Here is a 48,473-nt window from a genome sequence, read left to right as displayed (position 1 = left end):
AAGGGGGGAGGATTTCCATGACCGACACCCTCTACGCCCTCGCCACCCCGCCCGGTCGCGGCGCCATCGCCGTGGTTCGCCTGTCCGGGCCTGCAACGGACGCGACGCTGAAAGCCCTCGGCGCCGGCGATCTCGAACCCCGCCGCGCCTCGCTCCGCACCCTGCGCGACGGCTCGGGCGAAGTCTTCGACCAGGCCCTCATCCTCTGGATGCCCGGCCCCGCCAGCTTCACCGGCGAGGACTGCGCCGAACTTCACCTGCACGGCGGCCGCGCGGTGTTCGAAGCCTGTGCTCGCGCCCTGTCCGATCTGGGCCTGCGCCCCGCCGGGCCCGGCGAATTCTCGCGCCGCGCCTTCCAGAACGGCCGCATGGACCTGACCCAGGCCGAGGCGGTGGCCGATCTGGTGGACGCCGAATCCGACGCCCAGCGCCGTCAGGCCCTCGGCCAACTGGGCGGTGCCCTGTCCGAACGCTATGCCGCATTCCGCGCCTCGCTGCTGTCCATCCTCGCCCTGCTCGAGGCCGAGATCGATTTCCCGGACGAGGAGGGGGTGCCCGGCGGTCTGTCGAATCGGGTCGGCCCCATGATCGCCGCCCTGTCCGCCGACATCGACGCGGCCCTCGGCCAGGCCCGGCGTGGCGAACGCATCCGCGAGGGCTACCGGATCGTCCTGATCGGCGACACCAATGCCGGCAAGTCCACCCTGTTCAACCGGCTGGCGGGCCGTGAGGCCGCCATCGTCACCCCGACCCCGGGCACCACCCGCGATGTGCTGGAGGCCCATCTGACCCTCGGCGGCTACGCGGTCACCCTGATGGACACCGCCGGCCTGCGCGACACCTCCGACGCCATCGAGGCCGAGGGGGTACGCCGCGCCCGCGCCCGGGCCGCTGAGGCCGAGCTGCGCTTGTGGGTCCGCGCGCCGGGCTTCGACGGCGCCGCCGTGGCGGATCTGGTGCAGCCCGGCGATCTGGCCGTGCTGAACAAGTCGGACGTCGCTGCCCAGACCCCGCCCGACGGCATGGCGCATCTGGCGATCAGCGCCGAGCGGGGGGAGGGGCTCGATGCCCTTGAGTCATGGCTTGCCCGCCGCATCGCCGACGACCTGTCCGGCGCCGACTTCCCAGCTGTGACCCGTGAGCGCCACCGCATCCGGCTCGAACGGGCCCGGGAGCATCTGCTCGCAGCCCGCAACGCCATGACCATCGGCCCCGAGGTCGCCGCCGAAGACGTGCGTCAGGCCGCCAACGCCCTGGCCGAGATCGTCGGCGAAGTCGGTGTCGAGGATGTATTGGGCGAGGTCTTCTCTACCTTCTGCATCGGCAAATAGGGCTGTTTCACGTGAAACACCGCCCGCCGCCTTCCGCCCCTCGCGCAAGGATGACCGGGCGCCCATCTGATGCTATAGGCCCCGCCCCGAGTTCAGAGTCTCCATCGTGACCCAATCGCCCGAAAACCAAGTCTGGGACGTCATCGTCGTCGGCGGCGGCCATGCGGGCTGCGAGGCCGCGACGGCGGCTGCGCGCATGGGTGCGGCCACCCTGCTACTGACCCATCGCCTGGACACCATCGGCGAAATGTCCTGCAACCCGGCCATCGGCGGCCTGGGCAAGGGCCATCTGGTGCGCGAGATCGACGCCCTGGACGGCGTCATGGGCCGTCTGGCCGACTGCTCCGGCATCCAGTTCCGCTTGCTGAATCGTTCCAAGGGCGCCGCCGTGCGCGGCCCGCGCGCCCAGATCGACCGCAGGCTCTATCGCGAAGCCATGCAGGCCGAACTGGCCCAGACCCCGAACCTGACCATCGTCGCTGCGGCGGTTGAGGACCTGGTCATCGAGAACGGCCGCGTGGTCGGCGCCGTGGCGGACGACGGCCGGACGTTCCGCGCCGCCGCCGTGGTCCTGACCACGGGCACCTTCCTGAACGGGGTCATCCACCGGGGCGACGAGCGCATCCCCGCCGGCCGCCACGGGGACCAGCCCGCCATCGGTCTGTCCCGGCGCCTCTACGGCCTCGACCTGGACATGGGCCGCCTCAAGACCGGCACGCCCGCGCGTCTGGACGGCCGCACCATCGCCTGGGACCGGCTGGAGATGCAGCAGGCGGACGAGACCCCGGTCCCGTTCTCCTTCCTGAACGACCGCATCACCGTCCCGCAGATCGCCTGCGGCATCACCGCCACCAACGCCCGCACCCACGAGATCATCGCCGCCAATCTGGGCCAGTCCGCCGTCTATGGCGGCCACCTGTCCGGCCGCGGTCCGCGCTATTGCCCGTCCATCGAGGACAAGGTGGTGCGCTTCGCCGACAAGGACAGTCACCAGGTGTTTCTGGAGCCCGAAGGGCTGGACGACCCCACGGTCTATCCCAACGGCATCTCCACCTCCGTGGCGCCGGAGACCCAGCTGGCCTTCCTGCGCACCATGGCCGGGCTCGAGGCGGTGAAGGTGATCCGCTACGGCTACGCCATCGAATACGACTACATCGACCCGCGCGAGCTGGACCCCAGCCTCCAGATGAAGCGCCTGCCGGGCCTCTGGTGCGCCGGCCAGATCAACGGCACCACGGGCTATGAGGAAGCGGGGGCGCAGGGGCTTGTGGCCGGGCTGAACGCGGCCCGCGCCGCCTCGGGCGCCGACGTCGTCACCTTCGGCCGGGACGAGGCCTATATCGGCGTCATGATCGACGATCTTGTCACGCGCGGTGTGACCGAGCCCTACCGCATGTTCACCAGCCGGGCCGAGTACAGATTGACCCTGCGCGCCGACAACGCCGATCAACGCTTGACCGCTCGCGGCGTCGATCTGGGTCTGGTCGGCTCCGAGCGCGCAAACGCCTTCGCCGAGAAGGCCGCCAAGCTGAAGGCCGCCGACCAAGTGGTCCGCACCACCATCTTCACCCCCAACGAAGCCAAGGCCCTGGGCGTGGCCGTCAATGCGGACGGTCAGCGCCGGTCCATACGCGACCTGCTGGCCTACCCGGGCGTGACTCTGGACAACTTCGCCTCGGTCGTCCCCGCCATGGCCGACTGGCCCGAGGTGATCCGCGAACAGGTGGTCATCGACGCGGGCTACGCCGGCTACATTGATCGCCAGCGGGTGGAGGCCGAGTCCCTGCAGCGGGAAGAGGCCCTGGTCCTGCCCGACGGCCTCGACTACGCCACGGTCGGCGGCCTGTCGAACGAGGTGCGCGAGAAGCTGGAGCGCATCCGCCCCCGCACCCTCGGTCAGGCGGGCCGCATCGAGGGTATGACTCCAGGCGCCCTGACGGCCCTGCTGTTTCACGTGAAACACCGCCGGACCGCAGTGGCGTGAGCCTGACCGCCGCGCAGTTTCAGGCCCTCAGCCACGCCACCGACACCCAGATGGCCGATCTGGAGCGGTTCGGCGTCCTGCTGACCGATGCCAACCAAGTCATGAATCTGGTCGGCCCGGCCACCTTGCCAGATTACTGGTCCCGCCACGTGCTGGACAGCTGGCAACTGTTCGAACACGCCCCGGGCGCCCTGACCTGGGCCGATCTGGGGGCGGGGGCGGGCCTGCCCGGCGTGGTTCTGGCCATCTTTCTGAAAGACCGTCCCGGCGCCCACGCCCACCTGATCGACAGCCTGGGCAAGCGCTGCCGCTTTCTGGAACAGGTGAAGGCCGAGCTGGATCTGCCTGCCACCGTCATCAATGGCCGCGCCGAGGAGCAGGCCATCACCGCCCAAGTGGTCACCGCCCGCGCCGTCGCCCCCATGGACAAGCTGCTCGGTTATGCACAGCCCTACATGGAACGCGGTGCACAAGGTCTGTTCCTGAAGGGAGAAAAGGCCCCGGACGAGTTGAAGTCGGCCCGGAAATCCTGGCATTTCGACAGTACGCTCCATCCGTCGCGGCTGACCGACGGCCGGGGCCATGTTGTTCAAGTCCGGGGATTGCGCCGTGCCCGCTGATCGTCACCAGACCCGCGTCCTCGCGGTTTCCAACCAGAAGGGCGGGGTGGGCAAGACCACCACGGCCATCAATCTGGGCACCGCCCTGGCCGCCATCGGCCAGCGCTGCCTGATCGTGGATATGGACCCCCAGGGCAACGCCTCCACCGGTCTGGGCGTGGGCCGGGAATCTCGCACCGTCACCATCTATGACGTGGTTGTGGACGGCCGCTCCATCGACGACGCGGCGGTGAAGACCGCCGTGCCCGGCCTCGACATTGTGCCCGCCGACGCGGACATGTCCGGGGTGGAAATCGAGCTCAGCCAGGCCGACCGCCGCGCCTATCGCCTGCGCGATGCGCTCCGGGCGCAAGGGGAGGGCGGTCATACCCGGTATGACTATGTGCTCATCGACTGCCCGCCGTCCCTGAACCTGCTGACCCTGAACGCCATGAGCGCGGCGGACGCGGTGCTGGTGCCGCTACAGTGCGAATTCTTCGCCCTGGAAGGCCTGACCCAGCTCATGAAGACCATCGACATGTGCCGCCAAAGCCTTAATCCGGCTCTGGAAATTCAGGGGCTGGTGCTGACCATGTACGACCGGCGCAACAGCCTGTCGTCCCAGGTGGAGGCCGATGTGCGGGCCCACTTTGGCGACAAGGTCTATGACGCCGTGATCCCCCGCAACGTCCGGGTGTCCGAGGCGCCGTCCTTCGGCAAGCCGGCCCTGATCTATGACCTGAAGTGTGCGGGCAGCCAGGCGTACCTGCGTCTGGCGCGCGAACTGGTGGCCCGGGAAAAATCCCGCCGCCAGGCCATCGCTGCCTGATTAGAGTAACGGAATCAAACACGTGGCTGAACGTCAAAGAGGATTGGGCCGGGGTCTCTCAGCCCTGATCGGGGACACCGCCGAGGCCGTGGCCGCGGATGTGGAGGCCCGCGCGGGCGTGCGCGAAATCCCCATCGAGCAGCTGCACCCCAATCCGGACCAGCCCCGCACACACTTCTCGGACGACGAAATCGCCGAACTGTCCGCCTCCATCCGCGACAAGGGGGTGCTCCAGCCCCTGCTGGTCCGCCCCGCGCCCGGCGGCGACGGCTGGCAGATCATCGCCGGCGAACGGCGCTGGCGGGCGTCCCAGAAGGCCGGTCTCAAGACCATTCCCGTGCTGGTGCGCGAGCTGGACGACGGTCAGGTGCTGGAAATCGCCATCGTCGAGAACGTCCAGCGCGAGGACCTGAACCCGGTGGAGGAGGCGCGCGCCTACCGCACCCTCATGGAGCGCTTCAACCGCACCCAGGACGTGGTGGCCGGCGTGGTGGGCAAGAGCCGCAGCCATGTGGCCAACACGCTTCGTCTGCTGGCCCTGCCGGACCCGGTGCTGGACCATGTGGTGGCTGGCCGCCTCTCCGCCGGCCACGCCCGCGCCCTGATCACCGCGCCCAACCCCGACGAGCTCGCCGACACCGTCATCAAGAGCGGCCTGTCAGTCCGCCAGACCGAGGCCCTGGCCCGTCAGGCGGCCGAAGGCCCCAAAACGGCGAAGGCCAAACCCGCTATCGACCGCTCCGCCGACACCGTCGCGCTTGAACAGGATCTGGGCGACGCCCTCGGCCTCAAGGTCGAGGTCCGCGACAAGGGCGGCAAGGGCGAACTGGTCATCCGCTACGGCGCTCTGGAACAGCTGGACGACCTCTGCCGCCGCCTCACGCGGGGCTGACGCTAGATCCTCCCCCATCGGGGGAGGGGGACCATGCGCAGCATGGTGGAGGGGGCTGGCCCGGGGGCTGGATGTTTCGCGGCCACGCGCCATTGGCGATCCAGCCCCCCCACACCCGCACAGCCCGGCTTCAGCCCCCTCCGTCCCGGGCGCGGTGTCGCGCCCGCGCCACCTCCCCCGACGGGGGAGGATTCGCCGACGTCATCCCGCATTTTCAGAACCAGTGCGTTGCGGCACGAGGCCGGGTTCCTAAAGCCCCAGACGCCGGGCGCGGCCCGCCACCTCCAACAGCAGCCGCTCGGCCAGCAGGGCGTCGGGCGAACCCGCCGTCTTGCAAGCCTTCTCACATTCTATAGCATTATCAAGGACTTGCGACAAATCCTCGTGCCGCCAAGACCGCATCTGGCGCAGCACCTCGGCTTCCTGCTTCCAGAACACGCCCGCGGCCTTGGTCGCCTCCTTGGGCCCGGCGCCATTGTCGGTGAGGGCGCGGATCTTCCTCAGACGGTTCAGATGGCCGCTGACCGCGCGCACGGCGGCTACGGGGCTCTCGCCCTCCGCGAAGGCGCGGCGCACATTGGCCTGGGCCTGCGCCGCGCGGCCGCCGAAAGCCTGCAGCGCCGCCTCGAACAGGGAGGCGTCGGGCTCCACCCCCAGATGCTGCTCCAGCTCGTCCGAGCCGAGGGTCCGGTCGCTGCCCGGGCCGATGAACAGGGCCAGCCGCTCGATCTCCTGACGCATCAGGCCCCGTTCGCGGGGCATGCGGGCGGTGAACTGGGCCAGGGCGTCGGACGTCAGGCCCACCCGGTCCTTGGCCAGCGCCTCGCGCACCATGCGGGCCACGTCGCCCACCTCGTCCTCGTAACAGGCGATGCCGACCGCGGTCTTGGCCGTCTCTGCGGCCTTGCGCAGCGCGGAATCGCGGCCCAGCGCCCCGGCCTCCACCACGAACATGGCGTCCGGGTTGAAGCCGCCGTCCGCATGGGTCTTCAGCGCCGCGGCCACCGCCTTGTCCGTCGACGCCTTGTCCGTGGACAGGCGCAGCCGCACCAGCCGCCGCCCGCCGGTCATGGACTGTGCCGACAGGGCGTCGTCCAGCGCCGCGCCGTCGGCCTCCACATCGCTGTCGGTCAAGAGGGTGACGTCGAAGGGGTCGTTCAGGTCCGGCACGATCTTCAGGCACAGGGCCAGACCCCGTTCGCCGACACCGCCCCGGTCCTTGCCGTGGATCACCACCGCCCGCACCGCCGGGTCCGGCGAGGCCAGGAATCGCTCGACCTCCGGGCGCTTTGACAGGATCATTTTTACGGTCCGGCCGAGCCGGTCAGTCCCAGCGGGTGAAGACGCCGCCGCCCTCGTCCCATTCGCCGCCGGCGTCGAAGGCGTCGTCGAAATTCAGCAGTCGGTCCAGCACCACGCCGGCGATCAGGCCCAGCCCCGCCACGGCGATCAGGGTCGCGGCCGAGCCGATGCCGATTTTCTGGGCCCCGGTCAGGGGCGCGCGGACGGCCCGCACCGCCTTCCGGCGCGCGTTGGCCCGGGCCATCAGGCGGCCACCCGCTCGCGCATGACCTTCTTGACCTTGGTCATGGCCCGGTCCCGGCGCAGCCGCGACAGGTGATCGATGAACAGCACCCCGTTCAGGTGGTCGATCTCGTGCTGGATGCAGACGGCGTAAAGACCGTCGGCCTCTTCCTCCACCGTCTCGCCCTCGCGATTCAGATAGCGCAGCTTGATCCGCGCCGGGCGCTGGACCTCGTCGAAATACTCGGGGATCGACAGGCAGCCCTCCTCATAGGGCGCGGTCTCCTCGGAGGCCCAGAGAATCTCCGGATTGACGAAGACGCGCGGGTTGGGCTTGCGCGCCTCCTCGCTCTCGGGGGCCTCGCCGTCCTCGCCGCCGTCGCCCAGATCCATTACTACGATCCGGCGGGTGTCGCCGATCTGCACGGCGGCCAGGCCGATGCCCGGGGCGTCGTACATGGTCTGAAGCATGTCATCCATCAGGGTGCGCACCTCGTCCGTCACCGCCTCCACGGGGGTGCAGACGGTCTTGAGCACCGCCAGGTCGGCGGGATTGTTCACGGTCAGGATGCGACGAATGGCCATGGCCCGGAGGTAGGCGCAAAGGCCCCTCCGGTCAAGAATTCCCACCGCCGGGCGGGGTCACTCCCGGTCGGGCAGGGGCCGGGGCTTGCGATCCTGATCGATGGCCACATAGGTGAACACGCCCTCGGTCACGCGCACCATCTGGTCCTGGCCGCGCCCCCGTTTCCAGGCCTCGACCCGCACGCCGATGGAGGTGCGGCCGGTGCGGATCACCGTCGCATAGATGCTGACCTCGTCGCCCACCGACACCGGCTGGTGAAACACCATGGAGTCCACCGCCACCGTGGCGCAGCGGCCCCGCGCCAGATTGAAGGCGGGCGACGACCCGGCCAGGTCCATCTGGGCCAGCAGCCAGCCGCCGAAGATGTCGCCCTCGGGATTGGTGTCCGCGGGCATGGCGATCATGCGGCCCACGGGCGGCTCGTCGGGCGGGCAGGGGGAAAGGACGGCTGAATCGGTCATGGGCGCGGATTAACCGCCGCCGGCGGGCAAGTCTATTGCGCCTTGCCGCCGCCCGGCGCGCTTTCGATCAGTTCCGGACGGCTCAGAGTGCGCGTGGATTGCTCCACCGGCGCCAGCTCGGGCAGATCCTTGCCCTCGTGATCCACCTGCAGGTCCTCGAACCGGCGCGCCTGCACCATCACCTGGCTCTCCAGAGAGCCCACGAACTGGTTGTAGCGCTTCACCGCCCGGTCCAGATCCGCCCCCAGCGAGGAGGCATACCCCCCCATGGTGGACAGGCGCTTGTAGAGCTCCTTGCCCAGCCGGGCCACGTGCTCGGCGTTGGCGCTCTGCTCCTCGGCGCGCCAGCCGTAGGCCACGGCCTTGCACAGGGCGAACAGGGTCGTCGGCGTGACGATGACCACCCGCGAATCCATGGCCTGGGTCATGATGTCCGGCGCATGGTCCAGCGCCGACGACAGGAAAGCGTCGCCCGGCACGAACAGGGCCACGAAATCGGGGCTGGGCTTGAACTGGTCCTGATAGGCCTTGGACGCCAGCTGGCGCACATGGGTCTTCAGGCTGGCGGCGATGCGCAGCGAGCGGGCGTGGGCGCGGCTGTCCTCGTCCCCCTCCTCGTCGGCGTCGAAGGCCAGCGGCACCTTGGCGTCGATCACGAACATGCCGCCGCCGGGCAGGCGTACGATGAAGTCCGGCCGCGACTGGCGACCGTCGTCATCGGCCTGGGAGGTCTGCTCCTGAAAATCGAACCGGCCCGCCATGCCGGCGGCCTCCAGCACATTGCGGCAGGTCTGCTCGCCCCAGCGGCCGCGCCGCCCGGTGTTGCCGCGCAGGGCCTCGGTCAGCTTGCGCGTCTCGTCCCGGGTCGCGGTGTGGGCGGTCATCAGCAGGGCCAGCTGCTCCTTGAGCCCGCCGGTCTCCTCGGACCTTGCCTTCTCCAGCGCCTGCACGTGCTCCTGGAACTTGGCCAAGGTCTCGCTGACCGGCTTCAGCTGCGCCTCCATGCGCTCCCGGGCCACCCGGTCCTGGGCCTGAAAGGTCTCGGTGGCGCGGGCCACCATCTGGTTGGCCACCGACTGGGCCGATTCCGCCGCCTGGGCCCGCAGGAGGTCGTTCATTGTGGTACGAGCTTCTTCAATCAGCTCGATCTTTTGGTGAGCCGCGTCGGCGGCGGATTTCGCCTTCTGCCAGCCCATGAAGGCCCAGACGAAGGCGGCCGAGGCCGCCACGAAAAGCCCGGCGAAGACGAGGATCAAGGTGTTCATGCTCCGTTCCTAGCCGGAGTCGCCCGAGGTGGCAAAGCCGTGTGCCTACTCCTTCAGCCGCCAGGTGGCGCCCGTGGGACCGTCCATGACCACCACCTTCAGTTCGGTCAGGCGGTCGCGGATGCGGTCCGCCTCGGGCCAGTTCTTTTCGGCCCGGGCCTGCAGCCGCTGCTCCAGCAGGGCCTCCACCTCGGCCTTGAGGGCGTCGTCGGCCCCGCCCTCGAACCAGGCGTCCGGGTCAGCTTGCAGCACGCCCAGCAGGGCCCCGCCCGCCAGCAGCCGGCCCTTGGCGGCGGCCACGGCGCCCTCGTCGCCCGCGGTCATGGCCCGCTCGATCTCGCTGGACAGGGCGAACAGGGCCGCGGCGGCGCCGGGGGTGTTCAGGTCGTCCTCGATCGCGGTCAGGAAGTCCTCGGACGGCTCATCGTCCGCCCCCGGTATGGCCGAGGCGCGGCGCAGGGCCTGATACAGCCGGTCCAGATTCTTGCGCGACTGGTCCAGCAGCGCCTGGTTCCAGTCCAGCGGCTGGCGATAGTGGGCGCTCAGCAGGGCCCAGCGCACCACCTCACCCGGCACATGCTGCACCAGATCGTGCAGCAGCAGCACATTGCCGACGGACTTGGACATTTTCTCCGCGTCCACGGTCAGAAAGCCGTTGTGCATCCAGTAGCGGGCGTATTCCTCGTGGGCGTCCGGGCCGTGGGCGTGGCCGTGGGCGCAGACCCCCTGGGCGATCTCGTTCTCATGGTGGGGAAACACCAGATCGATGCCGCCGCCGTGGATGTCTATGGGCAGGCCCAGATTGGCCTCGATCATGGCCGAGCACTCGATATGCCAGCCGGGCCGCCCCGCGCCCCAGGGCGAGTCCCAGGACGGCTCGCCCTCCTTGGACGGCTTCCACAGCACGAAGTCGTGGGGGTTGCGCTTGTAGGGCGCCACCTCGACCCGGGCCCCGGCCACCATCTCGTCCAGATCGCGGCCGGACAGGCGGCCGTAGTTCTCATAGGCCGACACGTCGAACAGCACATGGCCCTCGGCGGCGTAGGCGCAGCCCTTGTCCACGATGGCGCCGATCTGGCCGATGATGGCGTCCATGTGGGCGGTGACATGGGGCGCCATGGTGGGCGCCAGCACGTTCAGGGCCGCCATGTCCTCCAGATAGGCCGCCTCGTAGCGGGCCGTGACCTCGCCGATGGGCGTCCCTTCCTTCGTCGCCTTGGCATTGATCTTGTCGTCCACGTCGGTGACGTTGCGGGCGTAGATCACCGCCCCTTCACCGTACTGACGGCGCAAAAGGCGGAACAGCACGTCGAACACCACCGGCGGGCGCGCATTGCCGATATGAGCGAAGTCATAGACCGTCGGCCCGCACACATAGAGCGTCACCCGGTTCGGATCGCGGGGCTCGAAGGGCCGCTTCTTGCGGGCCAGGGTGTCGTGCAGGTGGAGCGTCATGGGGTCGCGTGCTATCCGTTTTCTTGCGGGACGGACCGGTCGTCCCATATAGGCGTGACGCGGTGCAATAGACCCGCCACGTCTTGATTGGGAGCCTCTTCAGCCTCCCCCCTGAAGAAAGAACAGCATGGACGCCTCAGCAAAGCCCGTCCTGGTCAGCAACGACGGCGACATCAAGCGCCCCAGCCGCGAGCAGGCCATGGAGGCCGTGCGCACCCTGATCGCCTGGGCCGGCGACGATCCGGCGCGCGAGGGCCTGATCGACACGCCCCGCCGGGTGGTGGACGCCTACGGCGACTGGTTCCAGGGCTATGACGCCGATGCGGCCAAGGAGCTGAGCCGCACCTTCGAGGAGGTGCAGGGCTATGACGACATGGTCATGCTGCGCGACATCGAGGTGGAGAGCCACTGCGAGCACCACATGGCTCCGTTCCTTGGCAAGGCCTATGTGGCCTATGTCCCCACCGAGAAGGTGGTGGGCATCTCCAAGCTGGCCCGGGTTGTGGAGATCTTCTCCAAGCGTCTCCAGACCCAGGAAACCCTGACCCAGCTGATCGCCCAGGCCATCGAGGACAGCCTTTCCCCCGCCGGGACCGCCGTGCTGATCGACGCCGAGCACCAGTGCATGACCACTCGCGGCGTGCACCACCGCCACGTTTCCACCATCACCACCCGTTTCACCGGCGTGTTCAAGTCCGACCCGGCCCTGCAGGACCGCTTCCTGAAACTGGCGCGGGGCTGATCTGGGGCGGAGGGGTCAGTATCCCCCCGCCCGGGCCACCCGGTCGGCGTGGAAGCCATGGTCGCCCATGAGCTCGTTCAGGACGCGGACCCGCTTCATGAACAGGCCCACGTCATACTCGTCGGTCATGCCGACGCCGCCGTGCATCTGCACCGCCTCCTGAACGCACAGCTCGGCCACCCGCCCGGCCTTGGCCTTGGCCACCGACACGGCGAAGGCGGCGTCCTCGTCCCCCGCGTCCAGCTTCTGCAGGGCGGCCAGGGTCGCGGCGCGCACGATCTCCAGCTCGGTGAAGACGTGGGCGGCCCGGTGCTGCAGGGCCTGGAACTCGCCGATCAGCTTTCCGAACTGCTTGCGGGTCTTCAGGTACTCGGCGGTGAGGCGGAAGGCCTGATACCCCGCCCCCAGCAGCGATGAGGCGGCGCAGGCCCGGCCCAGGTTCAGGACCCGCTCCAGAATCTCGCCGCCGCCGTCCACCGGACCCAGCACGGCCTCGGCGGTGACCTCCACGTCGCTCAGGGTCACGCGGGCGGCGTTGTGGGCGTCCACCATCACGGTGCGCTCGATCTCCAGCCCCGCGGCCTTGGGGTCGATCAGGAACAGGGTCAAGCCGTCCATGCCCTCGCCTGACGTGCGCGCCGCCACGATCAGGGCGTCGGCCACATGGCCGTCCAGCACAAAGCCCTTGGCCCCGTTCAGCTTGAAGCCGTTGCCCGACCGCTCGGCGGTGGCCTTGATGCGGTGCGGGGCGTGCTTGCCGCCCTCGTCCACGGCCAGCGACACGATCGCCTCGCCCGCCGCGATCTTCGGGAGCCAGGCCGCCTGCTGCTCGCCGGACCCGGCCTTCAGGGCCGTGGCCGCCAGCACGCCGGACGACAGGAAGGGCGAGGGCGTCAGGGTCCGCCCCAGCGCCTCGGCCACCACGCCCGCCTCCACCGCGCCCAGGCCAGAGCCGCCCTGATCCTCGGGGATCAGGACGCCAGAGAAGCCCATTTCCCCGAACGACCGCCACAGGTCGCGCGAGACGCCGTCGGCGTCATGGCTGTCGCGCAGCTTGCGCAGGTGGGCGATGGGCGCGTGTTCGTTCAGGAAGCCGTCTGCAGCCTCGGCCAGCATCTGCTGTTCGTCGGAAAGGATCAGGGGCATGGGTCAGGCTCCCGGCAGTTGCAGCAGATGCTTGGCGATGATGTTGAGCTGGATCTCGCTGGTCCCGCCCTCGATGGAATTGGCCTTGGTGCGCAGCCAGTCGCGGGCGGCGGCGCCGTCCCGGGACCGCTCGCCTTCCCACTCCAGCGCATCAGCCCCGCCCGCCGCCATCAGCAGCTCGTGGCGGCGCTTGTTCAGCTCCGAGCCGTAATACTTCAGCACCGAGGACAGGGCCGGATGGGCCCGGCCCGCCTTGGCCAGATCGCCGGTCCGCTCCAGCGCCAGCCGGAAGGCCGCGCCGTCCACGTCCAGCTCGGCGATGCGGGCGCGCAGCATGGGATCGTCCAGCCGCCCGGCCTCGTCCAGTCCCACGGCCCTGGCCGCCTTGTGCCCCAGCGACGCCCCGCCCATGACCTCGCCCATGGCCCCGATCATGGTCCGCTCGTGGGCCAGCAGATATTTGGCCACGTCCCAGCCCCGGTTCAGCTCGCCCACGAGGTTCTCCTTCTCCACCCGCACGTCGTCGAAGAAGGTCTCGCAGAAGGGCGACTTTCCGCTGATCAGGGTGATGGGCCGGGTGGAGACGCCCGGCGTGGCCATGTCGAACAGCACGAAGGAGATGCCCTTGTGCTTGGGCGCCTCCGGGTCCGTGCGCACCAGACAGAAGATCCAGTCCGCCTTGTCGGCGTAGGAGGTCCACACCTTCTGGCCGTTGACGATCCAGTGGTCGCCCTTGTCCTCGGCCCGGGTCTGGATTCCCGCCAGATCGGACCCGGCGCCCGGCTCCGAATAGCCCTGGCACCAGCGGACCTCGCCGCGCACGATCTCGGGCAGGAAGCGCTTCTTCTGTTCCTCCGTGCCGAAGGCCAGCAGGGCCGGGCCCAGCATCCAGACGCCGAAGCTGTTCAGGGCCGGCTGGGCCTTGATGCGGCGCAGCTCTGACGCCAGCACCTTGGCCTGTTCCCGGGAAAGCCCGCCGCCGCCGTACTCGCGCGGCCATTCCGGCGCGGTCCAGCCGCGCTCGCCCATCACTCGCATCCAGCGTTCATGGGCCGGGGTGGCGAAGACGGCGTTTCGCCCGCCCCAGATCATGTCCGCCTCGGACGGCATGGGCTCACGCACCTCGGCCGGGCAGTTGGCCTCCAGCCAGGCGCGGGTCTCGGCGCGGAATGTCTCCAGATCGGGTGCGGGTTCGCTCATGGGGTCCTCCGTGACCGCACGACCGGCGGCCTTCGCCCCGAAACCTAGCGGGTCCGTGGTCAAAAGCTACCCTGTCCGGATGATCGTGAGAAACGCGGTGTGATGCTGTCGGCGCTTGACGGGCTCCCGCAATCCGGCGACCTGATCCCCGCCCACAGAACAAGGAAACCGGTCCCATGCGTCACGATCGTCTGAGCGTCCTGCAGCAGCTCGAGCGCCAGGGCGTGGTGCCGGTGTTCTATCACCCGGACGTAGAGACCTGCATCGCGGTCATCGACGCCTGCGCCAAGGGCGGCGCCCCGGCCGTGGAGTTCACCAACCGCGGAGACTTCGCAGCCCACGTGTTCCTCGAGGTCAGCCGCCATTTCGCCAAGGCCAACCCGGACGTGATCATGGGCGTGGGCTCCATCGTCGACGCCCCCACCGCCGGGCTCTACATCGCCGGCGGCGCGCGTTTCATCGTCGGGCCGATGCTGAACCCGGAGGTGGCGCGCCTGTGCAACCGCCGCATGGTCGCTTATTCGCCCGGCTGCGGCTCGGCCACCGAGATCTCCGACGCCCAGGAGCTGGGCTGCGACATCGTCAAAGTGTTCCCCGGCTCGTCCGTGGGCGGCCCCGATTTCGTCAAGGCGGTGAAGGGCCCCATGCCCTGGACCAAGATCATGCCCACCGGCGGCGTGGACCCGGACCCGGCCTCCATCGAAAAGTGGTTCGGCGCCGGCATCGTGGCGGCGGGCATGGGCTCCAAGCTGATCACCGACGCGGCCGTGAAGTCCGGCGACTGGGCCGGCATCGAGGCCAAGGTGCGCGAGACCGTCACCGCCATCGCCGACGTCCGCGCCAAGAAGGGCTGACCGGCGGGCGGTGACAGGCGGGGTCCGAGTCTTCATATTGCGGCCAGCCCCACCCGAGCCGGACACGCCATGACCGCCCAGCCGATCGAAACCGACCGTCAGCCGCTGCTGATCACCCGCTGCTGTCCCCTGTGCGGTCGTGACAACGCCGACCAGCCGACCCTGGACATCGCGCCGGACCAGTGGCGCATGAAGACCTGCCCGGACTGCGACATGACTTATCTGGAGGTCGCGCCGGACATCTCGGAGCTGTTCGAGACCTTCGCCTGGGAGAAGCAGCACCACATCGAGAACGCGCGCCGTCACGCGGGCATGGGCCCGGTGGCGCTCAAGACCCGCGACGCCTGGCGCAAGTTCCGGCCCTTGCCGCGCAAGAACGTGGCCGCCCTGCTGGACCACTATGCCGAGCCGGGCGCGGTGGTGGACGTAGGCTGCGGCGGCGGCAAGCAGCTGGCCGAGCTGGGCCCGCAGTTCTCGCCTGTCGGCATCGAAATCTCGCCCGCCATCTGCCGCGAGGCCGAGGAACGGCTGGCGGACCGCGATGTGCGCATCGTCAACGCCGACGCCCTCAACGGCCTGAAACAGATCGAGGACCAGTCGCTGACCGGCGTGGTCATGCGCTCGTTTCTGGAGCACGACGTGACCCCCGTGCCGGTGCTGGAACAGACCTTCCGCGTGCTGAAGCCGGGCGGCGTCGCCATTCTCAAGGTGCCCAATTTCGCCAGCTGGAACGCCAGGGTGCGCGGCGCCAAATGGTGCGGTCTGCGCTTCCCCGACCACGTCAACTATTTCACCCCCGAGACCCTGTCCCGGGCGGTGGAACAGGCCGGCCTGACCATCCGCGCCTTCGGCCCCACCTACCGCCTGCCCACCAGCGACAACATGTGGATGGTGGCGGTCCGTCAGGGCTGATCCGCATCCTTCGCGGATTTGAACCGTTCAAGCGCCGCGCCTAAGACAGACCATCACGACGCCCTGAAGGGCGCGCCGTTCAGGGAATTCCACATGATCCGCCCCTCCGCCCTCGCCATCGCGGCCGCCCTGGCCCTGTCCGGCGGTCTGTCCGCCTGCGCCAATATGCCCATGACCGAAGTCGCAGGCCCGCAAATCCCCACACAGGTGCAGTACGTGGCCGACGCCCACTCCCACGCCCGGCCCGAGATCGCGCGCGTCCACCACGTGGACCTGAACCTTGCGGCGGACTTCGACCGGCGCATGCTGGCGGGTACGGCCAGCCTGGACATCACGGCTGAGCCGGGCGCGGACGAGATCATCCTCGACATCCGCGACCTGGACATCCACGGCGTGCGCTCGGACGACGGCCCGCTGGATTACACCATCGGCGAGGAAAACCCCTTCATCGGCAAGCCGCTGGTCATCTCGATCCCCTTCACCGAGGGGCGCATCCACATCGACTATTCCACCCGGCCTGACGCGGCGGCCCTGCAATGGCTGACGCCCGAACAGACCGCGGGTGGACAACTGCCCTATCTGTTCAGCCAGGGCCAGGCGATCCTGACCCGTACCTGGATTCCGACCCAGGACAGCCCCGGCATCCGCCAGACCTATTCCGCCCGCATCACCGTGCCCGAGGACATGAAGGCGGTGATGAGCGCCGAGATGCTGACGCCCGAGGGTGAGATGACGCCGGACGGCCGCCGCGCCTTCCGCTTCCGCCTCGACAATCCCGTGCCGCCCTATCTGATCGCCATCGGCGTGGGCGACATCGCCTTCCAGCCGCTGGGCGCGCGCACCGGGGTCTATACCGAGCCGTCCATGCTCGAACGCTCAGCGGCCGAGTTCCCCGAGGTGGAGGCCATGGTCGAGGCGGCCGAGGACCTCTACGGCCCCTACATCTGGGGCCGCTATGACATGCTGGTGCTGCCGCCCAGCTTCCCCTTCGGCGGCATGGAGAACCCGCGCCTGACCTTCGCCACGCCCACCATCATCGCCGGCGACCGCTCGCTGGTGTCGCTGGTGGCCCACGAGCTGGCTCACAGCTGGTCCGGCAATCTGGTGACCAACGCCACCTGGGACGACTTCTGGCTCAACGAAGGCTTCACCGTCTATTTCGAGAACCGGATCATGGAGGCCATCTATGGTCCCGAGCGGGCCGAGATGCTGCGGGCGCTGGAATGGACCTCGCTGCAGGCCGAGATGGCCGAACTGCCGGCGGAGGACCAGAGCCTGCATCTGGACCTGGCCGGACGCGACCCGGACGAGGGCATGACCGCCATCGCCTATGACAAGGGCGCCTTCTTCCTTCGCACCATCGAGCGGACCGTGGGCCGTGACCGGTTCGACGGCTGGCTGCGGGGCTATTTCGACCGCAACGCCTATCGCCCCATGACCACCGCCATGTTCCTGGCGGACATCCGCGAGCATCTCATCGCCGGTAATTCGGCGCTTGAGGCCGAACTGCAGATGGACGCCTGGATCTACGGTCCCGGCCTGCCGTCAAACGCCGTCCAGCCGGCCTCCAACGCCTTCACCGAGGTGGAGGCCCAGGTTCAGGCCTTCGTGAACGGAACCCCGGCGGCCCGCCTGAACACCGGCGACTGGGTGACGCAGGAGTGGCAGCATTTCCTCGGCTCCCTGCCCGAAACCATGACCGAGGCCCAGTTGGCCGATCTGGACAGCGCCTTCAGCCTGTCAGAGGCGGGCAACAGCGAGATCCTGTTCGCCTGGCTGATGATCGCGGTGCGCCACCAGTATGATCCGGCGGTCCCGGCGCTGGAGCAGTTCCTGACCGGCATGGGCCGGCGCAAATTCACCCAGCCGCTGTACGAAGCCCTGATGGCCGAGGGCGACTGGGGCCGTCCGCTGGCCCGGCGCATCTACGAAGAGGCCCGGCCCGGCTACCACCCCATCACCACCGGCTCGGCCGATCCGGTGGTTCGGGGCCAATAAGCCAGAGGTTCACCACCTCGAACCCGTCCTCGCGCGCCAGCTCACGCAGCTGCTCGAACGACAGCTGGCTGTCGGGCTCGGCCATGTGACAGCGTCATGGGTCAATATGGAGCCTCCGGCGCTTGACGCCGGCGGCGCCGGGGGCTCCCCTGCGCCGAAAGGGAGGCTCTTCATGAAACCCATCATCCTCGCCGGCGCGCTGGCGCTGATGGCCCAGGCCGCCGTCGCCCAGGACATGATGATCCACGGCGGCCCCATCCACACGGGTGTGGAGGCCTCGCCTGTCGCCGAGGCGGTGATCGTGCAGGACGGCCGCATCGCCTGGGTCGGCGCCCGCGCCGACGCGCCCGAGATCACGGCGGACATGCCGGTGATCGACCTGCGGGGCGCCAGCCTCTATCCTGGCTTCACCGACGGCCACGGACATCTGGCGGGCATCGGGGCGCGCGAGCTGACCCTGAATCTGGAGGGCGCCGCCTCCATCGCCGAGGTCATGTCGCGCCTGTCCGCCTGGGCCGAGGCGAACCCCGAGGGGCCCATCACCGGGCGCGGCTGGATCGAGACACACTGGCCCGAGGGCCGGATGCTGGAGCGGACCGATCTGGACGCCGCCGCCCCGGGCCGCGTCGTGCTGCTGGGCCGGTCCGACGGTCACGCCCTGGTCGCCTCCACCGCGGCTCTAGAGGCCGCCGGGATCACGGCCGACACCGAGGCGCCCTTCGGCGGGGATATTCTGATGGACGAGGCCGGAGCGCCCAACGGCTTGCTGATCGACGCGGCCATGGCGCTGGTGGACGACCTGCGGCCGGCCGACAGCGAGGCGTTCCGCCGCCAGGCCTATGAGGCGGGATTCGATGTCTATGCCCGCTACGGCTGGACCGGCATCCATTCCATGAGCGTGCCCATCGAGGACGTTCCCCTCATGGAGGCCATGGCCGAGGCGGGCGAAGCCCCCCTTCGGGTCTACAATTCCATCACGCCGGAGGGCGCCGAGGCCCTGTTCGTTTCCGGTCCCCGCGCCGTGGCCGACAGCCGGATCATCACCCGCGCGATCAAGCTTTACGCCGACGGGGCGCTGGGCTCGCGCGGCGCGGCCCTGTTCCAGCCCTATGCGGATGCCGCGCACACCTCCGGCTTGATGCAGATGACCGATGAGGACGCCCTGCCGCTGTATCGCGCGGCGCTTCAGAACGGCGTCCAGATCACCACCCACGCCATCGGCGACCGGGGCAACGCCCAGGTGCTGGACTGGTACGCCGAGGTGCTGGGCGAGGCGGAGGCCGGCGCTGACCCGCGCTGGCGCATCGAGCACGCCCAGGTGCTGCGCCCGGCCGACTTCGCCCGCTTCCACGACATTCCCGTCATCGCCTCCATGCAGCCCAGCCACGCCATCGGCGACCTGCATTTCGCGCCGGACCGGCTGGGCGATGACCGGCTGGACGGCGCTTACGCCTGGCGCTCGCTGATGGACGCCGGAGTGACGGTGGTGGGCGGCACCGACGCGCCGGTGGAGCGGGGCGATCCCCTGATCGAGTTCTACGCCGCCGTGGCGCGCCGCGACCTGAACGGCTTTCAGGGTCCGGATTGGCGGCCGGACGAGGCGGTGGACCGCGCTGACGCCCTGCGCATGTTCACCCTGGCGCCCGCCTACGCCTCGTTCCGTGAGGACGAGCTGGGGACCATCGAGGTGGGCAAGCGCGCCGATTTCACGGTCTTCGACATCAATCTGATGACCGTTCCGGCCGAGGACATCCCGGGCGGCCGCGCTCTCATGACCGTGCTGGACGGCGAGATCGCCTGGCGCGCGGACGGCTGGTGAGGATTCGGCCCTTTCACCCGGCTGATCCGGCCGCCATATAGGCCCCATGGCGATGCGTGGTGAGCGCTCGGGCCGACGACGCGCCGACCCGGAGGTCCGCGCCCAGATGGCCGGGGTCGAGATGAAGGCGGAGGGACCAGGAACGCTGAGCGCGCTCATGGACCTGGCGCGCCTGGTGGGGCGCTCGCGGGCGCCGTGGCTCAGAACCCGTCTGACCGGCGCCATCCTGCTGACCCTGATGGGCAAGGCGCTGGGCGTGCTGGCGCCGCTGGCGCTGGGCGCGGCGGTCAACCGTCTGGCGGCCGATCAGGGTGCGGCCGTGGGCGTGGCGGCGGGCTTCGTCGCCTTCGCGGTGGGCTGGGCGCTGATCCGGTTCCTGTCCTCCGCCGCCCCGCAGCTGTCGGACATGGTGTTCGCCCCCGTCCGTCAGGCCGCCCAGCGGACCACGGCGGCCGAGACCTTCGCCCACGCCCTGAACCTGTCGCTGGACTTCCACCAGACCAAGCGCTCCGGCTCCCTGTCCCGCACGGTGGAGCGCGGCTCTCGTGCGGTGGACTTCCTGCTGCGCATTCTGGCTTTCAACCTGATCCCCACGGGGCTGGAGCTGGTCCTGGCGGCGGGAGTGCTGGCGGGCGCCTATGACTGGCGCTTCGGGGCCGTGGCCGTGGCGGTGGTGGTCATCTATGCGGTCATCACCTTCGCCATCTCCAACTGGCGGCTGGAGCATCGCCGCATCATGAACGCGGCGGATTCCGAGGCCGCGGGACAGGCGGTGGACGCCCTGCTGAACTATGAGACGGTCAAGGCCTTCGGGGCCGAGGCCCGCGCCGCCGACAGTTATGAGCGGGCGCTGGGCGTCTACGGCGACGCGGCGGTGAAGGCCAACAACTCCCTGGCGGTCCTGAACATGACCCAGGGCCTGATCATGAACGTCGGCCTCGGCGTCATGGCGGTCATGGCCGGGTTCGAGGCGGCGGCCGGGCGTATGGGGCCGGGCGATGTGACCGCGGCCGTGCTGATCCTGATTTCCCTCTACGCCCCACTGAACATTCTCGGCTTCGCCTATCGCGAGATCCGCCAGTCCTTCATCGACATGGAGGAGATGCTGAAGGTCACGCGCCAGTCGCCGCAGGTGGCCGATGCGCCCGGCGCCCCCGACCTGCCGCCGCCCGCCGACAACCGGGGCGGGGCCGTGGTCTTCGAGGGCGTGGGCTTCCAGCATTCCTCGCGCGCCACCGGTCTGGACGACATCAGCTTCGTCGCCGCCCCGGGCACGACCACCGCCCTGGTGGGGCCGTCGGGCGCGGGCAAATCCACCATCGTCAAACTGGCCCTGCGTCTGCTGGACCCGCAGGTCGGCCGCGTGCTGATCGACGGGCGGGATGTGCGGACGGTGACTCAGGCGTCCCTGCGCCGGGCCGTGGCGCTGGTTCCCCAGGACGTGGCCCTGTTCAACGATACTCTGGCGGTCAACATCGCCTTCGCGCGGCCGGGCGCCTCCGAGGCCGAGGTCTGGGCCGCCGCCGACGCCGCCGAACTGGGCGACTTCATCCGGGGCCTGCCCGAGGGCATGGAGACGAAGGTGGGCGAGCGCGGTCTGAAGCTGTCCGGGGGCGAGCGCCAGCGGGTCGGCATCGCCCGCGCCTTGCTGGCCGATCCGCGCATCCTGATCCTGGACGAGGCCACCAGCGCCCTGGACAGCCGCACCGAACAGGCCATCCAGAAGACCCTGCGCAAGGCCCGCGCCGGGCGCACCACACTGGTGGTCGCCCATCGCCTGTCCACCATCGCCGACGCCGACCAGATCCTCGTGCTGAAGGACGGCCGCATCGTGGAGCGTGGAACCCACATGGAGTTGGTGGCCCGTCAGGGCGGTGAATACGCGTCCCTCTGGCGCAAACAGACCCGGGGCGCCCGAAGCCCGGCCTGAACCCGTCGGCCTTGGGCTACGCCTGCAAGTCTTCCAGCGCGCGCCTGTGTTGCGCGATTCGCTTGGTGCAACGGTCTTGATGGCGCAGGTAGACGGCCAGACCGCCGAACAGAAACAGGGCCCCCACGATATAGAAAGGGGTCAGGTCGTCCTCGACGGGGTACGTCGCCACGGCGGCGCCCAGAAACACCGCCGCCCCCATTGTGACCGCAATGCCCGCCTGGGCCCAGCGGCGCCCCGCCTCGGCCTGACGGACGGCGGCGATCAGGGCCTGTTCGGGCGTCTCCAGCTGAACGGGGGCCCGCGTCCCGCGCGCCCACAGGGTCATGGCGGCGGAGAACAGGCCGAAGATCACCGCCGCCGCGCCCAGAAGCCATTGGTCCTCCGGCCGTGTCGCCAGCACCCAGCCGCCGACGATCGCGGCCAGCAGGCATCCCGCCATCTCGGCGTAGAAGTTCAATGCCCCCAGCCGGCCCCGGCGGCGCACCTGCCGGGCCATTTCGGCCAATCCCTGATCATCGCGGGCCGGTGTGGTCCAGGCGTCGCTCAGGTCGGTCCAGTCTTCGCTCGGCGTCATGACGAGGCCTCCGGGTTCATCAGGTCTTTCAGGGCCGCCTTGGCGCGGGTCAGGCGGATGGAGACGGCGTTGGCGTTCAGCCCCAGCATGGGACCGATCTCGGCGGGGCTGAATCCCTCCAGCGTCAACACGGCGGGCTGGCGAAGCGACAGGGGCAGGGCCCGCACCGCCTCGATCAGCCGCGCCCGCAGGTCCTCGGCCTCCACCTGATCGTGGGGCGTCGGGTCGCCGGACGGCATGGCGTCGTCCAGCGGCGCCCGACGCGGCTGGACCGCCTCTCTGGACACGTGGGTCACAGCGCGGTTGTGGGCCACCCGCGCCAGAAACGCCTTGATCGGCGCCTCGCCGCGAAAGCGGGGTAGGGCCCGCCAGACGGCCAGCAGGATGTCCTGCTCCAGCTCGCGGCGCCGCTCGGGATCGGCTTCATAACTGCCGGCGATGCGGCGCAGCATCGGGCCGTGCGCGGCCAGCAGCGTCTCGAACTCGCGATCCCGTCCCAATCCCATGCCCCCGACCATCGGCGATACGATTTCCGCCGTCACCTCTGAAAGACTCGCGGCGGCGGCGAGACTTTCATTTCCGAAGGCGGATTTCCGCCGATTGAATGAGGAGGCCCGCCATGACCATCGAAACCCCCGCCGCCGCACCGGAAAAGAAGAGCGCTCTGAAAAAGGGCCGCGGCTTTCTGATCGCGCTCAGCGTCGCCATCGGCGTCGCCGCGATCGCCGCCTGGATCGCCCTCGGCGTGGGGCTTTACCTGGATGTGTCACGTCAGACCCGCATCATTCTGGCCGTGGTCGCCGCCGTGGCCACCGAGGCCCTGTTCTGGAGCGTCGCCGCCACCCTTGGCCTGTCGGTTCTGGAAGCCCGCAAGCGCATCTGGCGCAAGATCACCGGGCGGGGCTGAGTGACAGGCGGCTTCACCGCCGCCCGAACAGCTTCTCAAGGTCGCCCAGCTTCAGCTCCACATAGGTTGGGCGGCCGTGATTGCACTGGCCGGAATGGGGCGTGACCTCCATCTGGCGCAGCAGGGCGTTCATCTCGGGCGCCGACAGGACCCGGCCCGAGCGCACAGAGCCGTGGCAGGCCATGGTCCCGCACACCTCGCCCAGCCGCTCGGTCAGGGCCAGGGCCGAGCCGTGCTCGGACAGGTCGTCGGCGATGTCGCGGACCAACCCCTGCACGTCGCAGTCGCCCAGCAGGGCCGGGGTCTCGCGCACCAGAACCGCGCCCGCCCCGAACGCCTCGATGATCAGGCCCAGCGCGGCCAGTTCGTCGGCCCGTTCCGCCACCCGTTCGGCCTCGGCCGGGTCCAGCTCGACCACCTCGGGCGTCAGCAACGCCTGGCGCGCCACCGCGCCCTCGGCCATCTGGGTCTTCATGCGCTCATAGACCAGACGCTCGTGGGCGGCGTGCTGGTCCACGATGACCAGACCGTCGCGGGTCTGGGCCACGATGTAGTTGGCGTGCAGCTGCGCCCGCGCCGCGCCCAGCGGATAGTCCAGCGGATCGATGAACCCGGCGGCCTCGCCCGACGGCGGGGCGTCCGAAGGCGCAGGCCAGGCCGTCTCCACCCGCGCCGAGCGTTCGTTCAGGCCGGGGATGACCTGTGCCGCCGCCTCGGGACGGCTCCAGCCCGTCCAGCCGCTCCATCCTTCAGCGGCGGGCGCGGCAGGCGAATACGAGGCCACGCCCGCATGGAGCTGGAACCCGGACAGGGCGTCCGCCGCAACGGTGGTGGAGGCCCGGTGCCCGGCCGCCGCCAGGGCGTGGCGCAGGGCGCCCACGATCAGGCCGCGCACCATGGCCGGGTCGCGGAACCGTACCTCCGCCTTGGCCGGGTGCACGTTGACGTCAACGGACAGCGGATCGAGGTCCAGGAACAGGGCGGCGGCCGGATGCCGGTCCCGCGCCAGGAAGTCGGCATAGGCGCCGCGCAGCGCGCCTTGCAGCAGCCGGTCCTTCACCGGTCGACCGTTCACGAACAGGAACTGATGCGCGGCATTTCCCCGCGAATAGGTGGGCAGGCCCGCATATCCGGACAGGCGGATGCCGTCCCGCGACTGGTCGATCAGCAGGGCGTTGTCCTCAAAGTCCCGCCCCAGCAGGGCCGCCAGCCGCTTCAGCCGCCCCTCGTCGCCCGGATGCTCGGCGGGCAGGCGCAGGGTCGTCTTGCCGTCCAACGTCAGGGTGAAGGCCGTCGCCTCATGGGCCATGGCCTGGCGCTTTATCTCGTCCGAGATAGCCATGGACTCGGCCCGGGCCGACTTCATGAATTTCAGCCGCGCGGGGGTGGCGTAGAACAGGTCCCGCACCTCCACCCGCGCCCCATGATCGCCAGGAAAGGCGCCGGGCGCGATGGGACGCTGATCCCCGCCTTCCACCGCCACGGCCCAGGCTTCCGGCGCGCCCACGGCCCGGCTGGTGATGGTCAGGCGCGCCACCGAGCCGATGGACGGCAAGGCCTCGCCGCGAAAGCCGAGGGTGAAGATGCGCAGCAGGTCCACGTCGCCGGCATCGTCGGCCTCCAGCTTGGAGGTGGCGTGGCGCTCCACCGCCAGCGGCAGCTCGTCCTTGGGAATGCCCTTGCCGTCGTCGGCGATCAGGATGCGCGACAGGCCCCCGCCGTCCGCCTGGATGTCCACCCGGCGCGCGCCGGCGTCGAGCGCGTTCTCGACCAGTTCCTTGACGGCGCTGGCCGGGCGCTCGACCACCTCGCCTGCGGCGATGCGGTTGACGGTTTCGGGGGGGAGGCGACGGATCGGCATGCGAATTGCCAGTCTAGAACGAAACCGGCCCGGGCGCGATCACGCCCGGGCCGGAAATGTCTGGATCGAAAGGTCGACGGCTCAGAGGCCGGGCAGCTTGATGCCGCCGCCGCCGCGCTGGATCACGACGTCCCGCCCGCCCGTCAGGGCTTGAAGACGCTCGGCCTCGGTGGCCGGATCAATTGTCGTGACGCCGTCCGCCGTCCGGACCTGGGTCGCGGCCTGGGAAGCCTCGTCGCCCCGCCGCCAGAACATGACCCGGTCGGCCCAGCCCTGTTCCTTGTGCGCCAGATCGCCGAACTCGTCGTCGACCACATAGCGCGCCAGCGGGTCCGCCTGGGCCGCGCCGGCGGCGGCTACAATCGATTCCTCGCCGGGCGATCGCGTGATGGCCTGGCGCTGTCCCAGCAGGATCTGGCGCGCAGCGCTCTCGGGCGCCAGTTCCGCAGGCCGCGGTTGTCCCGGGGCCGGCGGCCGCAGGGCGTATTCCGGCGGCACGCTGAGGGGCGCCTGTGCGATCACCCGGAACTCGTCGGGGGTGACGCGTTCCAGTCCAAGTCCCTGCCGGACGCTGTTGCAGCCGGTCAGAACGACAGCCGTGGCGGCGATGGCGCCGAGGGTCAGGGTGGATTTCAGTCGCATGGTCAGCTGCTCTTTCAGGCGGTCGTGCGTTCGCGGTCGCGATTAACCGGGGTGATTACGACTTTTCATGGGCCGCGCCAACCTTGGCCGACCGTTCCGAGATGAAGCTGTCGGCGATCAGCAGCACCACCCCGATGGATATGGCGCTGTCAGCCACATTGAACACCCAGGGGAAATACAGCCCCGAGAAGTCCAGAAAATCCACCACCCCGCCGAAACGGATGCGGTCGATCACATTGCCCAGCGCGCCGCCCATGATCAGGCCGATGGCCGTGATCAGCAGACGTCGGTCCGCCCGCGTGGCCCAGAAGGCCAGCAATCCGGCCACGGCGATGGAGAATACCGTCAGCAGCCAGCGGCCCGTCTCTCCGCCCGTCAGCAGGCCGAAGGAGACGCCCCGGTTCAGCACGAAGGTCAGGTTGAAGATGGGCTCCAGCACGCGGATCTGACCGACCTCGCGGATGTGCAGGCCGTACAGCATCCAGGCCTTGGTGATCTGGTCCAGAACGATCACGGCGGCGGCGAAGGCGTAGGCGGCCCAGGCGATGCGGGGAATGGTCATGCGCGTTCCGAAAGGGGTGGGAACGGCGTCGTTAGCAGGCGGCGAAGCCGGGGTGAAGGGCGCCCTTGCTCAGGCGCCTTTCGCCGGGACCGCGCGGCACAGGATTTCTCCCACGCCATGGAACACGACGCGCGAGGACTGGCCCGCGACAATGTCGTGAATGCCCGTGGCCGCCCCTGTGGAGATCAGGTCACCCGCCTTCAGCGGATGTCCGCGCCGGGCGTTCAGGTTCAGCAGGAAGGCCAGCGCCTCCAGCGGTCCGCCGGGGATGGTCGCGGCGCCGCCCTTGCCGACGCTCTCGCCCTCGATGAAGGTTTCGCACGTCAGGTCCATCAGGCGGTCGCGCCAGTCGGCGACCTGCGGCCCGAGGATGAGCCCGGCGTTGTTGCCGAAATCCGAAGCCACCACGGGGGGCCCCAGCACATTGATGGTGGCCAGCGGGCTGCCCGCCGGCTCCACGCCGACCATCAGGGTTTCGACCAGATCGGCAGCCGCCTCGGCGGTCCAGTCGATGCGATCCGCCGGCGCGTCCTTGGCCAGCTTCAGGATGAACTCCGCCTCGACGGCGGCGAAACCGCCTTCGAACACCGGGAAGTCCATGGTCTCGCCCTCGGTCGCCGTCCAGACGGCGCGGCGGAAGATGGGCCCCGTCAGGCGCGGCGCATTGAGGCGCTCAAGCCACGCGTCAGGAATGCGGCCGATCTTCCAGCCGGCGATCTGATCGTCCCAAAGCCCGATGGCTTCGTCCTGAATGGCGTAGGCGGCGTCCATGCCGTCCGGAACCTGTCCCGGATAGTCGGGTAGGGCGCGGGCCTCGCTGCGCGCAGCCACGAAGGCCCGCGCGATCGCCGGTCCTGAATCGATGCTGTTATCGGCCCCGCCCAGGGGTTTGGTCGCCATTGTCACGCTGTTCTTGTCCGTCTGTTTCACGCTGTTCGGGATCGTCGTCCCGCGACCCGGCTGTTCATGCGCCGGTGTCCGCACTCCCCATGGGCCCGACATTGCGGCGATGGGAAACCGGTGTCAATTTCATTTCGCCACCGGTGGACATTTGCCCACGGCGTCGGACAGTGGCGCGGGGGCTCCCGCGCCGCTATGCAAGGGCGGGAGATACGAGAGGGACGGGACTTCAGTTGAGCAGCATCGAAGACGACGGCGAAGACGCGGGCCCGACCGACCACGGCCTGACGCCAGGCCGCGCGGCGACCATCAACGACATCGCCCGCATCGCCGGTGTATCCAAGAAGACCGTCTCGCGGGTCATCAACCAGTCGCCCTTCGTCAAGGCGGACACCCGCGAGAAGGTCGAGGCGGTGATCGCCGAACTGGGCTTTTCGCCCGACCCCCAGGCGCGAGGCCTTGCGTTCCGGCGCTCGTTCCTGATCGGCATGATCTACGACAACCCCAGCCCCAACTATGTGGTGAACATGCAGCAGGGGATTCTGGACGCGGTTCGCGGATCGGGCCTCGAGCTGGTGGTGCATCCCTGCGACCGGACCAGCGACGACTTCATGGCCAATGTGCGCGGCTTCGCGGTGCGCCAGAAGCTGTTCGGCGCCGTCCTGCCGCCGTCTGTTTCCGAAGACGAGCGTGTCACCGGCATGCTGGCCGAGGTGGGATGTCCCTATGTGCGCATCGCCTCGGTATCGCTGGATGCGCCCGATCGCATGGTGGTGACCAATGACAGCCAGGGGGCGGCCGAGGCGGCGCGGCATCTGGTCGGCCTGGGCCATCGGCGAGTCGCCATGATCACCGGGCCGGATCTTTTCCGCTCGACCCATGAGCGGGGCGAGGGATTCCGCAGTGGTCTGGCCGAGGCGGGCGTCACGCTTGATGACGACATGGTTGTTCGCGGCGCCTACACCTTCGAATCCGGCGTTGCGGCGGCGCGGGAGCTGCTGTCGCGCAAGACCCGCCCCACGGCCATCTTCGCTGGCAACGACGAAATGGCCATCGGCGTCTATCAGGCGGCGCGCGACGCGGGGCTGGACGTGCCGTTCGACCTGTCCATCGTCGGCTTCGACGACGCGCCCATGTCGTCGCGAATCTGGCCGACCCTGACGACGGTCAAACTGCCCATCCGCGACATGGGCCGCATGGCGGCGGAAAAACTGCTGGCCAAGAGCCGGGGACTGGATCCGGCGAAGCTGGATCAGCCGGAAGTCATTCCCACGCTGATCGCGCGGGATTCCAGCGCCCCGCCGCGCCGCTGACGGCGGGCGAGGCCTGTAGTATTCAGCGCCCGACGACGCCCTGGATGTAGTCGCGGATGCCCTGATCCGTGGCGTTGGCGAAGAACAGCTCCTGGAACCGTTCACCGGCGACCGCAGCCTTCAGCAGGTCCTGGTCGACGGTCTTCAGAACCGTCAGCATGTCGTGGCAGGTGACGGCCTTCAGATCCTTCAGGATGCCGCGGTTTTTGGCCATGATCTCGGCCCGTTCCTTGGGATAGCCCAGGCCGCGCTCGCCCTCGAACAGCTTGCGGTAGACGTCCTGCAGGTTCAGTTCGGCGGCCCAGCCGAAGCCCTTGGCGTAGGGCATGGCGATGGCGTTGCCGTCATTGATCTGGCCGAACAGGAAGGCGTCGGTGGGGTCGATGATCAGACCGCAGAACACGCCCGGCATGGCGTTGGCGGCCAGCATGGAGCCGGTCCCCGTGCCGCAGCCGGTGACCACGAAATCGGCCGCACCCGAGTTGATCAGGATGCCGGTCAAAAGGCCGTTCATCACATAGGTCAGCGAGGCCTTATCCTCGGGCGCGTACATGCCGTAGTGAAAGACCTCATGGCCCAGCGGCTCAGCGACGGTCGTCAGGGCGTCATGGACGATCTGGCTCTTGGCGGCCTGGCTGTTCTCGATGATCAGGGCGATTTTCATGGAAGTCCTTCAAGGCGAATGGGATGGCGGCGACTGGCCGGGCGCTCTGGCGCCGGAGCCCTCCATCGGTTGCATGATACTATGACACCGGTTACCACCTGAGACAAATCCGCATCACGACAGGCAGCAGGGAAATCCGCGATGGCCGTATCTTTTGATCTTTCGGGGCGCTGCGCCCTGGTCACCGGCGCCAACACCGGCATCGGGCAAGGCATGGCCGTGGGCTTGGCCGAGGCGGGCGCCGACATCGTCGCCGTGGGCCGCTCCGACGCCGACGAGACCGGGGAAAAGGTGCGCGCCCTGGGCCGCAAGTTCCAATTCATCAAGGCCGACCTGAGCTCCACCGCCCCAATCGAGGCCGTGGTGGCCGAGGCCTGGGACAAGGCGGGCGGCGTCGACATTCTGGTCAACAACGCCGGTATCATCCGACGCGCAGACAGCCTGGACTTCACCGAAGAGGACTGGGACGCGGTGATGGACACCAATCTGAAGGTTCTGTTCTTCCTGACACAGCAGGTCGCCCGCCGCTGGGTGGCCGAGAGCCGCAAGGGTAAGATCATCAACATCGCCTCCATGCTCAGCTTCCAGGGCGGCATCCGCGTGCCGTCCTACACCGCGTCCAAGTCGGGCGTGGCGGGACTGACCAAGCTGATGGCCTGCGAGTGGGCGTCCAAAGGCATCAACGCCAACGCCATCGCGCCGGGCTACATCGCCACCAATAACACCGAGGCCCTGCGCAACGACGAGACCCGCAACCGGGACATCCTGGCGCGCATCCCGGCCGCCCGCTGGGGCGATCCGTCGGACATGGCGGGGGCGGCTGTGTTCCTGGCGTCGTCTGCGTCCGACTACATGCACGGCGCCATCGTGCCGGTGGACGGGGGCTGGCTGGCCCGCTGAGGGCGCTTCAAAGGCCGCACTTGCGCCGCATTCGATTTTGGAGTTAGTGTCTCGCATTGATACCGGTGTCAGAAATGCTCTGCGCATGCATGACACCGGTGTCAGATTTACAGTCAAATGACCGGGGGGCCATGATCCTTCCGGCGGTGGCCCGAACAGGCCGTACATGGGAGGAGGATTGGATGGACCCATAACCATCCGCGCCGCCGCGCGCACAACATCGGGGTGTCTCTGGGCGCCATGACCGTGGCCCTGCTGACCGCCGGGACCGCCATGGCCCAGCAAGAGCCGGAAGCCACCGAAGTCGACGAGATCGTCATCACCGGATTCCGCAGCAGCCTGGCGCAAGCGCTCGGCGTAAAGCGCAACGAGGCCGGCGCTGTCGACGTCATCATGGCCGAGGACATCGCGGATTTCCCGGACAACAATCTGGCCGAGGCCATTCAGCGCGTACCGGGCGTGACCATCACCCGCGACGCCGGCGAAGGTCGTCAGATCTCGGTTCGGGGTCTGGGCGCTGATTTCACCCGCATCCGCATCAACGGCATGGAAGCGCTGTCCACCACGGGCGGCACGGATTCCTCGGGCGGCACCAACCGCGGCCGGGGCTTCGACTTCAACGTGTTCGCGTCCGAGCTCTTCAACAGCATCACCGTCCGCAAAACCGCCTCGGCCGAAACCGAAGAGGGCTCCCTGGGCGCCACCGTCGATCTGCAGGCCGCCCGTCCGTTCGACTACGGCGGCTTCAACTTCGCCGTGTCGGGCCAGCTGGGCTACAACGATCTGTCCGAGAACAACGACCCGCGCGGCGCCTTCCTGATCTCCAACACCTGGGGCGACACCTTCGGCGCCCTGCTGTCCGTCGCGTACTCCAGCCGGGAGTCGCTGGAGGAAGGCCACAGCACCGTCCGCTGGCAAGGCGGCGATGTGGGCACGGGGCCCGGGGCCGTGAACGGCTTCACGCCGCGCCTGCCCCGCTATGGCATCCTTGAGCATGACCAGGAACGCCTGGGCGTCACCGCCGCCCTGCAATGGCGTCCGGCCCCGTCCACCGAATTCAATCTCGACGTCCTTTACGCCGACTTCAGCGCCAACCGCTTCGAGCACTTCCTGCAGGCGCCGGACTTCAGCGCCGGCGGCGCCGGCGGCCGCGCCGGCATCGAGCCTGTGGATGTGGAGATCGACAGCAACGGCACCATTATCTACGGCCTGTTCGACAACGTCGATGTTCGCGCAGAATCCCGTTTCGATCAGCTGTCGACCGAGTTCACCCAGGTCACCCTGACGGGCTCGCACGAATTCTCGGACCGCGTCCGGGTCAACGGCATCATCGGCACGTCCAGCTCGGATCACGATAACCCGATCCAGACGACCTTGCTGTTCGATGCTCCGGACACGGACGGATACAGCTATGACTATCGGGAGAACCGCAATCTCCCGGTGATCCAGTACGGCTTCGACGTCACCAATCCCGCCAACTGGACCCTCAGCCAGATCCGCCTGCGCCCGCAGACGGCCGAAAACACGTATGACACCGCCCAGTTCAACGCCGAGTGGGACTTCAGCGACAGCCTGACTCTGTCGGGCGGGTTGTTCTTCAAGAGCTACACCTTCGAAACCACCGAGATGCGGCGCGATCCGACCTCCTGCGGCCTGTCGCCGACCGGTAATGCCGAGGCTTGTATTCCCGCCTCGGTGGCGGGCGTTCCGACCTCGGAATACAGCCGCATCGTGGGCCTGGCCGACCAGTGGGACATCCCGGGCGGCAACACCATGACCTGGCTGGTGCCCGACTACGCCGCCGCCGACGCCCTGTTCGACTTCGGCTCGTTCCCGATGAGCTTCATTCCCTCGCGCGGCAACAACCGCTCGGTCGAGGAAGAAAGCCGCGGGGCCTTCCTGCAGGCGGACTTCAACACCCTGTGGGGCTCTATGCCGGTGCGCGGCAATGTCGGTGTCCGCTACGTCGAGACCGACCAGTCCTCGACCGGATATCAAACGGTCGCGGGCGCTCCGGTCCTCGTCGAGGCCAACCGCAGCTACGACGATCTCCTGCCGGCGATGAACATCGTGTTCGAGCCGACCCCGGACTTCCTGATCCGGTTCGGCGCGGCAGAGGTCATGACCCGGCCCGGTCTGGGCAGCCTGACCCCGGGCGGTTCGGTCAGCGTGTCCGGCAACAACCGCGGCGTAAGCTCCGGAAACCCGAATCTGGACCCGACCCGAGGCACCACCTACGACCTGTCGTTCGAGTGGTATTTCGCGCCGGAATCCCTGCTGTCGCTGGCGGTCTTCCACAAGCAGATCGACAGCTTCGTGGCGACCCAGCAGACGACTGGACCGTTCTCCAGCAACACCTTGGGACTGCCTGACAGCGTCGCCGTCGACGCCTGCGGTGCGGTCGTGGGTTGCTCGCCCGACGCCGACTGGACTTTCAGCCAGCCGGTCAACACGGAGGGCGGCGATCTGACCGGTTACGAGATCAGCTATCAGCAGCCCTTCACCTTCCTGCCGGGCGTCTGGTCCAACTTCGGCGTGCTGGCCAACTACACCTATGTGGACTCGGAAATCGAGTATCCGGGCGGTATCGTCGAGACCCTGACCGGTCTGTCCAAGGTGGCCTACAACGGCACCCTCTACTACGAGGACGACCGCTTCATGGCGCGGGTCTCCGGCACCTACCGGGACGGCTATCTGACCCGCGTCCCGGGCGGGAACGGCAACTCGGTCGAGGGCGTGAACGAGACCTTCCACGTGGACGCCTCGGCGTCCTACGAGGTCACGGACCGCCTGACCCTGAGCCTGGAAGGCATCAACCTGACCGACGAGGTGAGCAACCAGTACGTGGACGCCACCGACCGGGTGTATGTCTATCACCACACCGGCCGTCAGATCTTTGCGGGCTTCCGCTACAACTTCTGACGACAAGACTTCCTGAGCAGACTGGGCGTCGGACCTTCGGGTCCGGCGCCCTTCTTTTTGCTTGACACCGGTGTCAATTATCCATTCCCTAGGATCAGCGAGAGCCGCGCTGAACAGCGGCCTCCACAGGGACGGCTGAAACTCCAGTCCGCAAGTGCTTAATGCCCCGTCGATCGCCGCCCGGCGTGATCGATGATCCTTGACGGCCGGGCCTGAATGCGAGGAACCCGCCGTGGCCGACGACATCCTGAACATCCGCCCCGCCAGCGAGACGCGCTGGGACTGCGCATCGTTCGGCGAGGTCATGCTGCGCTTCGACCCCGGCTTCGGCCGCGTGCGCAACGCCCGCACCTTCCAGGTCTGGGAAGGCGGCGGCGAGTACAATGTGGCCCGCGCCATGCGCAAATGCTGGGGCAAGCGCTCCACCGTCGTGACCGCCCTGCCGGTCAACGACCTGGGCTGGCTGGTCGAGGACTGCATCATGCAGGGCGGCGTGGACATGAGCCACGTGATCTGGCGCGAGTTCGACGGCCTGGGCCGCAACACCCGCGTCGGCCTGAACTTCACCGAAAAGGGCTTCGGCGTCCGTCCGGCCCTGGGCTGTTCGGACCGGGGCCATTCGGCGGCCTCGCAGATCCGTCCCGGCGAAGTGAATTGGGAGAAGCTGTTCGGCGAGGAAGGCGTGCGCTGGTTCCACACCGGCGGCATCTTCGCGGCCCTGGGCTCCAACACCGCCGAGGCGGTGATCGAGGCGGTCGAGGCCGCTCGCAAGCACGGGACCATCGTCTCCTATGACCTGAACTACCGCCCCTCGCTGTGGAAGTCACAGGGCGGCAAGGAAGGGGCTCAGAAGATCAACCGGAACATCGCCCAGTATGTGGATGTGATGATCGGCAACGAGGAGGATTTCACCGCCTGCCTCGGCTTCGAGGTCGACGGTCTGGACGAGCACATCTCGTCCATCGACCCGGCCAATTTCAAAAAGATGATCCAGACGGCGGTCAAGGAATTCCCCAATTTCAAGGTGGCCGCCACCACCTTGCGCAACGCCAAGACCGCCAGCGTCAACGACTGGTCCGCCATCATCTATGCCGGCGGCCAGTTCTATGAATCCATGATGCGCGAGGATCTGGAGATCTATGACCGCGTCGGCGGCGGCGACGGTTTCGCGTCCGGCCTGGCCTACGGCTTCATGGAAGGCAAGGGCCCACAGGCGGCGGTGGACTACGGCGCGGCCCACGGCGCCCTGGCCATGACGACCCCCGGCGACACCTCCATGGTCAAGGCCGCCGAGGTCGAGGCCGTGATGAAGGGCAAGGGCGCCCGCGTCATCCGCTGATTCTATCCCCGAGACCCCGCCCGCGCGCCGTCCTCTCCCAAAGGGCGCGCGGGCGGAGCCGGAACCGGCCCTCTCTCCTCCCCGAGGGCCGGTCGCCCCGACGCCCGCTCTCCCCGCACCGGAGAGCGGGCGTTGTTGCGTCAGGCGGCGTCGCTGCGCGGCGTCGCCATGTGGGCGGTCATCATGTCCGCCAGTTCCTCCATCGCCGACAGCAGCGTGTCCCGGCGGTCAGGGGGCAAGGCGGCGAAGGCGTCCTCGAAGCCGCGGCTCAGCAGGCCCGGCGCATGGCCCAGCGCCGTTTGCCCGGCAGGCGTCAGGCGAGTGTGCACCACACGGCGGTCCACCTCGGACCGATAGCGCTCGATCAGTCCCTTGGCCTCCAGCTTATCAATCACCGCCACCACCGTGGCCGGCGACATGGAGGCCGCCTTCGACACCGCCTGGGTGGTCACCTGACCCAACTCGCGGATCGACTGCATGACGATCAGTTGGGGGATGGTCAGGCCGCTGGTGCGGGCGATTTCGCGTGACCGCATCTCGATGGCCTGGGCGATCCGGCGCATCGATTTCAGCACAGCCGCGTTGGGGTCTGCGTTCAGGGAACTCTGCGGCGTGTCGGTCAGCTTGACCATACGGGTTGAAATCCTTTGTGTGCGAACTATTTGTGCACACTGCTTCCACAATGCAAGGAGGGGCCATGTGCGGCCTTAACGGCGAGATCAATTTCGACGGCAAGCCGGCCGATGCCGGCGCGCTGCAGCGCATGTGCGATTCCCTGGCCCCGCGCGGGCCGGACGGGTCGGGCGTGGTGTTGCGCGGCAACGTGGGCCTTGGTCATCGCCGCCTGAAGATCATCGACCTGTCGGAAAAGGCGCAACAGCCCATGGTCGATTCCGACCTGGGCCTGTCCATCGCCTTCAACGGCTGCATCTACAACTACCCCGAACTGCGCGCCGAGCTGGAGGCCGCCGGCCACCGCTTCTTCTCCCACGGCGACACCGAGGTGATCCTCAAGGCCTGGCGCCAGTGGGGCATCGAATGCGTGGACCGCTTCAAGGGCATGTTCGCCTTCGTGATCCATGAGCGGGACACCGGCCGGGTGGTGATCGCGCGCGACCGCTTCGGCATCAAGCCGCTGTATCTGGCGGAAAAGGGCAAGCGCCTGCGCTTCGCCTCGACCCTGCCGGCGCTGCTGGCGGCGGGCGATGTGGACACGTCCATCGATCCGGTGGGCCTGCACCACTACATGACCTTCCACGCGGTGGTGCCGCCGCCGCACACCATCATCAAGGGCGTGACCAAGTTCCCGCCGGCCACCATCCGTGTGATCGAGCCCGACGGCACGTCGAAGGACCGCCTGTACTGGACGCCCGTGCTGGAACGCGGCCCCGGCGACGCCGAACGCTCGGCCGAGGATTGGCGCGATCTGGTGCTGGACAGCCTGCGAACCGCCGTGAAGCGCCGCATGGTCGCCGACGTGCCCGTGGGCGTGCTGCTGTCGGGCGGGGTGGATTCCAGCGTCATCGTCGGCCTGCTGGCCGAGATGGGCCAGAAGGACCTGATGACCTTCTCCGTCGGCTTCGAGGAGGCCCACGGCGAGAAGGGCGACGAGTTCGTCTATTCCGACCTGATCGCGAAGCATTTCGGCACGAAGCACCACAAGATTTTCGTGCCTCACGACCGGCTTCTGGACGCCCTGCCGGGCACCATCGGCGCCATGTCCGAGCCCATGGTCAGCTACGACAATGTGGGTTTCTATCTGCTCAGTCAGGAAGTCTCGAAGCACATCAAGGTGGTCCAGTCCGGCCAGGGCGCCGACGAGGTGTTCGGCGGCTATCACTGGTACCCGCCCATGCAGGGCGCCAACGATCCGGTGGAAACTTACGCCAAAGCCTTCTTCGATCGCAGCCACGCCACGCTCAAGACCCACCTGAATCCCGAGTGGATGGCGGACACGGACGTCAGCCGCGCCCTGGTGGCGGAACACTTCGCCCGCGCCGGCGCCGAGACGCCTGTGGATCAGGCCCTGCGGCTGGACAGCCAGGTCATGCTGGTGGACGATCCGGTCAAGCGCGTGGACAACATGACCATGGCCTTCGGCCTGGAGGCGCGGGTGCCGTTCCTCGACCACGAACTGGTCGAACTGGCCGCCCGCATCCCGCCCGAGCACAAGCTCAGCCAGAACGGCAAGGGCGTGCTGAAGGAGGCCGCGCGTCTGGTGGTCCCGCACGAGGTGATCGACCGCAAGAAGGGCTATTTCCCCGTGCCCGCCCTGAAATACATCCAGGGTCCCTATCTGGACATGGTCCGCGACGCCCTGGGCTCGCAGGCGGCGAAGGAGCGCGGCCTGTTCCAGCCAGGTTATCTGGATCAGCTGTTCGACAAGCCCACCGACCACATCACCCCGCTGCAGGGTTCCGAGCTCTGGCAAGTCGCCCTGCTGGAAATGTGGCTTCAGAATCATGGCGTCTGAACCTCGTCCACGCTTCAAGGGCCACCGGCTCAAGCGCCTTCGCCACGAGGGGCTGAAGCCGGTGGTGGGCGGTCAGGACGGTTCGGCCATGGCCGAGAACGCCATCCTCGATTGCGGCTGGGGGCGTCTGCTGTTCGCCCAGACCTTCCCCAAGCCCGGCCCGTTGATCGAGGCCCTGCGCGCCGAGGGACCGGACCGGCGCGACATCGCCTTCTATGTGCGCAATCCCCACGTCCTGCTGGCCCAGGCCCCGCAGGAGGTGTTCCTCGATCCGTCCCACACCTATCGGCTGGACCTGTCGGTTTACCGGGCCAGCCGCCGACAGCCGCGCGGCTTCACCGTGCGCCGGCTGGCCTCACAGGGCGACGCCGAGGCCATCAACCGCATCTATGCGGCGCGCAAGATGGTGCAGGCGCGGCCCGACTTCATGTGGTCCCAGCGCGAGGGCTCAGCCCTGACCTATCTGGTGGCCGAGGACAGCGCGACCGGCCAGGTCATGGGCACCGTCACCGGCGTGAACCATCAGCGCGCCTTCAACGACCCGGAGCACGGCTCGTCCCTGTGGTGTCTGGCGGTGGACCCCCAGGCGACCCAGCCGGGCGTCGGCGAGGCGCTGGTGCGGCGTCTGGCCGAGCACTATCAGGCCCGGAGCGCGGCCTACATGGACCTGTCGGTCATGCACGACAACGATCAGGCCATCGCCCTTTATGAAAAGCTGGGATTCCGCCGGGTTTCGTTCTTCGGGGTCAAGCGCAAGAACCCCATCAATGAGTCCCTGTTCACCGGCCCCGCGCCCGATGACGCCCTGAACCCCTACGCCCGCATTATCGTGGACGAGGCGCGCCGGCGCGGCATCCAGACCGACATCATCGACGCGGAAGGCGGCCTGTTCCGCCTGACCCACGGCGGCCGCTCCATCCGCTGCCGCGAAAGCCTGTCCGAGCTGACCTCGGCGGTGGCGCTCAGCATCTGCGACGACAAGCGCATGACCCGCCGCATCGTCGAGCAGGCGGGCGTCACCGTGCCGGAGCGCATCCACGCCGACGACCCCGAGGCCATCAAGGCGGCGCTGGAGCGTCACGGCGCCCTTGTGGTCAAGCCGGCCCGCGGCGAACAGGGCAAGGGCGTGGCCGTGGGCCTCAGAACCATGGCTGCCATCGAAAAGGCCGTCGCCGCCGCCCGCAACATCTGCCCCGAGGTCCTGATCGAACAGCAGGTCCAGGGCGAGGACCTTCGGCTGGTGGTCATTGACTTCAAGGTGGTGGCCGCCGCCATCCGCCGCGCGCCCCGCGTGGTGGGCGACGGCCGCTCCACCTTTCGCTCGCTGATCGAGCGACAGAGCCGCCGCCGCGCCGCCGCCACCGGCGGGGAGTCCCGCATCCCGCTGGACGCCGAGACCAAACGCTGCCTGACCGACGCGGGCTATCAGCTCGATGACACCGCCCCCGAAGGCCTGGAGGTGGAGGTGCGCAAGGCCGCCAATCTGCACACCGGCGGCACCATCCACGATGTGACCGAAGAGGTTCACCCCGCCCTGATCCGCGCGGCCGTGGCCGCCGCCCGGGCCATCGACATCTCGGTCACCGGCATCGACCTGATGGTGAAATCCTGGCGCGAACCGGACTATGCCTTCATCGAGGCCAACGAGCGCCCCGGTCTGGCCAATCATGAACCGCAGCCTACGGCCGAACGCTTCGTGGACCTGCTGTTTCCACTGTCCATGCCCGCCGCGGCCGCCCGGGTCGCGCGCGCCCCCAAAGACCACTGAACGGAGGCTCCCCTGGCCCGCCTGACCATCGACACCGAGTACCTCATCGGCCGCCTGCAGCGTCTGTTGGGGATCGCCAGCCCCACCGGCTACACCGACGAGGTGGTCTGGGAGGTGTGCCGCGAGCTGGGCCGGCTGGGTGTGGACTATGAGCTGACCCGCCGCGGCGCCATCCGTGCCCGCATTCCCGGCCAGGAGCCCCGCCCCGCCCGCGCCGTGGTGGCCCACGTGGACACCCTCGGCGCCCAGGTGAAGGCCATCAAGGACAACGGCCGGCTCGAGGTCGTGCCCATCGGCAACTGGTCGTCCCGCTTCGCCGAGGGCGCGCGGGGCACGGTCTTTTCGGAAAAGGGCGGCTGGCGCGGCACTATTCTGCCGCTGAAGGCCTCGGGCCACACCTTCAACGAGGAGGTGGACGAACAGCCGGTCAGCTGGCGCCAGGTGGAGATGCGCATCGACGCCCGGGTGCGGAACCGTCACGACGTGCTGAAGCTGGGCATCGACGTGGGCGACATCATCGGCATCGACCCCCAGCCGGAGTTCCTGGACAACGGCTTCATCGTTTCGCGCCATCTGGACGACAAGGCCGGCGTGGCCACCATGCTGGCGGCCATGAAGGCGATCATGGAGGACGCCCAGACGCCCACGGTGGACACCTACTGGCTGTTCACCATCGCCGAGGAGGTGGGCTCCGGCGCCTCGTCGGTGCTGGTGCCGGACGTGGCGTCCATGATCACGGTGGACAACGGCACCACCGCGCCGGGCCAGAACTCCGACGAGTTCGGCGTCACCATCGCCATGGCCGACCAGACCGGCCCGTTCGACTTCCACTTGACCCGCAAGCTGGTGAAGCTGGCGCGGGACGAGGACATCCGCTTCCAGAAGGACGTCTTCCGCTATTACCGGTCCGATTCCGCCTCGGCGCTGGAGGCCGGCGCCGACATCCGCACGGCCCTGGTGACCTTCGGCATCGACGCCAGCCACGGTTATGAGCGCATCCATGTGCACGCCCTGCGCTCGCTGGCCGAGTTGCTGACCGCCTATGTGCTCAGCCCGGTGGAGATCGAGCGGGACGCCAGCCCCATGGCCGGGGTCGAGGGGTTCACCCATCAGGATCACAAGGAAGCCCACGAGAAGGCCGGCCGCGAGAAGCCGGCCCCGGAGCGGGATGACGTCAAGGCGCGCTGACGGAACAGGGGCGGTCCGCCGCCCGTTGCCCTTTCAGACCCTGAAAGGAAACCGACATGCTGACTTGGGAACTTGTTTTTCCGCTGGGCGCATTGGCCCTTGGCGTGGTGCTCGCCGTGATGCTCTGGCGCAACAAGCACCGCAACAAGCGCGTGGACCCCGTCACCCAGGCTGCGACGCGCGAGGAATACGATTACCCCGACCGCTACGACGACAAGACCCACGACCAGTACGAGGCCGAGGCCGAGCGTCGCAAATAGGCCCCGCCCTGCTATAGGGCGCGGATGAAGAGCGAAGAGTTCGATGTCCTGATCGTCGGCGCGGGCGCGGCGGGCATGATGTGCGCCATCGAGGCGGGCAAGCGCGGCCGCCGCGTGCTGGTGGTGGATCATGCCGCTGCGCCGGGCGAGAAGATCCGCATCTCGGGCGGCGGGCGCTGCAATTTCACCAATCTGGGGACGGGTCCGGCCAATTTCCTGTCGGAGAACCCCCGCTTCGCCACCTCGGCCCTGCGCCGCTACACCCAGCACGACTTCATCGCCCTGATGAACCGGCACGGCATCGCCTGGCACGAGAAGACCCTCGGCCAGCTGTTCTGCGACGACAGCGCCAGACAGATCATCAGACTGCTGACCGGCGAGATGCGTCAGGCGGGCGCGGTCCTGCGTCTGAACACCGGCGTCGAGGGCGTGGCGCGCGAGGGCGACGGGTTCCTGTGCCGCCTGTCGGACGGCGGAACGGTGCGCACCGCCGCGCTGGTGGCGGCCACCGGCGGCAAGTCGATCCCCAAGATGGGCGCCACCGGCTGGGCCTATGACCTGGCGGCGCAGTTCGGGGTGCGGGTGGTCCCGACGCGCCCGGCGCTGGTTCCCCTGACCTTCGAGCCGGGCCTTCTGGAACAGTTGAAGACGCTGGCGGGCGTGTCCGTGAACGCGGTGGTGGCCCACGGCCGCACGTGCTTCGCCGAAGGCCTGCTGTTCACCCATCGTGGCCTGTCCGGCCCCTCGATCCTCCAGATCAGCTCCTACTGGCGTGAAGGCGACGCGGTCACTGTGGACATGGCGCCGGGCGTGGCGGTGTTTGACGCGCTCAAGACGGCGCGAACTGAAAACGGGCGGCAGGCGGTGCACACCGCGCTGGGCCGGGTGATTCCCGCCCGTCTGGCTGAGAGCATCGCCATGCGCGAGGGCGTCGCGGGCAATCTGGCGGATCAATCGGACAAGGTCCTGAAACGGCTGGGCGAGGCGGTGGGCGCCTGGTCCGTCAAGCCGGTGGGCTCCGAGGGCTACCGCACCGCCGAGGTGACCCTGGGCGGGGTCGACACCGCCGCCCTGGACCAGCGCACCCTGGCGGTGAAGACCGTTCCGGGTCTGTATTTTATCGGCGAGGCGGTGGACGTCACCGGCTGGCTGGGCGGCTATAATTTCCAGTGGGCCTGGTCGTCCGGCTGGTGCGCGGGCCAGGCCTGCTGACGCCAAACCCGCTCGGGGGGCCCGTAAGCCGTCCATCAGCACGCCGCGCGGGCGGACGCCTGGCGCCGGCTATGCGGCCGGCCCCGCATCCGCAAGGAAAGCGAGCAAGGCGTCGTTGACCGCCCCGGGCCGCTCCTGCTGCAGCCAGTGTCCCGCGCCGGGAACCTCGATCATGCCCCGCATGTCGGTCAGCCAGTCGGCCTGCGCCTTCTCGTGTCGCCCGGCGTAATGGCGCACCGGGTCATGCTCGCCGATCATGAACAGGGACGGCGCATCGATGGTCCTGTCCTGAAGCCAGGCGGTCAGGGACCAGTTCACGTCCAGACAGCGATACCAGTCCAGCGGCCCCCTGAACCCACTGGCCCGAAACGCCTCGACGTATTCAGCGAAATGATCGGCGCTCATCCAGGGCGGCAGGGTCGCGGCGTCGCTGATCCCGTCGATCATGGACTGGCCCGGCTGCAGAAAGCCGGTGTGGCGCTGATCGGCCGGGGTGGCGCCGTCATAGGCCCAGAACATCTTTCTCAGCGCCGTTTCGGGATCCGCGTCAAAGGGAACGTGGGCGTCCGCGTCCTGAAAGCGGGTGATGTAGAGATCGCCGGTCCCCGCCCTCTCGGCGATCGCGCGCATGGCGGCCACGGGCGGACCCTTGGCGCGGCGCGGCTGGAACGGGACGGACAGCCCGGCCACGGCGGTGAAGACATCGGGCCGCATCAGGGCGCAGTGCCAGGCTACGGCCGATCCCCAGTCATGGCCCACCACCACACAGGACCGCTCGCCCAGCGCCCGCACCAGATCCGCCATGTCCCCCACGAGATGCAGGATGGTGTGGTCCTCGGTCCGCTCCGGCTTCACGGCGGCGCCATAGCCGCGCATGTCCGGCGCCACGGCGCGGTAGCCCGCTTCGGCCAGGGCCTTGATCTGGGCGCGCCAGCTGATCGACAGCTCCGGAAAGCCGTGAATCAGCAGGACCAGCGGCCCCTCTCCCGCCGCCAGCACGGATTGGGTCAGGCTGTCGGTGATGATCTGTCGCCGCTGCATGGGCGCGACCTTACCGGCTGATGACGCGGCGCGACAGCGGCTTCAGGTCTTGCCCACGTCCAGCGGTCGAATACGTTCGCCCAGGGTGTCCCGCACATAGAGCGCGCGGATCAGGATGTAGCTGACCACCGCCAGCGGCACCGACAGCAGCACCCCGATGGGCCCGAACATCAGGCCGAACACCGCCACCGAGAACAGGGTCAGCAGCGGCGGCAGGGACACCACCTGACGCTGCACCACCGGCATGATCAGATTGCTCTCGATCTGCTGCACGGCCACATAGACGGCCAGGGTCCACAGCACGGTGTCCGGCCCGAAGGCCACCGCCAAAAGCAGCCCCGGAAGCGCCGCCAGCGTCGGCCCCACGATGGGCACCAGCACGCCCAGTCCGGCCAGAACGCCCAGCAGCACCGGCGACGGCAGCCCCACCGCCCAAAGGCCCAGCCCGGTGATGACGCCCACGCCGATCATGTCCAGAAAGGCGCCCAGCAGCCACAGCCGCAGACCGCGTCCGGCCTGATCGAACGCATCGCCGATGCGGCGCCGCTGATCCTTCGGGACCAGCATCAGCAAGCCGTCGCGATAGCCCTTGGGATTGACGGCCAGATAGACCCCGCCGGCGAGCACCAGAACCGTGTTGGTCATGAAGCCGCCGGCGCTGCTCACGAAGCCGCGGATCTGCGAGGCCAACTCCTGCGCCGCCTCGCTGACGCCGCCGGACAGACCCGCCCCCTCCGCCGCTGTCTGGATACGCTCCAGAAGCTGTGCGCCGAAGGGCAGGGCCTCGATCCTCTGACGCGCCGCCTCGGCCGCTTCGGGCAGGGTGCTCGGTAGCCGATCCAGCTGTTGCGAAATCTCCATCCACAACAGGCCGAAGCCGGCGGCCAGAACCGCAAGAAAGAACAGCATGGACAGCGGCAGGGCCGCTTTCATGGGCAGCTTCGCATACTGGTTCAGCAATCCTGCCACCGACCGGAACAGGATGGCGATCAGGAGCGAACCGAACAGCATCAGCAGGACCGCCGACAGCTTGAACGTCAGGGCGATGACCCCGACCACAGCCACCACAAAGAGGACGCGCCGGACGAACACGTCGTCCAGCGCCGCCCTGACGGCCTGGCTGCTGGATTCGACCGTCGACGGCTTTCTGGAGGATGCGCTCATTCGCCCGTAACGCTTGTGGTGGCCGGTGGTTCTCGCGACGCGTTGGTGCTCAGCGCGGCCCGGCTCGCTGCACCGCCGCCAGGACGGCGGCCCCCGCCCCCGACTTGATCAGGGCCCCTGGGAGAAAGGGCGCGACCCCGACGGCGAGCGCCTGTGTCGGCCCGATGGCCAGCGCCAGCCAGCCGGCGCCCAGCATGAGGCAGAACCCATTCCCGAGCGTCATGGCCGCTAGGGCGTGCAAGGGCCGCGCCCCGTTCCAGCCCCTTTCCGCCAGCCGGCCGGTCAGCATGGCCGCCAGAGGGAAGGCGAACAGATAGCCCGCCGTGGGTCCGGCGAAATGATCGAGTCCGCGCGCGCCGTCCGCCAATACCGGCAGCCCCAGGGCCCCGACCCCGAGCCATGCCAGAACCGCAAGCCCCCCCAGCCGCCACCCGTACAGGGCGCCGACAAGGGTCACCGCCAGCGTCTGGAGCGTGATCGGGACCGGAGTCATGGGGATGGCCGCCTGTGAGCACACGGTCAGGGCGGCGACGCCGACAAGCACGGCCTCCCCTGTCGACCAGAGGCCGCGGGTGGTGAAATCAGTCACGTCTCATCCAGGAATCGGAAAGGGGCGGACAGGGCTAACTTCGCCCGCGCCCGCCCGCAATCATTCCGTCAAGGTCAGGCCGCCTTCTTGCCGGCGAACTTGCCGTAGAAGGTCTCGCCCTTCGCCGCCATGTCGCGCAGCAGCTGCGGCGGGGCGAAACGTTCGCCGTATTTCCCGGCGTATTCCTCCGCCTGCGCCACAAAGGCCTTCAGACCGATCTGGTCGATGTAGGTGATCGGGCCGCCGGTCCAGGGCGCGAAGCCCCAGGCCAGGATGGCGCCCACGTCGGCCTCGCGCGGGTCGTCGATGACGCCCTCTTCCCAGCAGCGCGCCACCTCCACCGCCTGGCGATAGAGCAGGCGCCGCTTCTGGTCCTCGACCAGATCGGGCGTGGACTCGGCGACCTTCACCGGGGCCAGATCCGACAGGCCGGACCACAGCTTTTTCGGCTTGCTGTCATAGTCATAGAAGCCCTTGCCGTTCTTGCGGCCGTAGCGTCCCAGCTCCTCGACCATCTTTTCGACGATCTCCATGCCCGGCTGCGGCGTGAACTTGTCGCCCAGATCGGCCTTGGTCTGTTTGGTGATCTTGACCGACAGGTCCAGCGCTACGTCGTCGTGCATCTCCAGCGGGCCGCGCGGCATGCCGGTGGCCCGGCCGATGTTGTCGATCATGGCCGGAGCATAGCCTTCCTCCAGCATGGCCAGACCTTCGGCCACATAGGTGCCGAAGCAGCGCGAGGTGTAGAAGCCGCGCCCATCGTTGACGACGATCGGGGTCTTCCTGATCTTCATGACGTAGTCGAGCGCCTTGGCGATGGCCGCCTTGCCGGTCTTCTCGCCCAGGATGATCTCCACCAGCATCATCTTGTCGACGGGCGAGAAGAAGTGGATGCCGATGAAGTCCTCGGGCCGCGAGGACGCCTCGGCCAGACCCGTGATGGGCAGGGTCGAGGTGTTGGAGCCGAACACCGCGCCGGGCGCCAGCTGGGCTTCGGCCTTCTTGGTCACCTCGGCCTTCAGGTCGCGGCTTTCGAACACCGCCTCGATCACCAGATCCGAGCCCTTGATCAGGTCATAGTCGGTGGTGGGGGTGATCAGGGCCAGCACGGCGTCGGCCTTGTCCTGGGTCATCTGACCGCGCGAGACGCGCTTCTTCAGGATGTCCTCGGCGTAGGACTTGCCCTTGTCGGCGCCTTCCTGACTGACGTCGATCAGGATGGTCTCGATGCCGGCCATGGCCTGCACATAGGCGATGCCCGCCCCCATCATGCCGGCGCCCAGAACGGCCACCTTCTTGGGGTCGGACTTGGGCACGTCGGCCGGACGCAGAGCGCCCTTGTCCAGCTCCTGCTTGGACAGGAACAGCGAACGGATCATGCCCTGGGCCTGCGGCGTCATCAGAGTCTTGATGAAGTAGCGGGTCTCGACCCGCAGGGCCGCGTCCATGGGCAGCTGAACGCCCTCATAGACCGCCTTCATCATGTTGGTGACGGCCGGATAGTTGCCGTAGGACTGCTTCCTCAGCATGGCGTTGCCCATGATGAAGACCTGTGAACCGGCGGGATGATAGGGACCGCCGCCGGGCAGTTTGAAGCCCTTCTCATCCCACGGCTGCACGGCCTTGCCGCCGCCCTTGATCCAGGCCTTCGCCGCCTCGATTTCCTTGCCGGGCTCGACCACTTCGTGGACGACGCCGGCGGACAGGGCGTCCTTCGGGCGCCAGCTCTTGCCCTCGGAAATCTGCATCAGGGCGGCCTGAACGCCGATCAGACGCGGCAGGCGCTGGGTGCCGCCGCCGCCGGGGAACAGACCCACCTTGATTTCGGGCAGGCCCAGCTGGATCTTCGAATTGTCGCCCACCACGCGGTAGTGACAGGCCAGTGTCAGTTCCAGACCGCCGCCAAGGGCCAGGCCGTTGATGGCCGCGGCCACAGGTTTTCCGCAGGTCTCCAGCGCACGCAGGGCGCCGTTCAGACGCCAGCCGGCGTCATAGGCCGCCTGCAGGTCCGCGCCGCCCAGCATGCCGCCGGCCATGTCGCCCAGATCCGCCCCGGCGCAGAAGCCCGAGGGCTTGCCGGAGGTCAGGACCACGCCCTTGACGGCTTCGTCGCCCTTCACCTGTTCGACCCACTCGGGGATCTCCTTCATGACGCCCGAGGTCAGGGTGTTCATGGAGCGGCCCGGCACGTCGAAGGTGATCAGCGCAATACCGTCGCCGTCGATCTCGATCTTGAAGTTTTCCATGGTGCTTCTCCCTCGGATCAGACGCGTTCGATGACGGTGGCGGTGCCCATGCCGCCGCCAATGCACAGGGTGGCCAGGGCGGTGGTCTTGTCCGAGCGCTCCAGCTCGTCCAGCACGGTGCCCAGGATCATGGCTCCGGTGGCTCCCAGGGGGTGACCCATGGCGATGGCGCCGCCGTTCACATTGATCTTGTCGTGGGGAATGTTCAGGGCCTGCATGTAGCGCAGGACCACTGCGGCGAAGGCCTCGTTCAGCTCATAGAGGTCGATGTCGCCCACCGACATGCCCAGACGGTCCAGCAGCTTGCGCGTCACCGGCTCGGGACCCGTCAGCATGATGGAGGGCTCCGAACCGATGGAGGCGGCGCCGCGGATCTTCGCGCGGGGCTTAAGGCCCAGGGCCTTGCCCGCCTCCAGCGTGCCGATCAGCACCCCGGCGGAACCGTCGACGATGCCCGAGGAATTGCCGGGGGTGTGGACGTGGTTTACCCGCTCCACCTCGGGATAGCGCTGGTTAATCACGGCGTCGAAGGCCATCTCGCCCATCATCTGGAACGAGGGATTCAGGCCGCCCAGGGTCTGCATGTCGGTCTTGGGGCGGATGGTCTCGTCGTGGTCAAGGATGGTCAGGCCCAGCTGGTCCTTGACCGGCACCACGGACTTGTTGAAGCGGCCGTCGGCCCAGCTGGCGGCGGCGCGCTTGTGGCTTTCCACCGAATAGGCGTCCACGTCGTCGCGGCTGAACCCGTACTTGGACGCGATCATGTCGGCAGACACGCCCTGGGGCACGAAATAGGTGGAGATGGCGCTGGACGGGTCGATGGGCCAGGCCCCGCCGTCGGAGCCCATGGGCACCCGGCTCATGGCTTCGACCCCGCCGCCGACGGCCATACGGGCCTCGCCGGAGGCCACCTTGGCGGCGGCCATGTTCACGGCTTCCAGGCCCGAGGCGCAGAAGCGGTTGATCTGCACACCGGCGGTCAGCTGCGACCAGCCGGCGTTCAGCACGGCGGTGCGGGCGATGTCTGCGCCCTGCTCGCCCACCGGGGCCACACAGCCCAGGATCACGTCGTCCACCTGCGATGTGTCCAGGTCGTTGCGGTCGCGCAGCGCCTCAAGAACCTGGGATGCGAGGGACAGGGCGGTGATCTCGTGCAGCGATCCGTCCTTCTTGCCCTTGCCGCGCGGGGTGCGCACGGCGTCGAAGATATAGGCGTCGGCCATGGGTGCGTCTCCTTTGAGGACGCTTCCTTAGCGCGTTTGCGGGCGAAATGCTACGTTTACGTCAACGTCAACTTACGACTTTTTCGCTCAGTCGAGGAAGGCGCGCACCCGCTCGGCGAACAGGTCGGGCTGATCCAGCATGATGAAGTGGGCGGCGTCGTCCACCCGGGTCAGCTCGGCGCCGGGCAAGGTCTGGAACGACATCTGGTAGATCATGTCGGTGATCTCGGGCGTCATGCGGGGATCGTTGAACTTGACGTACAGCACCTCGGTCGGGGCCGTGATGGCGGACAGCTCGGGGCGCAGGTCTGTGACGATCAACTCGCGGAAGGCGGCGGCGGATACCTGCTGGTCGCTGTCGCGGCTGTGCCGGAGGGGCCCCTCGCGCTCGGATTCGGTCTGGATCATGCCGATGATGGTCTGCTCGGCCTGGGCCAGATAGGCCTCGCGCGGGCTGCCGGACTGGGCGGCGTAGACCTGATCGGCCGTGGGGGCGACGCTTTCGGCGGTGGTTCCGGGCGGTCCGAACATGGCGCCCATGAAGGGGACCATGTCCACCACCATCAGGCGGCCGACGGCGTCAGGGTGACGGGCCGCCAGCATCATGGCGATGGTCCCGCCCATGGAGTGACCGATCACCGCCGGGCGCTCCAGACCCTGATCAGCGATATATCGGGCGATTTCCTCGGCCACGGGCGCGGCCACCGGCCCTTCGGCGTTGGCCCCGGCCGAGGCGCCGGCGAAGCCGTTCACGTGGACGCGGTGGATGCGGTAGCCGTCACCCAGCCGGTCCACCGTGCCCTGCCAGATCTCGGGCGATGAGCTCAGGCCCGGAATGAGGATCACGTCCTGCCCCTCGCCTTCCACCATCACGTGCAGGCGGTCCGAGGCGAAGTCAGCATGGGCGTGTGCGGCCGAGGCATGGCCGTGATGCTCCTGGGACCGGGCCCCGGCGGGCGCGGCCGCAAGGAAGACAGCGGCGGCGGCGATCATCATGGCGGGACGGATCATGTGTTTCTCCTGATGGGACGGCGACAGCATAAACACACCTTACTTTGAAATGCAAAGTCGCTCTCCTGAAGCCTCGCCCTGGTCGCAGGAGCGGTGATAAGGAGGGGCCATGAATGCTTCGCCCGCTCCAGCCCCGCAACCTGAAGCCAAGGCCCCGCCCACCGCCTTCGGCAAGGGCTTCATC

At 68.4% G+C, this 48,473-nt stretch carries 43 protein-coding genes; 21 read left to right on the top strand and 22 right to left on the bottom strand.

Annotated elements, in window-relative coordinates; all coding sequences use genetic code 11:
• The first annotated feature begins 17 nt into the window (after window positions 1-17).
• The 5 genes from mnmE (at window position 18) to ACI8U3_RS14215 (ending at window position 5,635) form a co-directional block, all read left to right on the top strand.
• Window positions 18-1,331 (top strand): tRNA uridine-5-carboxymethylaminomethyl(34) synthesis GTPase MnmE, encoded by a 1,314-nt coding sequence (gene mnmE, locus ACI8U3_RS14235; protein ID WP_415015531.1) that lies wholly within the window; start codon window positions 18-20, stop codon window positions 1,329-1,331.
• Between the two features lie 106 nt (window positions 1,332-1,437).
• Window positions 1,438-3,315 (top strand): tRNA uridine-5-carboxymethylaminomethyl(34) synthesis enzyme MnmG, encoded by a 1,878-nt coding sequence (gene mnmG / locus ACI8U3_RS14230; protein ID WP_415015527.1) that lies wholly within the window; start codon window positions 1,438-1,440, stop codon window positions 3,313-3,315.
• Window positions 3,312-3,935, top strand: coding sequence for a 16S rRNA (guanine(527)-N(7))-methyltransferase RsmG (gene rsmG, locus ACI8U3_RS14225; RefSeq protein ID WP_415015526.1), 624 nt, complete (start codon window positions 3,312-3,314; stop codon window positions 3,933-3,935). The genes mnmG and rsmG overlap by 4 nt, the downstream gene beginning before the upstream one ends.
• Window positions 3,898-4,743, top strand: coding sequence for a ParA family protein (locus ACI8U3_RS14220; protein WP_415015525.1), 846 nt, complete (start codon window positions 3,898-3,900; stop codon window positions 4,741-4,743). Before rsmG ends, ACI8U3_RS14220 begins: the two co-directional genes overlap by 38 nt.
• Window positions 4,744-4,765: 22 nt before the next feature.
• Window positions 4,766-5,635 (top strand): ParB/RepB/Spo0J family partition protein, encoded by an 870-nt coding sequence (locus ACI8U3_RS14215; protein WP_415015524.1) that lies wholly within the window; start codon window positions 4,766-4,768, stop codon window positions 5,633-5,635.
• 249 nt (window positions 5,636-5,884) lie between these two features.
• Here the strand turns inward: ACI8U3_RS14215 and holA are convergent, their stop codons facing one another.
• From holA to cysS, 6 genes are read right to left on the bottom strand one after another with little or no spacing between them, the layout of a single operon-like run.
• Complete coding sequence (gene holA / locus ACI8U3_RS14210) at window positions 5,885-6,937, bottom strand: DNA polymerase III subunit delta (protein ID WP_415015523.1); 1,053 nt, start codon at window positions 6,935-6,937, stop codon at window positions 5,885-5,887.
• 22 nt (window positions 6,938-6,959) lie between these two features.
• Complete coding sequence (locus tag ACI8U3_RS14205) at window positions 6,960-7,181, bottom strand: hypothetical protein (protein WP_415015522.1); 222 nt, start codon at window positions 7,179-7,181, stop codon at window positions 6,960-6,962.
• Window positions 7,181-7,744 (bottom strand): peptide deformylase, encoded by a 564-nt coding sequence (def, locus tag ACI8U3_RS14200; RefSeq protein ID WP_415015521.1) that lies wholly within the window; start codon window positions 7,742-7,744, stop codon window positions 7,181-7,183. Before def ends, ACI8U3_RS14205 begins: the two co-directional genes overlap by 1 nt.
• A 57-nt stretch (window positions 7,745-7,801) precedes the next feature.
• Entirely contained in the window at window positions 7,802-8,206 is a 405-nt protein-coding gene (locus ACI8U3_RS14195) for an acyl-CoA thioesterase (protein WP_415015520.1), read from the bottom strand.
• 32 nt (window positions 8,207-8,238) lie between these two features.
• Window positions 8,239-9,471, bottom strand: a complete 1,233-nt coding sequence (locus ACI8U3_RS14190; protein ID WP_415015519.1) for a DNA recombination protein RmuC — start codon at window positions 9,469-9,471, stop codon at window positions 8,239-8,241.
• Window positions 9,472-9,516: 45 nt separating this feature from the next.
• The gene (gene cysS, locus ACI8U3_RS14185) at window positions 9,517-10,926 is read right to left on the bottom strand and encodes a cysteine--tRNA ligase (RefSeq protein ID WP_415015518.1); all 1,410 of its coding nucleotides are present in this window, start codon (window positions 10,924-10,926) and stop codon (window positions 9,517-9,519) included.
• Between the two features lie 127 nt (window positions 10,927-11,053).
• Here cysS and folE point away from each other — a divergent pair, with 127 nt between their 5' ends.
• Window positions 11,054-11,668 (top strand): GTP cyclohydrolase I FolE, encoded by a 615-nt coding sequence (gene folE / locus ACI8U3_RS14180; RefSeq protein WP_415015517.1) that lies wholly within the window; start codon window positions 11,054-11,056, stop codon window positions 11,666-11,668.
• 15 nt (window positions 11,669-11,683) lie between these two features.
• Here folE and ACI8U3_RS14175 read toward each other — a convergent pair whose 3' ends face one another.
• Window positions 11,684-12,814, bottom strand: a complete 1,131-nt coding sequence (locus tag ACI8U3_RS14175; protein ID WP_415015516.1) for an acyl-CoA dehydrogenase family protein — start codon at window positions 12,812-12,814, stop codon at window positions 11,684-11,686.
• A gap of 3 nt (window positions 12,815-12,817) precedes the next feature.
• Window positions 12,818-14,014, bottom strand: coding sequence for an acyl-CoA dehydrogenase family protein (locus ACI8U3_RS14170; protein WP_415015515.1), 1,197 nt, complete (start codon window positions 14,012-14,014; stop codon window positions 12,818-12,820).
• 176 nt (window positions 14,015-14,190) lie between these two features.
• On the opposite strand from ACI8U3_RS14170, the gene ACI8U3_RS14165 reads away from it, so the two are divergent.
• The 5 genes from ACI8U3_RS14165 (at window position 14,191) to ACI8U3_RS14145 (ending at window position 21,527) form a co-directional block, all read left to right on the top strand.
• A complete protein-coding gene (locus ACI8U3_RS14165) occupies window positions 14,191-14,868 on the top strand; it encodes a bifunctional 4-hydroxy-2-oxoglutarate aldolase/2-dehydro-3-deoxy-phosphogluconate aldolase (protein ID WP_415015514.1) in 678 nt (225 codons plus the stop codon).
• A gap of 69 nt (window positions 14,869-14,937) precedes the next feature.
• Window positions 14,938-15,780: a class I SAM-dependent methyltransferase gene (locus ACI8U3_RS14160; RefSeq protein WP_415015513.1), complete on the top strand. Its 843-nt coding sequence runs from the start codon at window positions 14,938-14,940 to the stop codon at window positions 15,778-15,780.
• A gap of 93 nt (window positions 15,781-15,873) precedes the next feature.
• Entirely contained in the window at window positions 15,874-17,778 is a 1,905-nt protein-coding gene (locus ACI8U3_RS14155) for a M1 family metallopeptidase (RefSeq protein ID WP_415015512.1), read from the top strand.
• A gap of 172 nt (window positions 17,779-17,950) precedes the next feature.
• Window positions 17,951-19,597, top strand: a complete 1,647-nt coding sequence (locus tag ACI8U3_RS14150; RefSeq protein ID WP_415015511.1) for an amidohydrolase — start codon at window positions 17,951-17,953, stop codon at window positions 19,595-19,597.
• A 52-nt stretch (window positions 19,598-19,649) separates the two neighbouring features.
• Window positions 19,650-21,527: an ABCB family ABC transporter ATP-binding protein/permease gene (locus tag ACI8U3_RS14145; RefSeq protein WP_415015530.1), complete on the top strand. Its 1,878-nt coding sequence runs from the start codon at window positions 19,650-19,652 to the stop codon at window positions 21,525-21,527.
• Window positions 21,528-21,543: 16 nt separating this feature from the next.
• On the opposite strand, the gene ACI8U3_RS14140 is transcribed toward ACI8U3_RS14145, so the two are convergent.
• Both ACI8U3_RS14140 and ACI8U3_RS14135 read right to left on the bottom strand, forming a co-directional pair.
• Window positions 21,544-22,104, bottom strand: coding sequence for a hypothetical protein (locus ACI8U3_RS14140; RefSeq protein ID WP_415015510.1), 561 nt, complete (start codon window positions 22,102-22,104; stop codon window positions 21,544-21,546).
• Entirely contained in the window at window positions 22,101-22,604 is a 504-nt protein-coding gene (locus ACI8U3_RS14135; protein WP_415015509.1) for an RNA polymerase sigma factor, read from the bottom strand. The genes ACI8U3_RS14140 and ACI8U3_RS14135 overlap by 4 nt, the downstream gene beginning before the upstream one ends.
• Before the next feature lie 119 nt (window positions 22,605-22,723).
• On the opposite strand from ACI8U3_RS14135, the gene ACI8U3_RS14130 reads away from it, so the two are divergent.
• Window positions 22,724-23,011, top strand: a complete 288-nt coding sequence (locus ACI8U3_RS14130; protein WP_415015508.1) for a hypothetical protein — start codon at window positions 22,724-22,726, stop codon at window positions 23,009-23,011.
• Between the two features lie 13 nt (window positions 23,012-23,024).
• Here ACI8U3_RS14130 and mutL read toward each other — a convergent pair whose 3' ends face one another.
• From mutL to ACI8U3_RS14110, 4 genes are all read right to left on the bottom strand, one after another.
• Window positions 23,025-24,872 carry a DNA mismatch repair endonuclease MutL gene (mutL, locus tag ACI8U3_RS14125; protein WP_415015507.1) on the bottom strand — a complete coding sequence of 616 codons (1,848 nt, stop codon included), beginning with the start codon at window positions 24,870-24,872 and terminating at the stop codon, window positions 23,025-23,027.
• Window positions 24,873-24,953: 81 nt separating this feature from the next.
• Entirely contained in the window at window positions 24,954-25,514 is a 561-nt protein-coding gene (locus ACI8U3_RS14120; protein WP_415015506.1) for a DUF3035 domain-containing protein, read from the bottom strand.
• A gap of 55 nt (window positions 25,515-25,569) precedes the next feature.
• Window positions 25,570-26,076 carry a signal peptidase II gene (lspA, locus tag ACI8U3_RS14115; RefSeq protein WP_415015505.1) on the bottom strand — a complete coding sequence of 169 codons (507 nt, stop codon included), beginning with the start codon at window positions 26,074-26,076 and terminating at the stop codon, window positions 25,570-25,572.
• 69 nt (window positions 26,077-26,145) lie between these two features.
• Entirely contained in the window at window positions 26,146-26,976 is an 831-nt protein-coding gene (locus ACI8U3_RS14110; protein ID WP_415015504.1) for a 2-keto-4-pentenoate hydratase, read from the bottom strand.
• Between the two features lie 242 nt (window positions 26,977-27,218).
• Here ACI8U3_RS14110 and ACI8U3_RS14105 point away from each other — a divergent pair, with 242 nt between their 5' ends.
• Window positions 27,219-28,289, top strand: a complete 1,071-nt coding sequence (locus tag ACI8U3_RS14105; RefSeq protein WP_415015529.1) for a LacI family DNA-binding transcriptional regulator — start codon at window positions 27,219-27,221, stop codon at window positions 28,287-28,289.
• Between the two features lie 22 nt (window positions 28,290-28,311).
• Here the strand turns inward: ACI8U3_RS14105 and ACI8U3_RS14100 are convergent, their stop codons facing one another.
• On the bottom strand, window positions 28,312-28,953 hold the full coding sequence (locus tag ACI8U3_RS14100) for an RpiB/LacA/LacB family sugar-phosphate isomerase (protein ID WP_415015503.1): 642 nt from the start codon (window positions 28,951-28,953) through the stop codon (window positions 28,312-28,314).
• Between the two features lie 141 nt (window positions 28,954-29,094).
• Between ACI8U3_RS14100 and kduD the strand changes: the two genes are divergently transcribed.
• The 3 genes from kduD (at window position 29,095) to ACI8U3_RS14085 (ending at window position 34,114) form a co-directional block, all read left to right on the top strand.
• On the top strand, window positions 29,095-29,853 hold the full coding sequence (gene kduD / locus ACI8U3_RS14095) for a 2-dehydro-3-deoxy-D-gluconate 5-dehydrogenase KduD (protein WP_415015502.1): 759 nt from the start codon (window positions 29,095-29,097) through the stop codon (window positions 29,851-29,853).
• Window positions 29,854-30,093: 240 nt separating this feature from the next.
• Entirely contained in the window at window positions 30,094-32,775 is a 2,682-nt protein-coding gene (locus ACI8U3_RS14090) for a TonB-dependent receptor (RefSeq protein WP_415015501.1), read from the top strand.
• Between the two features lie 232 nt (window positions 32,776-33,007).
• The gene (locus ACI8U3_RS14085) at window positions 33,008-34,114 is read left to right on the top strand and encodes a PfkB family carbohydrate kinase (protein WP_415015500.1); all 1,107 of its coding nucleotides are present in this window, start codon (window positions 33,008-33,010) and stop codon (window positions 34,112-34,114) included.
• A gap of 140 nt (window positions 34,115-34,254) precedes the next feature.
• On the opposite strand, the gene ACI8U3_RS14080 is transcribed toward ACI8U3_RS14085, so the two are convergent.
• Window positions 34,255-34,746 carry a MarR family winged helix-turn-helix transcriptional regulator gene (locus ACI8U3_RS14080; RefSeq protein WP_415015499.1) on the bottom strand — a complete coding sequence of 164 codons (492 nt, stop codon included), beginning with the start codon at window positions 34,744-34,746 and terminating at the stop codon, window positions 34,255-34,257.
• A 65-nt stretch (window positions 34,747-34,811) separates the two neighbouring features.
• Here ACI8U3_RS14080 and ACI8U3_RS14075 point away from each other — a divergent pair, with 65 nt between their 5' ends.
• Genes ACI8U3_RS14075 through ACI8U3_RS14055 form a run of 5 tightly spaced genes read left to right on the top strand, consistent with a single transcriptional unit; the run spans window position 34,812 to window position 41,015 of the window.
• Window positions 34,812-36,587 (top strand): N-acetylglutaminylglutamine amidotransferase, encoded by a 1,776-nt coding sequence (locus ACI8U3_RS14075; RefSeq protein ID WP_415015498.1) that lies wholly within the window; start codon window positions 34,812-34,814, stop codon window positions 36,585-36,587.
• Window positions 36,577-38,355: an N-acetylglutaminylglutamine synthetase gene (ngg, locus tag ACI8U3_RS14070; protein ID WP_415015497.1), complete on the top strand. Its 1,779-nt coding sequence runs from the start codon at window positions 36,577-36,579 to the stop codon at window positions 38,353-38,355. The genes ACI8U3_RS14075 and ngg overlap by 11 nt, the downstream gene beginning before the upstream one ends.
• Window positions 38,356-38,367: 12 nt before the next feature.
• Window positions 38,368-39,543: an osmoprotectant NAGGN system M42 family peptidase gene (locus ACI8U3_RS14065; protein ID WP_415015528.1), complete on the top strand. Its 1,176-nt coding sequence runs from the start codon at window positions 38,368-38,370 to the stop codon at window positions 39,541-39,543.
• A gap of 56 nt (window positions 39,544-39,599) precedes the next feature.
• Window positions 39,600-39,803 (top strand): hypothetical protein, encoded by a 204-nt coding sequence (locus ACI8U3_RS14060; RefSeq protein ID WP_415015496.1) that lies wholly within the window; start codon window positions 39,600-39,602, stop codon window positions 39,801-39,803.
• Between the two features lie 24 nt (window positions 39,804-39,827).
• The gene (locus ACI8U3_RS14055; protein ID WP_415015495.1) at window positions 39,828-41,015 is read left to right on the top strand and encodes an NAD(P)/FAD-dependent oxidoreductase; all 1,188 of its coding nucleotides are present in this window, start codon (window positions 39,828-39,830) and stop codon (window positions 41,013-41,015) included.
• A gap of 69 nt (window positions 41,016-41,084) precedes the next feature.
• Here the strand turns inward: ACI8U3_RS14055 and ACI8U3_RS14050 are convergent, their stop codons facing one another.
• The 6 genes from ACI8U3_RS14050 to ACI8U3_RS14025 all read right to left on the bottom strand — a co-directional run bounded on the left by ACI8U3_RS14050 (window position 41,085) and on the right by ACI8U3_RS14025 (window position 48,289).
• Complete coding sequence (locus ACI8U3_RS14050) at window positions 41,085-42,056, bottom strand: alpha/beta fold hydrolase (protein ID WP_415015494.1); 972 nt, start codon at window positions 42,054-42,056, stop codon at window positions 41,085-41,087.
• A 42-nt stretch (window positions 42,057-42,098) separates the two neighbouring features.
• A complete protein-coding gene (locus ACI8U3_RS14045; protein ID WP_415015493.1) occupies window positions 42,099-43,220 on the bottom strand; it encodes an AI-2E family transporter in 1,122 nt (373 codons plus the stop codon).
• A gap of 49 nt (window positions 43,221-43,269) precedes the next feature.
• On the bottom strand, window positions 43,270-43,809 hold the full coding sequence (locus ACI8U3_RS14040; protein WP_415015492.1) for a biotin transporter BioY: 540 nt from the start codon (window positions 43,807-43,809) through the stop codon (window positions 43,270-43,272).
• A gap of 74 nt (window positions 43,810-43,883) precedes the next feature.
• Window positions 43,884-46,055, bottom strand: a complete 2,172-nt coding sequence (locus tag ACI8U3_RS14035; RefSeq protein WP_415015491.1) for a 3-hydroxyacyl-CoA dehydrogenase NAD-binding domain-containing protein — start codon at window positions 46,053-46,055, stop codon at window positions 43,884-43,886.
• Between the two features lie 17 nt (window positions 46,056-46,072).
• Window positions 46,073-47,278 (bottom strand): acetyl-CoA C-acetyltransferase, encoded by a 1,206-nt coding sequence (locus ACI8U3_RS14030; protein ID WP_415015490.1) that lies wholly within the window; start codon window positions 47,276-47,278, stop codon window positions 46,073-46,075.
• Between the two features lie 87 nt (window positions 47,279-47,365).
• Entirely contained in the window at window positions 47,366-48,289 is a 924-nt protein-coding gene (locus ACI8U3_RS14025) for an alpha/beta fold hydrolase (protein ID WP_415015489.1), read from the bottom strand.
• Window positions 48,290-48,473 lie beyond the last annotated feature (184 nt).

Source organism: Brevundimonas sp., from assembly GCF_047617075.1.
Classification (GTDB): domain Bacteria; phylum Pseudomonadota; class Alphaproteobacteria; order Caulobacterales; family Caulobacteraceae; genus Brevundimonas.
Note: the sequence above shows the minus strand (reverse complement) of the source record. Positions and strands in the feature narration are given on the sequence as shown.

Excerpts from the sequence above, each read along its gene's own strand:
- kduD (WP_415015502.1), top strand. The coding sequence starts at position 29,095 with ATGGCCGTATCTTTTGATCTTTCGGGGCGCTGCGCCCTGGTCACCGGC.
- ACI8U3_RS14170 (WP_415015515.1), bottom strand. The coding sequence starts at position 14,014 with ATGAGCGAACCCGCACCCGATCTGGAGACATTCCGCGCCGAGACCCGC.
- folE (WP_415015517.1), top strand. The coding sequence starts at position 11,054 with ATGGACGCCTCAGCAAAGCCCGTCCTGGTCAGCAACGACGGCGACATC.
- ACI8U3_RS14205 (WP_415015522.1), bottom strand. The coding sequence starts at position 7,181 with ATGGCCCGGGCCAACGCGCGCCGGAAGGCGGTGCGGGCCGTCCGCGCG.
- ngg (WP_415015497.1), top strand. The coding sequence starts at position 36,577 with ATGGCGTCTGAACCTCGTCCACGCTTCAAGGGCCACCGGCTCAAGCGC.
- ACI8U3_RS14195 (WP_415015520.1), bottom strand. The coding sequence starts at position 8,206 with ATGACCGATTCAGCCGTCCTTTCCCCCTGCCCGCCCGACGAGCCGCCC.
- mutL (WP_415015507.1), bottom strand. The coding sequence starts at position 24,872 with ATGCCGATCCGTCGCCTCCCCCCCGAAACCGTCAACCGCATCGCCGCA.
- ACI8U3_RS14150 (WP_415015511.1), top strand. The coding sequence starts at position 17,951 with ATGAAACCCATCATCCTCGCCGGCGCGCTGGCGCTGATGGCCCAGGCC.
- ACI8U3_RS14075 (WP_415015498.1), top strand. The coding sequence starts at position 34,812 with ATGTGCGGCCTTAACGGCGAGATCAATTTCGACGGCAAGCCGGCCGAT.
- ACI8U3_RS14090 (WP_415015501.1), top strand. The coding sequence starts at position 30,094 with ATGACCGTGGCCCTGCTGACCGCCGGGACCGCCATGGCCCAGCAAGAG.
- ACI8U3_RS14110 (WP_415015504.1), bottom strand. The coding sequence starts at position 26,976 with ATGGCGACCAAACCCCTGGGCGGGGCCGATAACAGCATCGATTCAGGA.
- ACI8U3_RS14140 (WP_415015510.1), bottom strand. The coding sequence starts at position 22,104 with ATGACGCCGAGCGAAGACTGGACCGACCTGAGCGACGCCTGGACCACA.
- ACI8U3_RS14050 (WP_415015494.1), bottom strand. The coding sequence starts at position 42,056 with ATGCAGCGGCGACAGATCATCACCGACAGCCTGACCCAATCCGTGCTG.
- mnmE (WP_415015531.1), top strand. The coding sequence starts at position 18 with ATGACCGACACCCTCTACGCCCTCGCCACCCCGCCCGGTCGCGGCGCC.
- cysS (WP_415015518.1), bottom strand. The coding sequence starts at position 10,926 with ATGACGCTCCACCTGCACGACACCCTGGCCCGCAAGAAGCGGCCCTTC.
- ACI8U3_RS14165 (WP_415015514.1), top strand. The coding sequence starts at position 14,191 with ATGCGTCACGATCGTCTGAGCGTCCTGCAGCAGCTCGAGCGCCAGGGC.
- holA (WP_415015523.1), bottom strand. The coding sequence starts at position 6,937 with ATGATCCTGTCAAAGCGCCCGGAGGTCGAGCGATTCCTGGCCTCGCCG.
- ACI8U3_RS14060 (WP_415015496.1), top strand. The coding sequence starts at position 39,600 with ATGCTGACTTGGGAACTTGTTTTTCCGCTGGGCGCATTGGCCCTTGGC.
- ACI8U3_RS14160 (WP_415015513.1), top strand. The coding sequence starts at position 14,938 with ATGACCGCCCAGCCGATCGAAACCGACCGTCAGCCGCTGCTGATCACC.
- ACI8U3_RS14030 (WP_415015490.1), bottom strand. The coding sequence starts at position 47,278 with ATGGCCGACGCCTATATCTTCGACGCCGTGCGCACCCCGCGCGGCAAG.
- ACI8U3_RS14025 (WP_415015489.1), bottom strand. The coding sequence starts at position 48,289 with ATGATCCGTCCCGCCATGATGATCGCCGCCGCCGCTGTCTTCCTTGCG.
- ACI8U3_RS14055 (WP_415015495.1), top strand. The coding sequence starts at position 39,828 with ATGAAGAGCGAAGAGTTCGATGTCCTGATCGTCGGCGCGGGCGCGGCG.
- ACI8U3_RS14080 (WP_415015499.1), bottom strand. The coding sequence starts at position 34,746 with ATGGTCAAGCTGACCGACACGCCGCAGAGTTCCCTGAACGCAGACCCC.
- ACI8U3_RS14120 (WP_415015506.1), bottom strand. The coding sequence starts at position 25,514 with ATGCGACTGAAATCCACCCTGACCCTCGGCGCCATCGCCGCCACGGCT.
- ACI8U3_RS14145 (WP_415015530.1), top strand. The coding sequence starts at position 19,650 with ATGCGTGGTGAGCGCTCGGGCCGACGACGCGCCGACCCGGAGGTCCGC.
- ACI8U3_RS14130 (WP_415015508.1), top strand. The coding sequence starts at position 22,724 with ATGACCATCGAAACCCCCGCCGCCGCACCGGAAAAGAAGAGCGCTCTG.
- lspA (WP_415015505.1), bottom strand. The coding sequence starts at position 26,076 with ATGACCATTCCCCGCATCGCCTGGGCCGCCTACGCCTTCGCCGCCGCC.
- ACI8U3_RS14035 (WP_415015491.1), bottom strand. The coding sequence starts at position 46,055 with ATGGAAAACTTCAAGATCGAGATCGACGGCGACGGTATTGCGCTGATC.
- ACI8U3_RS14045 (WP_415015493.1), bottom strand. The coding sequence starts at position 43,220 with ATGAGCGCATCCTCCAGAAAGCCGTCGACGGTCGAATCCAGCAGCCAG.
- ACI8U3_RS14190 (WP_415015519.1), bottom strand. The coding sequence starts at position 9,471 with ATGAACACCTTGATCCTCGTCTTCGCCGGGCTTTTCGTGGCGGCCTCG.
- ACI8U3_RS14100 (WP_415015503.1), bottom strand. The coding sequence starts at position 28,953 with ATGAAAATCGCCCTGATCATCGAGAACAGCCAGGCCGCCAAGAGCCAG.
- ACI8U3_RS14155 (WP_415015512.1), top strand. The coding sequence starts at position 15,874 with ATGATCCGCCCCTCCGCCCTCGCCATCGCGGCCGCCCTGGCCCTGTCC.
- ACI8U3_RS14220 (WP_415015525.1), top strand. The coding sequence starts at position 3,898 with ATGTTGTTCAAGTCCGGGGATTGCGCCGTGCCCGCTGATCGTCACCAG.
- ACI8U3_RS14175 (WP_415015516.1), bottom strand. The coding sequence starts at position 12,814 with ATGCCCCTGATCCTTTCCGACGAACAGCAGATGCTGGCCGAGGCTGCA.
- def (WP_415015521.1), bottom strand. The coding sequence starts at position 7,744 with ATGGCCATTCGTCGCATCCTGACCGTGAACAATCCCGCCGACCTGGCG.